44 protein-coding genes and 1 riboswitch (1 of these 45 running past the window's edge) are annotated in these 57671 nt (G+C 60.9%); of the genes, 29 read left to right on the top strand and 15 right to left on the bottom strand.

Features of this window, described 5'->3' with window-relative positions; all coding sequences use genetic code 11:
* Window positions 1–1679: the 5' portion of a trifunctional transcriptional regulator/proline dehydrogenase/L-glutamate gamma-semialdehyde dehydrogenase gene (gene putA / locus V7773_RS23160; RefSeq protein ID WP_336075373.1), read on the bottom strand. 2275 nt of this gene lie to the left of the window's left edge; 1679 of the gene's 3954 nt are visible here — the first part of the coding sequence; it begins with the start codon at window positions 1677–1679; its stop codon lies beyond the left edge, outside the window.
* 462 nt (window positions 1680–2141) lie between these two features.
* Here putA and putP point away from each other — a divergent pair, with 462 nt between their 5' ends.
* The gene (gene putP / locus V7773_RS23155; RefSeq protein WP_336075371.1) at window positions 2142–3626 is read left to right on the top strand and encodes a sodium/proline symporter PutP; all 1485 of its coding nucleotides are present in this window, start codon (window positions 2142–2144) and stop codon (window positions 3624–3626) included.
* A gap of 139 nt (window positions 3627–3765) precedes the next feature.
* Here the strand turns inward: putP and V7773_RS23150 are convergent, their stop codons facing one another.
* Window positions 3766–4530, bottom strand: coding sequence for a heparin lyase I family protein (locus V7773_RS23150; protein ID WP_063323240.1), 765 nt, complete (start codon window positions 4528–4530; stop codon window positions 3766–3768).
* 90 nt (window positions 4531–4620) lie between these two features.
* Entirely contained in the window at window positions 4621–5115 is a 495-nt protein-coding gene (locus V7773_RS23145; protein WP_063323239.1) for a DUF2165 family protein, read from the bottom strand.
* A gap of 268 nt (window positions 5116–5383) precedes the next feature.
* Between V7773_RS23145 and V7773_RS23140 the strand changes: the two genes are divergently transcribed.
* The 3 genes from V7773_RS23140 to V7773_RS23130 all read left to right on the top strand — a co-directional run bounded on the left by V7773_RS23140 (window position 5384) and on the right by V7773_RS23130 (window position 9087).
* Window positions 5384–7438, top strand: coding sequence for a type VI secretion system Vgr family protein (locus V7773_RS23140; RefSeq protein WP_336075368.1), 2055 nt, complete (start codon window positions 5384–5386; stop codon window positions 7436–7438).
* Complete coding sequence (locus V7773_RS23135; RefSeq protein ID WP_336075365.1) at window positions 7435–8166, top strand: DUF4123 domain-containing protein; 732 nt, start codon at window positions 7435–7437, stop codon at window positions 8164–8166. Before V7773_RS23140 ends, V7773_RS23135 begins: the two co-directional genes overlap by 4 nt.
* A gap of 81 nt (window positions 8167–8247) precedes the next feature.
* On the top strand, window positions 8248–9087 hold the full coding sequence (locus V7773_RS23130) for a 23S rRNA (adenine(2030)-N(6))-methyltransferase RlmJ (RefSeq protein ID WP_336075364.1): 840 nt from the start codon (window positions 8248–8250) through the stop codon (window positions 9085–9087).
* A 137-nt stretch (window positions 9088–9224) separates the two neighbouring features.
* Here V7773_RS23130 and msrA read toward each other — a convergent pair whose 3' ends face one another.
* From msrA to aceE, 5 genes are all read right to left on the bottom strand, one after another.
* Complete coding sequence (gene msrA, locus V7773_RS23125) at window positions 9225–9872, bottom strand: peptide-methionine (S)-S-oxide reductase MsrA (RefSeq protein ID WP_072340029.1); 648 nt, start codon at window positions 9870–9872, stop codon at window positions 9225–9227.
* 85 nt (window positions 9873–9957) lie between these two features.
* On the bottom strand, window positions 9958–12651 hold the full coding sequence (locus V7773_RS23120) for a putative bifunctional diguanylate cyclase/phosphodiesterase (RefSeq protein ID WP_336075362.1): 2694 nt from the start codon (window positions 12649–12651) through the stop codon (window positions 9958–9960).
* Between the two features lie 182 nt (window positions 12652–12833).
* Complete coding sequence (locus V7773_RS23115) at window positions 12834–14225, bottom strand: alkaline phosphatase D family protein (RefSeq protein ID WP_336075361.1); 1392 nt, start codon at window positions 14223–14225, stop codon at window positions 12834–12836.
* Between the two features lie 342 nt (window positions 14226–14567).
* A complete protein-coding gene (gene aceF, locus V7773_RS23110; RefSeq protein ID WP_336075360.1) occupies window positions 14568–16202 on the bottom strand; it encodes a dihydrolipoyllysine-residue acetyltransferase in 1635 nt (544 codons plus the stop codon).
* Between the two features lie 11 nt (window positions 16203–16213).
* Window positions 16214–18859 (bottom strand): pyruvate dehydrogenase (acetyl-transferring), homodimeric type, encoded by a 2646-nt coding sequence (gene aceE / locus V7773_RS23105; RefSeq protein WP_072340037.1) that lies wholly within the window; start codon window positions 18857–18859, stop codon window positions 16214–16216.
* Window positions 18860–19241: 382 nt separating this feature from the next.
* Between aceE and glnE the strand changes: the two genes are divergently transcribed.
* The 11 genes from glnE to V7773_RS23050 all read left to right on the top strand — a co-directional run bounded on the left by glnE (window position 19242) and on the right by V7773_RS23050 (window position 33619).
* The gene (glnE, locus tag V7773_RS23100; protein ID WP_336075356.1) at window positions 19242–22193 is read left to right on the top strand and encodes a bifunctional [glutamate--ammonia ligase]-adenylyl-L-tyrosine phosphorylase/[glutamate--ammonia-ligase] adenylyltransferase; all 2952 of its coding nucleotides are present in this window, start codon (window positions 19242–19244) and stop codon (window positions 22191–22193) included.
* 192 nt (window positions 22194–22385) lie between these two features.
* A complete protein-coding gene (gene waaF, locus V7773_RS23095; protein ID WP_336075355.1) occupies window positions 22386–23420 on the top strand; it encodes a lipopolysaccharide heptosyltransferase II in 1035 nt (344 codons plus the stop codon).
* Window position 23421: 1 nt separating this feature from the next.
* Complete coding sequence (waaC, locus tag V7773_RS23090; RefSeq protein WP_336075354.1) at window positions 23422–24480, top strand: lipopolysaccharide heptosyltransferase I; 1059 nt, start codon at window positions 23422–23424, stop codon at window positions 24478–24480.
* Window positions 24480–25604 (top strand): glycosyltransferase family 4 protein, encoded by a 1125-nt coding sequence (locus tag V7773_RS23085; protein WP_092345499.1) that lies wholly within the window; start codon window positions 24480–24482, stop codon window positions 25602–25604. The genes waaC and V7773_RS23085 overlap by 1 nt, the downstream gene beginning before the upstream one ends.
* On the top strand, window positions 25601–26407 hold the full coding sequence (gene rfaP, locus V7773_RS23080; RefSeq protein WP_092146691.1) for a lipopolysaccharide core heptose(I) kinase RfaP: 807 nt from the start codon (window positions 25601–25603) through the stop codon (window positions 26405–26407). Before V7773_RS23085 ends, rfaP begins: the two co-directional genes overlap by 4 nt.
* Entirely contained in the window at window positions 26407–27141 is a 735-nt protein-coding gene (locus V7773_RS23075; protein ID WP_336075353.1) for a lipopolysaccharide kinase InaA family protein, read from the top strand. The genes rfaP and V7773_RS23075 overlap by 1 nt, the downstream gene beginning before the upstream one ends.
* A complete protein-coding gene (locus V7773_RS23070; RefSeq protein WP_336075352.1) occupies window positions 27138–27890 on the top strand; it encodes a lipopolysaccharide kinase InaA family protein in 753 nt (250 codons plus the stop codon). The genes V7773_RS23075 and V7773_RS23070 overlap by 4 nt, the downstream gene beginning before the upstream one ends.
* The gene (locus V7773_RS23065) at window positions 27890–29350 is read left to right on the top strand and encodes a lipopolysaccharide kinase InaA family protein (RefSeq protein WP_336075351.1); all 1461 of its coding nucleotides are present in this window, start codon (window positions 27890–27892) and stop codon (window positions 29348–29350) included. The genes V7773_RS23070 and V7773_RS23065 overlap by 1 nt, the downstream gene beginning before the upstream one ends.
* A gap of 342 nt (window positions 29351–29692) precedes the next feature.
* Window positions 29693–31441, top strand: coding sequence for a carbamoyltransferase family protein (locus tag V7773_RS23060; RefSeq protein ID WP_336075348.1), 1749 nt, complete (start codon window positions 29693–29695; stop codon window positions 31439–31441).
* Window positions 31434–32336, top strand: coding sequence for a glycosyltransferase family 2 protein (locus V7773_RS23055; protein WP_336075347.1), 903 nt, complete (start codon window positions 31434–31436; stop codon window positions 32334–32336). Before V7773_RS23060 ends, V7773_RS23055 begins: the two co-directional genes overlap by 8 nt.
* Window positions 32333–33619 carry a capsule biosynthesis protein gene (locus V7773_RS23050; protein WP_336075344.1) on the top strand — a complete coding sequence of 429 codons (1287 nt, stop codon included), beginning with the start codon at window positions 32333–32335 and terminating at the stop codon, window positions 33617–33619. The genes V7773_RS23055 and V7773_RS23050 overlap by 4 nt, the downstream gene beginning before the upstream one ends.
* An 18-nt stretch (window positions 33620–33637) precedes the next feature.
* Here V7773_RS23050 and V7773_RS23045 read toward each other — a convergent pair whose 3' ends face one another.
* On the bottom strand, window positions 33638–34270 hold the full coding sequence (locus V7773_RS23045; protein WP_063323220.1) for a phosphotransferase: 633 nt from the start codon (window positions 34268–34270) through the stop codon (window positions 33638–33640).
* Window positions 34271–34490: 220 nt separating this feature from the next.
* On the opposite strand from V7773_RS23045, the gene V7773_RS23040 reads away from it, so the two are divergent.
* From V7773_RS23040 to hldE, 7 genes are all read left to right on the top strand, one after another.
* The gene (locus V7773_RS23040) at window positions 34491–35597 is read left to right on the top strand and encodes a capsular polysaccharide export protein, LipB/KpsS family (protein WP_336075341.1); all 1107 of its coding nucleotides are present in this window, start codon (window positions 34491–34493) and stop codon (window positions 35595–35597) included.
* A 12-nt stretch (window positions 35598–35609) separates the two neighbouring features.
* Window positions 35610–36776 carry an O-antigen ligase family protein gene (locus V7773_RS23035; protein ID WP_336075339.1) on the top strand — a complete coding sequence of 389 codons (1167 nt, stop codon included), beginning with the start codon at window positions 35610–35612 and terminating at the stop codon, window positions 36774–36776.
* A 150-nt stretch (window positions 36777–36926) separates the two neighbouring features.
* Window positions 36927–38717 (top strand): lipid A export permease/ATP-binding protein MsbA, encoded by a 1791-nt coding sequence (gene msbA / locus V7773_RS23030; protein ID WP_063323217.1) that lies wholly within the window; start codon window positions 36927–36929, stop codon window positions 38715–38717.
* Window positions 38717–39613 (top strand): GNAT family N-acetyltransferase, encoded by an 897-nt coding sequence (locus V7773_RS23025; RefSeq protein ID WP_336075380.1) that lies wholly within the window; start codon window positions 38717–38719, stop codon window positions 39611–39613. Before msbA ends, V7773_RS23025 begins: the two co-directional genes overlap by 1 nt.
* A 16-nt stretch (window positions 39614–39629) precedes the next feature.
* Window positions 39630–41045 (top strand): PIG-L deacetylase family protein, encoded by a 1416-nt coding sequence (locus V7773_RS23020; protein ID WP_336075338.1) that lies wholly within the window; start codon window positions 39630–39632, stop codon window positions 41043–41045.
* 121 nt (window positions 41046–41166) lie between these two features.
* On the top strand, window positions 41167–41775 hold the full coding sequence (gene cysC, locus V7773_RS23015) for an adenylyl-sulfate kinase (protein WP_063323215.1): 609 nt from the start codon (window positions 41167–41169) through the stop codon (window positions 41773–41775).
* 85 nt (window positions 41776–41860) lie between these two features.
* Window positions 41861–43282, top strand: a complete 1422-nt coding sequence (hldE, locus tag V7773_RS23010) for a bifunctional D-glycero-beta-D-manno-heptose-7-phosphate kinase/D-glycero-beta-D-manno-heptose 1-phosphate adenylyltransferase HldE (protein WP_063323214.1) — start codon at window positions 41861–41863, stop codon at window positions 43280–43282.
* Between the two features lie 146 nt (window positions 43283–43428).
* On the opposite strand, the gene V7773_RS23005 is transcribed toward hldE, so the two are convergent.
* The 4 genes from V7773_RS23005 to V7773_RS22990 form a co-directional block, all read right to left on the bottom strand.
* Window positions 43429–44394, bottom strand: a complete 966-nt coding sequence (locus V7773_RS23005; RefSeq protein ID WP_092146669.1) for a metal ABC transporter ATPase — start codon at window positions 44392–44394, stop codon at window positions 43429–43431.
* Between the two features lie 34 nt (window positions 44395–44428).
* Complete coding sequence (locus V7773_RS23000; protein ID WP_336075334.1) at window positions 44429–45241, bottom strand: aldo/keto reductase; 813 nt, start codon at window positions 45239–45241, stop codon at window positions 44429–44431.
* A complete protein-coding gene (locus tag V7773_RS22995) occupies window positions 45238–46413 on the bottom strand; it encodes an NAD(P)/FAD-dependent oxidoreductase (RefSeq protein ID WP_336075331.1) in 1176 nt (391 codons plus the stop codon). Before V7773_RS22995 ends, V7773_RS23000 begins: the two co-directional genes overlap by 4 nt.
* A gap of 221 nt (window positions 46414–46634) precedes the next feature.
* A complete protein-coding gene (locus V7773_RS22990) occupies window positions 46635–46967 on the bottom strand; it encodes a DMT family transporter (protein WP_046065574.1) in 333 nt (110 codons plus the stop codon).
* A 103-nt stretch (window positions 46968–47070) separates the two neighbouring features.
* On the opposite strand from V7773_RS22990, the gene V7773_RS22985 reads away from it, so the two are divergent.
* Complete coding sequence (locus tag V7773_RS22985) at window positions 47071–47961, top strand: LysR family transcriptional regulator (RefSeq protein WP_336075330.1); 891 nt, start codon at window positions 47071–47073, stop codon at window positions 47959–47961.
* Window positions 47962–47983: 22 nt separating this feature from the next.
* Window positions 47984–49258 carry a lipid IV(A) 3-deoxy-D-manno-octulosonic acid transferase gene (gene waaA / locus V7773_RS22980; RefSeq protein ID WP_336075328.1) on the top strand — a complete coding sequence of 425 codons (1275 nt, stop codon included), beginning with the start codon at window positions 47984–47986 and terminating at the stop codon, window positions 49256–49258.
* 150 nt (window positions 49259–49408) lie between these two features.
* Here the strand turns inward: waaA and V7773_RS22975 are convergent, their stop codons facing one another.
* Entirely contained in the window at window positions 49409–50848 is a 1440-nt protein-coding gene (locus tag V7773_RS22975; protein ID WP_336075327.1) for a TolC family outer membrane protein, read from the bottom strand.
* 154 nt (window positions 50849–51002) lie between these two features.
* Window positions 51003–51108: riboswitch (TPP riboswitch) on the top strand.
* 175 nt (window positions 51109–51283) lie between these two features.
* On the opposite strand from V7773_RS22975, the gene thiC reads away from it, so the two are divergent.
* Together thiC and cytX are read left to right on the top strand one after the other, a co-directional pair.
* The gene (gene thiC / locus V7773_RS22970) at window positions 51284–53173 is read left to right on the top strand and encodes a phosphomethylpyrimidine synthase ThiC (protein ID WP_092146657.1); all 1890 of its coding nucleotides are present in this window, start codon (window positions 51284–51286) and stop codon (window positions 53171–53173) included.
* Between the two features lie 214 nt (window positions 53174–53387).
* Complete coding sequence (gene cytX / locus V7773_RS22965; protein ID WP_336075326.1) at window positions 53388–54680, top strand: putative hydroxymethylpyrimidine transporter CytX; 1293 nt, start codon at window positions 53388–53390, stop codon at window positions 54678–54680.
* Here the strand turns inward: cytX and V7773_RS22960 are convergent.
* Window positions 54649–55395 (bottom strand): DUF3298 domain-containing protein, encoded by a 747-nt coding sequence (locus tag V7773_RS22960; RefSeq protein WP_072340089.1) that lies wholly within the window; start codon window positions 55393–55395, stop codon window positions 54649–54651. The genes cytX and V7773_RS22960 overlap by 32 nt on opposite strands.
* Window positions 55396–55609: 214 nt before the next feature.
* Between V7773_RS22960 and V7773_RS22955 the strand changes: the two genes are divergently transcribed.
* The 3 genes from V7773_RS22955 (at window position 55610) to cpdA (ending at window position 57609) form a co-directional block, all read left to right on the top strand.
* Window positions 55610–56227, top strand: a complete 618-nt coding sequence (locus tag V7773_RS22955) for an NUDIX domain-containing protein (RefSeq protein WP_063323205.1) — start codon at window positions 55610–55612, stop codon at window positions 56225–56227.
* Window positions 56218–56670: a DUF1249 domain-containing protein gene (locus V7773_RS22950; RefSeq protein ID WP_003186471.1), complete on the top strand. Its 453-nt coding sequence runs from the start codon at window positions 56218–56220 to the stop codon at window positions 56668–56670. Before V7773_RS22955 ends, V7773_RS22950 begins: the two co-directional genes overlap by 10 nt.
* 123 nt (window positions 56671–56793) lie before the next feature.
* A complete protein-coding gene (cpdA, locus tag V7773_RS22945; RefSeq protein WP_336075323.1) occupies window positions 56794–57609 on the top strand; it encodes a 3',5'-cyclic-AMP phosphodiesterase in 816 nt (271 codons plus the stop codon).
* The last annotated feature ends 62 nt before the right edge of the window (window positions 57610–57671 follow it).

The following is a 57671-nucleotide window of genomic DNA, read 5'->3' as shown; positions in this document are numbered from 1 at the left end:
GCGCCGTTTTCCAGCAGGCGACGTACCAGGTACGCCAGCAGTGTTTCGTGAGTGCCGACCGGAGCGTACACGCGGCACGGACGGTTCAGCTTGCCCTCGGAAACCTTGCCTACAACCTGTTCGTACAGGGGTTCACCCATACCGTGCAGGCACTGGAATTCGTACTGGCCCGGGTAATAGTTCTGACCGGCGATGTGATAAATCGCCGCCAGGGTATGGGCGTTGTGCGTGGCGAACTGCGGGTAGATGACTTCCGGCACCGACAGCAGTTTGCGGGCGCAAGCGATGTAGGACACGTCGGTGTACACCTTGCGGGTGTAGACCGGATAGCCTTCCAGGCCTTCGACCTGGGCGCGCTTGATTTCGCTGTCCCAGTACGCGCCTTTTACCAGGCGAATCATCAGGCGATGACGGCTGCGACGAGCCAGGTCGATCACATAGTCGATCACGTACGGGCAACGCTTCTGGTAGGCCTGGATCACGAAGCCGATGCCGTTCCAGCCGGTCAATTGCGGCTCGAAGCACAGGCGCTCGAGCAGATCCAGCGACAGCTCGAGGCGGTCGGCCTCTTCGGCGTCGATGTTCAGGCCGATGTCGTATTGCTTGGCCAGCAGGGTCAGCGACAGCAGGCGTGGGTACAGCTCGTCCATGACGCGCTCGTACTGGGCGCGGCTGTAACGTGGGTGCAGGGCGGACAGCTTGATGGAAATGCCTGGGCCTTCATAAATCCCACGACCGTGGGACGCTTTGCCGATCGAGTGGATGGCTTGTTCGTACGAGGCCAGGTACTTCTGCGCATCGTGTTCGGTGAGTGCGGCTTCACCCAGCATGTCGTAGGAATAGCGGAAGCCTTTGGCTTCGAACTTGCTGGCGTTGGCCAGGGCCTCGGCGATGGTTTCACCGGTGACGAACTGCTCGCCCATCAGGCGCATGGCCATGTCGACGCCCTTGCGGATCATCGGTTCGCCGCTCTTGCCGATGATGCGGCTCAGGGAAGAGGTCAGGCCCGCTTCGTTATGGGTAGCGACCAGCTTGCCAGTCAGCAGCAGGCCCCACGTGGCGGCGTTGACGAACAGCGACGGGCTGTTGCCCAAGTGTGGCTGCCAGTTGCCGGTGCTGATCTTGTCGCGGATCAGGGCGTCACGGGTGCCTTTGTCCGGGATGCGCAGCAGCGCCTCGGCCAGGCACATCAGTGCTACGCCTTCCTGGGACGACAGGGAAAATTCCTGCAGCAAACCCTGAACGATACCGGCACGGCCGCCGGCACTTTTCTGGTTGCGCAGTTTTTCAGCAATCGAAGCCGCCAGTTTGTTGGTGGCTTCGGCCATTTGTGCTGGCAGGCGGGCCTGCTCGATCAGCATCGGCACCACTTCCGGCTCTGGGCGACGGTAAGCGGCCGTGATGGAGGCGCGCAGGACCGATTGCGGCAGGATGCTCTCGGCAAATTCGAGGAAGCATTGGTGAGCATGGTCGACTTGCACATCGCCAGCATCGTCGCTGTCGGTGCGAGGTGAACCGTTCAGCTCGGTCAGGGTTGCACCACCCTCGAGTTTTTCCAGGTAATTGAAAATTGCCTGCTTGATCAGCCAGTGCGGCGTGCGATCAATCGAGGTTGCGGCCGCCTTGAGGCGTTCGCGGGTCGGGTCATCGAGTTTGACCCCAAGGGTGGTGGTAGCCATATTTTTATCCTCATGTTTACCACGTATCGCGTGGCATCAGCTGGCGGCAAGATTAGCTGCGGGATGATTGAGGTGCAACCGGGTGCAACCCTTTTTTTCTCGAAATGACAGGCAGCTCATCCGGAAGCAAATATCGTCCGGCTGATCCTGCACCGGCTTAGTGCTTTAGCTTCTAGCTGAGTGCTGGGAACTGCACTAAAAGGGAGCAAAAAACTCGAATCTTGCGATAAAACCGATCAGGTGCAACTTATTCGAACGAAACTGGTTGCACCTTATTTGATTTGTTGAATAGCATTCGCGGCCAAGGTGCAACCGGTTCAAAGCCGAGGGGCATCGGCTGATGGCTTTCCTGGGGAAACATCAGTCATAAATTCGCGGGACTGCAAATCGTCGCTACAACGTCTGTGTTGTCGACGCTTTCAACTGCCACCGCTACATAAAAACAAAGCCAGGGCGTAACTCATGAGTGTTAGTAATCCCACCTTGATCACTTTCGTGATCTATATCGCAGCCATGGTCCTGATCGGTCTGATGGCTTACCGCTCCACCAACAACCTTTCCGATTACATCCTGGGCGGTCGTAGCCTGGGCAGCGTGGTGACGGCACTGTCTGCAGGTGCTTCCGACATGAGCGGCTGGTTGTTGATGGGTTTGCCCGGTGCAATCTACATGTCCGGCCTGTCGGAAAGTTGGATCGCCATCGGCCTGATCGCCGGTGCCTACCTGAACTGGTTGTTCGTGGCCGGTCGCCTGCGGGTTCAGACCGAGCACAACGGTGACGCACTGACGCTGCCGGACTACTTCTCCAGCCGTTTCGAAGACAAGAGCGGCGTGCTGCGGATCATCTCTGCGGTGGTGATCCTGGTGTTCTTCACCATCTACTGCGCTTCCGGCATCGTGGCCGGTGCCCGTCTGTTCGAAAGCACCTTCGGCATGTCTTACGAGACGGCGCTGTGGGCCGGTGCTGCAGCGACCATTGCCTACACCTTCGTCGGTGGTTTCCTGGCCGTGAGCTGGACCGACACCGTACAAGCCACCCTGATGATCTTTGCGCTGATCCTCACGCCGATCATCGTGCTGCTGGCTACCGGTGGTGTGGACACCACGTTCCTGGCCATCGAAGCAAAAGATCCTACGTCGTTCGACATGCTGAAAAACACCACCTTCATCGGCATCATCTCGCTGATGGGCTGGGGCCTGGGCTACTTCGGCCAGCCGCACATCCTGGCGCGCTTCATGGCGGCGGATTCGGTCAAGTCGATCGCCAATGCCCGTCGCATTTCCATGACCTGGATGATCCTGTGCCTGGGCGGCACCGTGGCTGTGGGCTTCTTCGGTATCGCTTACTTCTCGGCGCACCCTGACGTGGCCGGTCCCGTGACCGAGAACCCAGAGCGGGTGTTCATCGAGCTGGCAAAACTGCTGTTCAACCCATGGATTGCCGGTGTACTGCTGTCGGCCATCCTGGCGGCGGTGATGAGTACCCTGAGCTGCCAGTTGCTGGTGTGCTCCAGCGCCCTGACCGAAGACTTCTACAAGACCTTCCTGCGCAAGCGTGCTTCCCAGCTGGAACTGGTCTGGGTCGGCCGCGCCATGGTGCTGCTGGTGGCCCTGGTCGCCATTGCCCTGGCCGCTAACCCGGAAAACCGCGTATTGGGCCTGGTGAGCTACGCCTGGGCTGGTTTCGGTGCTGCCTTCGGCCCGGTTGTCCTGATCTCGGTAATCTGGAAGAACATGACCCGCAATGGCGCGCTCGCCGGCATTCTGGTGGGTGCGATCACCGTGATCGTCTGGAAGCATTTCGCGTTGCTGGGCCTGTACGAAATCATCCCGGGTTTCATCTTCGCCAGCCTGGCTATCTACTTCGTCAGCAAGATGGGCGCGCCTACCGCGGGTATGCTGCAGCGCTTCGACGCGGCGGAAAAAGATTTTCGCCTGAACCAGTAAGGCCTTCGGCGAGGCCTTGATGGCTCGCAGGACGACTTGCATGAAAACGGCCCGTCTCCAATGGAGGCGGGCCTTTTTTACGGGTGTCAGGTGGGATGGGACTGGCAAAACGTGTGGCTCACCGAGCGAATCCAGCCCCTCAATGACAGGACTGTTCGACATCGGCGTACGTGGTGCCGATCTTCAGGCCGGAAATATAGTTCTTCACATCCTCCATGACGCCTGGCTGATGCTTATTGTAAACGCCCCATTTAGGCTCGTTCGCACCTATGTTCGCGCCGTCCCAGGTTCTTCCGGAAAAGCGTTTCTGGCCGTTGCTGAAGGTCTGTGCCTGACCCTCGAACCATAACTGCGTCCAACCGCTGCTTGATTGATTGGAAGTATGGATGGCCAAGACCAGGCAGTACCACTTCAGCGGTTCAATAGGTTGGGTCCAGATCACACCGGATGTCTCGCCTGGCATGCCGTAGTAGAAAAGCCTCAAGTTGCCGTCCTTGGCACTCATCAGGAACGGATAGTTTTGTTGATGCCCCGCTTCATAGGACTTCCACTGGAATGGATGATGATTGCTCTGGGTGTCATTCAACTTGAATGACCAGCCAATAAAATAGGTTCTGTCCTTTTCGAATCGATAGGGTGTGTGATTGGCGCCAGTCCTGATATTGCGTGCTTCGCAGCGGGGCTCGCCGGCGCCTTTATGGAATAACCAGGATTTGCCTCGGTCATCATCGTCTACCACGGTGATGCTGGACGGGGCTGGGCATTCACTCACGGCATTCGCGAATATTTTTTCTTTACCGATAGGATTGGCGGCGTCTCCATTCCAAATCAAGTGGGCCTCCGCGGGGGGGCAAAGATGAAAGGCAGTGATCAGGCTCGCAGCGGCGAGCAGGGGAAATTTCATCAGTGAGTTTCCTGAAGTTCTTGATGTTGTTGACGTGAAACTTTCGACACTTATGGGAAGCGTGATGTGGGCCCGCGATGCTCACGGCGCTCACGCCATGTCGGGATCCGCCTGGTTGAGGAAGATCAGCACGCCCAGGATCGCCATGTAGAATCTGAACGCGGCATCCTGGCCATTCCAGATTTCTGACTGCCACATCAGAAACCATTCGCCGCCAACGACCATGAAGCCGAAAAACCAGACGAAAAAACCCACCGTCAAGCCGGCGATGGCCCACCCCTTGGCACGTGCGAACACCGCGCCCTCGGCCTTGCGCGCCTGCCACAGCAGCAGCGCGCCGTAGCCCAGCAGGCCTGCCGTGATGGCTTCACCGAGGATGATCAGCCAATAGGCGCCGTGCCACACCCAGGGTTGGTCGATCGCACGATACCGGGCGGCATTGTCGGGGAAGGTGGTGTCCATACTCAGCACGTGATGGACGAAATTGAAATTGGAGCTGTAGTCCGTGATGTTGTTGAACACGGTCAGGAAGGCGAATGCGGCGAGCGCCAGGATCATTGCAATCTTTGCGTAGCGAATGGTCATGGGTTGCGTCCTTTGCTTTTTGTAATCGGGTAAAAAACGTTATCACGCGAACTTGCAGTCAGAGTCCTGTTGCGTTGTAAGAAGTTGCTGATTCATTCGTGCGACGGTTTCTGAAGGGCGTGATGCAAGGATTGTCTGTCGGAAAGCGCCACACGTTTTGCAGCTTTTAGCTTTGTGTATGTAAGGAAAATCTGTTTTTCCTGAGCATCGATCAACTTTCCGATGGCTGATGCAGAATCGCTGGCCTCCACTCAGCAAAGGACATCGGATGTTCGCGCCTGCCAATCCATCACGTTTCACGCTAACGCTCGACAGCGGGCCGAGTGAACTCAAAGTGCTTGAGTTCAAGGGCCAGGAGGCCATCAGCCAGCCCTATCGCTTTGACCTGGAACTGGTCAGCGAGCGGTCTGACCTGGCGCTGGAAGAGCTCCTGCATCGCCAGGCATTTCTGGGGTTCGATGATCGGGACAGTGGCGTACACGGTCAGGTCTATAGCGTGGCCCAGGGGGATTCGGGCAAACGCCTGACCCGTTACCAGATCAGCCTGGTGCCCCGCCTGGCCTACTTGCGCCATCGCATCAACCAGCGGATTTTCCAGCGCCTGAACGTACCCGATATCGTCGCCCGGGTGTTGAAGGAGCACGGGATCCTGGCGGATGCCTGCCAGTTCACGCTTGGCGGGCAATATCCCGAGCGCGAGTATTGCGTGCAGTACGGTGAGAGCGACCTGGCCTTCATCGAGCGGCTTTGCGCCGAGGTCGGCATCCATTACCACTTCAGGCACAGTCCTGATGGTCATCTGCTGGTGTTCGGTGACGACCAAACGGTGTTTCCCCGCCTGCCTGAGTCGACGCTATACCTGCCGGACAGCGGCATGGCTGCCGACGAGCCGGCCATCAAGCGCCTGGCGGTGCGGCTCCAGACCCGTACCACTGCCGTGACGTTGCGCGATTACGACTTCCGCAGGCCCGGTTCGTTACTGCAAACCCAACTCGACAATCGACAGCGTCCTGTGCTCGAGGACTATCACTATCCCGGTGGTTTCTGCGCCCGTGACGACGGCAAGCATCTGACCCGACGCGCCCTCGAGCGCCACGGCGCCGACCACTGCGTGGCAGAAGGCGGCAGCAATGAAAACGCCCTGGTCAGCGGACATTTCATGCGTATCAAGGAACATCCCCGAGAGCCGTGGAATGATCTCTGGCTCCTGACGCAGATCGACCATCATGGCCGCCAACCGCAGGTGCTGGAAGAAACCGCCGCCGGCCCGGATGAATTCCAAGGCTACAAAAATACCTTTCTTGCCACGCCATGGGACGTGTTCTTTCGGCCACCCTTGCATCACGAAAAGCCCCGTGCCCAGGGCTATCAGTTGGCGGTGGTGACCGGGCCGGTGGACAGCGAGATCCATTGCGATGAGTTCGGACGGGTCAAGGTGCAACTGGTCTGGGATCGCGACGGTCAACGCGACGAGCATTCCAGTTGCTGGCTGCGCGTGGCCTCCGGTTGGGCTCACGATCGCTATGGCGCAGTGATGATCCCTCGGGTCGGGATGGAAGTCCTGGTGGGGTTCATCGATGGCGACGTGGACAAGCCGTTGGTCGTCGGTTGTCTGCCCAACGGCGCCAACCCGGTGCCACTGGACTTGCCTGCGGACAAGACCCGAAGCGTGTTGCGCAGCCAGAGCAGCCCCGGCGGGGGAGGCTACAACGAATTGCGCATCGAGGATCGCAAGGGCGCCGAGGAGATCTACCTGCGGGCCCAGCGCAACTGGACCCAGCATGTGCTGCATGACCAGCGGGTGCAGGTCGATCACGAGCGCAGCATCGTTGTCGCCGGTACGGCACGGCACGAGCTCAAGGCCGATGAGCAGCGCCTCACCCACGGTCAACGCCGGGCAGAAGTGCGGCATGACGATCATCTGCTGGTGAGCGGTGAGCGGCATATTCGTGTCACCAGCCAGGTCCTGAATGCCAGCCAGCAGTTTCATGTCAGCGCCGGCCAGCAGGTAGTCTTGGACGGGGGCGCGAGCGTGACCCTTCAGGCTGGCGGTCATTGGATCAACATCGGTGCCGGCGGGATTTCCAGCAGCGTACCCATCGAGGTCGGTGGCGCGCCGATGGCGGTCATGAGCGCGGCATTCGGCTCTCCAGGCGGCGCCGAGAAGCGGGTCGCTGCGGCGGCACCTGCGCTTTCCCTTGCGCAGATTCTCAGTTTCCAAGGTTCGGCGCCGTTCTGTGAGGAGTGCGAGCGTTGCAGAAATGGCGCCTGTGCGGCGCCGCCGGTCTTTCACAAACCTGTCGATGTCCGGGGGCGTCCATGAACAGCGATCAATCTCCTCGCGCCTGGCTTGAGGAGCACCCCTTGCAGGCCTCCGAGCAACTATTCGCCATTTTCAGCAATGCCAGTAGCGCCGGGGCGTTGTCGGCCTGGAGGCGCTCGATGAACTCGGTCGCCAGCCCGATCTGGGCCGACACGCCGTACGCCGGGTGGGAAGCGGTCATGCCCTATGTAGGGCTGGTCAGCGCAGACAGTGGGTTTCTTGATTGGATAGCCGCCACCGATTCCCTCGATTGGGGTTGGCTGGCGGTTTCGTGCGTGAGTCAAGAAATCCTTGTCGAACACTTGCGAGGGCTCACACAGGTACTGTTGCCCGGTGGCAAGCCGGTCTTCCTGCGTTTTTGGGATGGGCGCTTCCTGCGGCCGATCCTGCAATCGACGGAGGTGGAGGCCGGGCAACTCTTGCCGGTTATCAAACGTTGTCTGATCAATGGCCGATCCCTTGAGGTCGTGGGAAATGCCCAGCGGCCGGCCCAGGCTTTTCCCTGGTGGCAAGTGCCCATCACCCTGTTGGCCGCAACGGCCGAGGGTCCGACGGACTGTCTGCTGGACAACGTGCTCACTTGGCTGGGTGAAGAGCATCCGCATGTGTTCGAGCGGGTCGACGGCAGCGTCCTGCGCTGCAAGATTGCCCACTTTCTTGAGCGATCGGCGGTGGCTGAGGCGAAAATGGCGCCATTGCAGGCCTATTTGCTGCGAGAGCTGGGCTGATGATGGCCTGTCCGCTGGGCTGCGAACCCCTGACGTTCGACGCACTTCAAGGTAAACTCGTCGCCCTTCGCAGGAGCCGCCATGAATTATCGCCACGCCTTCCACGCCGGCAATCACGCCGATGTATTCAAACACCTGACCTTGACCCGACTCATTGCCTTGATGTCGCGCAAGGAGCAGTCCTTCGCCTACCTCGATACCCACGCGGGCATCGGGTTGTACGACTTGCAGGGTGACCAGGCCAACCGTACCGGTGAGTACCTGGAAGGCATTGCGCGGTTGTGGGGCGAGAGCGATCTGCCGCCGCTGACCGCCGACTACATGAGGGTGCTGCACGAGATGAACCCGGATGGGCAGTTGCGCTACTACCCGGGCTCGCCGGAGTTGGCGCGGCGCCTGACCCGTTCGCAGGACCGTGTGTTGCTCAATGAGAAACACCCTGAAGACGGCGTGTTGCTCAAGGACAACATGAAAGGCGACCGTCGCGTGGCGGTCCACCTGGGTGAGGGCTGGCATGTGCCGCGGGCGCTGCTGCCGGTGGCAGAGAAGCGTGCCCTGATGCTGATCGATCCACCCTTCGAACAGCTGGACGAGATGCAGCGCTGCGCCGCTTCCCTCAAGGAAGCCATTGGCCGGATGCGCCAGACGGTGGCGGCGATCTGGTACCCGGTCAAGGACCAGCGGATGTTGCGCCGCTTCTACCAGGACCTGGCCGGCACGGGCGCGCCGAAGCTGTTGCGGGTGGAACTGCTGGTGCATCCATTGGCCACGCCCAACAGCCTGAACGGCTCCGGCCTGGCGATTGCCAATCCGCCGTGGGGGTTGGAGGAAGAGTTGCGTGAACTGCTGCCGTGGCTGTCGAAAAAGCTGGGGCAGACCCAGGGCGGGTGGCAGATGGATTGGTTGATTGCTGAAAGCTGAGTTTTGCTGGCGCCTGGAAGGGCGCTATCGCGAGCAAGCTCGTTTCCACATGGGGATCTTAGGCGTACGCAAGAGTTGTGTACGCCGCCAGACCTGTGGGAGTTGGCTTGCTCGCGAAGCTTTTCAGGGCCGGACAGTCAGATTGGGCAGGTCACGCCGGTCCCGCCAATCCCGCAATAGCCTTCAGGGTTCTTCGCCAGGTACTGCTGGTGATAGGCCTCGGCGAAGTAGAACGTCGGTGCTTCTTCGATTTCGGTGGTGATGGTGCCTTTGCCGGCCTTGGTCAACTCGGCCTGGAAGACTTGTTCGCTGTGTTTGGCCGCCGCCAGTTGGGCTGGGGTGGTGGCATAGATCACCGAGCGGTACTGGGTGCCGATGTCGTTCCCCTGGCGCATGCCCTGGGTCGGGTTGTGCAGTTCCCAGAACATCTTCAGAAGCTGTTCGTAGCTGACTTTGGCTGGCTCGTAGACCACCAGCACCACTTCGCTGTGGCCGGTAAGGCCCGAGCAGACTTCTTCGTACGTCGGGTTCGGTGTGAAACCACCGGCGTAACCCACTGCGGTACTGACCACGCCTTCGCGCTGCCAGAACTTGCGTTCCGCGCCCCAGAAGCAGCCGAGGCCGAAGATCGCGAAATCCACGTCCATGGCAAACGGGCCCAGCAGCGGTGCGTCGAGGACGAAGTGTTTTTCCGGCACGGTCATCGGGGTTTCACGGCCAGGCAGGGCTTGTTCTTGAGTAGGGAGCACGTTTTTGTTCACCAGGATTTCCGAGCGCAAGACCATTTATCAGTCCTTTCAGTCAGATTGAGTTGAGCGAAATAGACCGTCAGTGTGCCTCAGAAAAGCCGCTGCAAGCTATACGCAGCTGTCAGACCAGAGGCCCACGCGGGTAGCGCTTGAGCTTTTCGATCAGCTCCGCGCCCGGGATTGGCCGGTCGAACAGGTAGCCCTGGCCGACGTCGCAGCGGTGACGCCGCAGGAACGTCAGTTGCTGGGCGGTCTCGATGCCTTCGGCCACGACCTTGAGTTTCAGGTTGTGAGCCATGGCGATCACCGCCGAGGTGATTTCCATGTCGTCCTGGTTGTCCGGGATCTCATGGATGAAGCTGCGATCGATCTTGATGATGTCGATCGGGAATTTTTTCAGGTAACTGAGGGACGAGTAACCGGTGCCGAAGTCGTCCATGGCCAGGGTCAGCCCCAGGCGCTTGAGCTGGTCGAGCTGCAAGTGGGTGTCTTCGGTGGCTTCCAGCAACAGGCCTTCGGTCAGTTCCAGCTCCAGCAACCGGGCCGGCAGTTGTTCTTCCTTGAGGATGCTGGCGATGGAGGCGACCAGGTCCGGGTCGGAGAACTGCTTGGGCGACAGGTTGATCGCCACCTGCAGGTTGCCCAGGCCGGCGGCGGTCAGCTGTTTGCTCATGCGGCAGGCCTGGCGGGCGATCCATTTGCCGATGGGAATGATCAGGCCGGTTTCTTCGGCCACGCTGATGAACTGGTCCGGGCGGATCATGCCCTTTTCCGGATGGTTCCAGCGCAGCAACGCTTCCATGCCCAGCAGGCGGCCGCTGCGCAGGCACAACTTGGGCTGGTAGAACACGTCCAGTTCGTTCTGGGTCAAGGCGCGACGCAGGTTGTTTTCCACGAACAGCTTGTAGCTGGCCTCGGCATTCAGTGCTTCGGTGAACACCTGGACCTGGTGTTTGCCGTTGGCCTTGGCTTTGTGCAAGGCGAGGCCGGCGTTGCGCATCAGGGTCTGCGGATCGCGGCCGTGCAGCGGCGCGCAGGCCAGGCCCACGGAGCCGGTCACGCTGATCAACTGGTTATCGACGAACATCGGCTTGTCGAGGGTCATCAGCAACTGACTGGCGATCTGTTGCCCGGCTTCCAGGCTCGTGTCGTCCAGCAGGACCGCGAATTCGTTACTGGCAAATCGCGCCAGGCTGCCGCTGGGGCTCAAGCTGTTGCGCAGGCGCCGGGCCAGGCTGATCAGCAGTTTGTCACCGGTCTGGTGGCCGAGGCTGTCGTTGATGCGCTTGAAGTTGTCGATGTCCACCAGCAGCAGGCTGATGGGCGAATCACTGTCCCGGGCGAAGCGTTCATCGAGGTTGCGAATGAACGCCGGACGGTTGCCCAGGTTGGTCAGGTTATCGGTGTACGCCAGGCGCTCGATGCGCTGCTGGGCCAGCTTGGTCTGGGTGATGTCTTCGTAGATGCCGATGTAGTGGGTCAGCTCACGGTTATCGCCGTAGACCTTGGAAATCGACAGCTGGCCCCAGTAGGGCTCCAGGTTCTTGCGTCGACTCTTGAACTCACCCTGCCAACTGTTGCTCTGGGCCAGCGCCGAGGGGGCGTCGAACAGCAGTTCGCTGAGGTTCTCCAGGGCCGGCAGTTCCGAGAGGCGTTGGCCGTGGACTTCCTCGGTGGTGTACTGGGTGATCGCGGTGAAGCTCGGGTTGACGTACTCCACCACGCCGTCGCAATTGACCAGCAGGAACGCGTTGGCGCTCTGTTCCACGGCGCGCTGGAACAAGTGCAGGGCGCTGGTGGCGGTGCGTCGGTTATGGTTGTTGATGACTTGGGCGAACTGGTCCGCGAGCTCGCCGGCAAAGGCGATTTCATCCGACTGCCAGGCGCGGGTGACGCCTACTTGCTCTAGGCACAGCACGCCCACCACCTGGCCGTCGATACGCACGCTGGCGTCGAGAATGGCATTGACGTCACGAGCGCGCAGGTTCTCGGCCATTTCTCGGGTGCGTGGGTCGCGCATTGCATTGTGGGCGTCAATGGCGCGGCAGGTCTGCAGCGCCTCCATGTAGTCGGGAAAGTCGTTGGCGTCGATCACCGCGGGCAGGAAGTACGCCTGGGACGCGCGGTTGTAGGCGGAAATCGGTACCAGTTTGCCATCGTCCAGATTCCAGAGGCTGGCGCAGTCGATCTGGTAGATGTCACAGGCGCTGCGGGTAATGAGTTCAGCGGCTTCGAGCAGGGAGTTGTTGGCGCTGTAGCGTTGACGGGTCAGCAGCAGGATCAAGTCCTGTTGGGCGCGCACCCGGTCCAGGTGCTGGAGTTGCTCTTGCTGGGCGCGCTGGTTCAGTTCCAGGGCGATCTGCAGGCGTGAGTTCTGGGTTTCCAGGTCCAGTGCCGGCACGGCGGGTTCGCTTTGCAGCAAATTGTCCACTGCCAGCAGATAACCGCGCAGCAGATGACGATTGTGTTGCTTATAGGCCTCACCCGTCTCCAGCACGTTCATCGGGCCCTTGGCGGTGTGGAGCGTGTAGCGAATCTGGTAATGCGCGGCCTGGGCCAATTGTTGCTGGATGGCGTCGTGCAACTGATAGCGTGCTTCGGGCTCCATCAAGCTGGCGTAAGGCGCACTGACCAGCGAGCACAGCTCTACCGCCGGCAGGCCGAAGTATCGCTCGCAGTTGGGATCGAGGAACAACAGCGCCCAGCTTGCTTCATTCAGCCGTTCGAAACGCAGCATACCGAGCCGCGAGGGCACCGGTAACTGCGTCACTACCTCGGCCGCCATACGGCTGGCGGCATCGGGTTGGCTTTTCATGGGGAAACTCGCTTCGAAAATGCTGATCGCGCCGGGCTAACGCCCTCGTTATTACGGATTGGCGCAAGGTTGCATCATTGCGGCACCGGCTGACAAGAGAGATGAAGGCCAAGTGCTATAAACCTTTTATCGGCCGACGAGAGGATTTCTCCAGTCGCCGGCCGATCAGAGGGCATGGAAGATCATTGCAGCGGGATATCGACCGTCTGCAAGGGGTTGCCGTCCCGGTCGTGGAAGGTGACTTGAAGGCTCTGGGCCGTGACATGCAGGTAGGCGAAGTTGTCCTGGCTCACCACTTTGCTGGTCAGTTCATAGCGGTACTCACCGCTTTGGGTGCGGGCCATGGGCCTGTGGAAAATAAAATCCGAGGCTTTTGCAAAAGGCAGCAATTTACTGTTGTAGAACGGTGAGGAAACGACGGTGTTGACCTCGAAATCAGGATCCTCGCTGTGACGCAGGCGGCTGGTCATGGAGCCGTGGACATCGCCCGAGACGAAAATCACGTTTTTGATCCGATGGCGGCGTATGGTTTCCAGCAAGCGCAGGCGTTGTTCCGGGAAAGCCTGCCAGGCGTCGCCGTCATCGTGCTTGCTGTCAGGGAAGAACATGACGCTGGTCACGACGAGTTTGACCCTGGCGGGGCTGTCGATGAGCCATTGGAGCAGGGACTGTTCCTGTTCTTCGTCGAGGATGCGCCGGTCATTCGCCGACAGGTTGCGTTGCGTCCGGCTGTCGGTGACGAACCATTGGATATCGCCGTGGGAGAAGGTGTACCAGTAGCGGGTTAACGACTTGTGTAATGTTCCGTCGTTCGACAGTTCATGGGCTGGCCCGTGGCTGGCCTGATAAAGCCGATAAGCGCCCATGGCATTTGCGTAGAGGATGTCGTCGTTGACGGTTTTCCTGGCGGGCCAGTTGTCTTCGATCTCATGGTCGTCAAGGATCATGTAGGTAGGGACGCCAGACATCAGTTTCCGGATATGCGGCTGGGTAAATACCGTTCGGTATCTGAAAAGGATGTTCTGATAGGTTCGGTCCGGTCCGATGACATTCAGGTCATCCAGATAAACCTGATCGCCGGTCATCAATACCGCGCTGATCGGTGGGTTGGCCTGCGCCACGAGGCGGTTGATGCCGGCAAAGGTGCGGTCGCCAAGCCCAGGTAGCAATGGGATGCCGGCGGCGATTCGCAAGTAGCGACAAGAGCCCACGATATAAGCGCGTGGCGCATCGGTTTTGCTGGCCGGCGTGCGTAGGCAGTAGGTGGTCCTGGGCCATTGCAGCGGCAGTTCCTGGACGGTTTCCACGGTATGGGTCGGGCTCAGGGGGCTGAACCAGCCGGCCTGGTATTCGTAGGCGGTGTCGGGTTGAAGGCCTTTCAACACGATGACATCGGACATGTCGCGGTAGGCCTTCAATTGGACAAAATGCCCTTTCGACCAGCGTGTATCGCCTTGGCGCCGATGGCGAATACCGGCGAATACCCGGTTGTTGTCGCGATCGCCGCGCAGGAATATCCGGGCGTGGTCGGTTGTCGTGTGGCCGACAATGGGGCCAACGGTAGGTTTGAACATATTCGAATCCATTCGAAGTTTCAGCAGTGGGGGCAAACATCAAGTTGCCTTGAGGCTCCGATGCTAAAGCGCGATGCAGGATAAATATTGATCGAGGAGAGGGCGCAAGTTGTGGGTAATGACTAACAGGGGGTGTAGTCATTTCAAGCTTGCGAGGTAGGAAAGTTGCCGCGCTGCCTGATTTTCCGCCATCGCGATGAGGCCGGCACATCCAGCATCCAGGCAGCTTGGCTGGAATTCCAGGCAAAAAAAGCCCCGCCAAACGGGCGGGGTTGAGGTACGAGCGTGGCGCTCGGAAAACAGTGCTCCGAATGGCCCTCCCCAAGGGAGGGCCGTGCGGTGTTACAGCAGGATGGTGCGGATGTCGCCCAGCAGGTCGCTCAGACGCTTGGTGAAGCGTGCAGCGGCGGCGCCGTTGATCACACGGTGATCGTAGGACAGCGACAGTGGCAGCATCAGCTTCGGCTGGAAGGCTTTACCGTCCCAGACAGGCTGGATGGTGGCCTTGGAAACACCCAGGATCGCCACTTCCGGCGCGTTGACGATCGGCGTGAAGCCGGTGCCGCCAATGTGGCCGAGGCTGGAGATGGTGAAGCAGGCGCCTTGCATGTCGTCGGCGGTGAGCTTCTTGTTCCGGGCTTTTTCGGCCAGGGCAGCGGCTTCGGCAGCCAGTTGCAAGAGGCTCTTCTGGTCGACGTTGCGGATGACCGGTACCAGCAGGCCTTCCGGGGTGTCGACGGCAAAGCCGATGTGCACGTATTTCTTGCGGATCACAGCCTTGCCACTCGGGGCCAGGGAGGCGTTGAAGTCCGGCAGTTCCTTGAGCAGGTGCGCACAGGCCTTGAGCAGCAGGGGCAGCACGGTCAGCTTCACGCCGGCCTTTTCCGCCACGGCTTTCTGCGCAACGCGGAAAGCTTCCAGCTCGGTGATGTCGGCCTGGTCGAACTGAGTCACGTGCGGGATGTTCAGCCAGCTGCGATGCAGGCTCGACGCGCCGATCTGCATCAGGCGAGTCATGGCCACTTCTTCGGTTTCGCCGAAGCGGCTGAAGTCCACCGCCGGGATCGGCGGAATGCCCGCGCCGCCAGTGGCGCCTTCGGCCGGTGCGTTCTTGGCCTTCTGCATCATGGCCTTGACGTAGGCTTGCACGTCTTCTTTCAGCACACGACCGTGAGGGCCGCTTGGGCCGACGGCGGACAGCTCGACACCGAATTCACGGGCCAGCTGACGCACCGCAGGGCCGGCGTGGACCTTGGCGCCGCTTGGGGCTGGTGCAGCGACCGGTGCGGGCGCGGCTTCGGCCTTGGCGGCTGGTGCGGCAGCAGCCGGAGCGGCTTCGGTCTTGGCTGCGGGTGCCGCGGCCTGGGCTGGCGCGGCCGGAGCGGCGGCGCCGGCTACTTTCAACTTCAGGATCAGGTCACCGGTGCCGACTTCGTCTTCCAGCTTGATCTCGACGCTTTCCACCACACCGGCGGCCGGCGACGGGATTTCCATGCTGGCCTTGTCGGATTCCAGGGTGATCAGCGACTGGTCGGCTTCGACCGTGTCGCCGGCCTTGACCAACACTTCGATGATCTTGGCCTTGCCCGACGAACCGATGTCCGGAACGTGAATGTCCTGGACCGTGGCCGCCGCAGGCGCAGCAGCCGGAGCGGGAGCCGCCTCGGCAGCCGGTGCCGCGGCCGGCTTTTCAGCCGCCGCCGGGGCTGCAGCAGGGGCGGCCGCCTCAGGTGCCGCAGCGGCGCCCTCGACTTCCAGCTCCAGCAGTTCGTCGCCTTCTTTCAGGCGATCGCCCAGCTTCACTTTCAGGCTCTTGATCACACCGGCCTTCGGCGCAGGCACTTCCATGCTGGCCTTGTCCGATTCAAGCGTCAGGATGCTCTGGTCGGCTTCGATACGGTCGCCGACCTTCACAAACAGTTCAATTACTTCACCTTCACCGCTGCCGATGTCAGGTACGCGAATGAGTTCGCTCACGAAAATTCTCCTCAGCAGTCCAGTGGGTTGCGTTTTTCTGGATCGATGCCGAACTTGGCGATGGCTTCGGCCACCACTTTAGGTTCGATATCGCCACGGTCAGCCAGGGCTTCCAGGGCTGCCAACACAACGAACTTACGGTCGACTTCGAAGAAGTGACGCAGCTTCTTGCGGCTGTCGCTACGGCCGAAACCGTCGGTGCCCAGCACTTTGAATTCCTTGGAAGGAACCCACTGGCGGATCTGCTCGGCGAACAGCTTCATGTAGTCGGTAGACGCGATGACCGGACCTTTGCGGCCGTTCAGGCACTCTTCGACGTAGCTCAGCTTTGGCTTCTGGCCAGGGTGCAGGCGGTTGCTGCGCTCTACGGCCAGGCCGTCGCGACGCAGTTCGTTGAAGCTGGTGACGCTCCAGACGTCGGCGCCGACGTTGAACTCTTCACGCAGGATCTTCGCTGCCTCGCGCACTTCGCGCAGGATGGTGCCCGAGCCCATCAACTGGACGTGGTGCGCCGCTTCGCGGGTGTCTTCTTCGAGCAGGTACATGCCCTTGACGATGCCTGCCTCGACACCGGCCGGCATGGCTGGCTGCTGGTAGGACTCGTTCATTACGGTGATGTAGTAGAAGACGTCCTGTTGTTCTTCGGTCATCTTCTTCATGCCGTCCTGGATGATCACCGCCAGCTCGTAGCCATAGGTCGGATCATAGGTGCGGCAGTTCGGGATGGTCCCGGCCAGCATGTGGCTATGGCCGTCTTCGTGCTGCAGGCCTTCACCGTTCAGCGTGGTCCGGCCTGCGGTACCGCCGATCAGGAAGCCGCGGGTACGGCTGTCGCCGGCCGCCCAGGCCAGGTCGCCGATACGCTGGAAGCCGAACATCGAGTAGAAGATGTAGAACGGCAGCATCGGCTGGTTGTGGCTGGAGTACGAAGTACCGGCGGCAATGAAGGAGCTCATGGCACCTGCTTCGTTGATGCCTTCTTCGAGGATCTGGCCCTTCTTGTCTTCGCGGTAGAACATCACCTGGTCTTTATCGACTGGCTCGTAGAGCTGGCCGACGGACGAGTAGATGCCCAACTGGCGGAACATGCCTTCCATACCGAAGGTACGGGCTTCGTCCGGGATGATCGGAACGATGCGCTGGCCGATTTCCTTGTCCTTGACCAGTTGCGCGAGGATCCGCACGAAGGCCATGGTGGTGGAGATTTCGCGGTCGCCCGAGCCGTCCAGGATCGCCTTGAGGGTCTCCAGCGGTGGGGTCGGAACGCTGAAGCTCTTGGCGCGACGCTGCGGCACGAAACCGCCCAGTGCAGCACGGCGCTCGGCCAGGTAACGGGCTTCGGCGCTGCCTTCTTCAGGCTTGAAGAACGGCAGGTTTTCCAGCTCGCTGTCCTTGACCGGAATGTCGAAGCGGTCGCGGAACAACTTCAGGCTGTCGACATCGACTTTCTTGGTGTTGTGCGCGGTGTTCTTCGCTTCGCCGGCGCCGGTGCCATAACCCTTGATGGTCTTGGCCAGGATGACGGTTGGTTGCTCTTTGTGGTTGACCGCTTCGTGGTACGCCGCATAGACCTTGTACGGGTCGTGGCCGCCACGGTTGAGTTTCCAGATCTCGTCGTCGGACAAGTCGGCAACCATCGCCTTGAGTTCAGGCGTGTTGAAGAAGTGCTCACGGACGAACGCGCCGTCCTTGGCCTTGTAGTTCTGGTACTCGCCGTCGATGACTTCGTCCATGCGACGTTGCAGGATGCCGTCGACGTCCTTGGCCAGCAGTGGGTCCCAGAAACGGCCCCAGATGACTTTGTTGACGTTCCATTGGGCGCCACGGAACACGCCTTCGAGTTCCTGGATGATCTTGCCGTTGCCGCGAACCGGGCCGTCGAGGCGCTGCAGGTTGCAGTTGATGACGAAGATCAGGTTGTCCAGCTTCTCGCGGCCGGCCAGGGAAATCGCGCCCAGGGATTCTGGCTCGTCGCACTCGCCGTCACCCATGAAGCACCAGACTTTCTGCTTGCCTGGCTGGATGAAGCCACGGGCTTCCAGGTACTTCATGAAGCGTGCCTGGTAGATCGCCTGGATCGGGCCCAGGCCCATGGAAACGGTCGGGAACTGCCAGAAGTCCGGCATCAGCCAAGGGTGCGGGTACGAAGACAGGCCGTTGCCGTCCACTTCCTGGCGGAAGTTGTTCATCTGGTCTTCGGAGATGCGGCCTTCCATGAACGCACGGGCGTAGACGCCTGGCGATGCGTGGCCCTGGAAGTAGATCAGGTCGCCGCCGTGTTCGTCGGTCGGGGCCTGGAAGAAGTAGTTGAAGCCGATGTCATACAGCGTCGCGCTGGAGGCGAAGCTGGAGATGTGACCGCCCAGGTCAGAATCTTTCAGGTTGGTACGCATGACCATGGCCAACGCGTTCCAGCGTACCAGCGAGCGAATGCGGCGTTCCATGAACAGGTCGCCAGGCATGCGTGCTTCGTGGGTAACGGGGATCGTGTTGCGGTACGGCGTGGTGATGGCGTAGGGCAGTTGCGAACCGCTGCGGGTTGCGAGTTCGCCCATACGGGTCATCAGATAATGAGCACGGTCTTCGCCTTCTTTGTCGAGAACCGATTCCAGGGCGTCCAGCCATTCCTGGGTTTCGACGGGATCGAGGTCTTGCATGGCTTGCTCCAGGGCGGAAAGGCTACCAGAATCGGTTGCCTGAGTTTGCGACTGGCCTTGTGGGCAGACGATATAAATTCTTGGATTGCCGAAGGTTGTTTCGGCGGCGTGTAGTTTTACTACAAATCGTCGACCGTTTCAGCCTTTCGAATGTATAGACGAGTAGTAAAACTACACATGAGCGGCTTATGGCCCCTCGTTTCGTTGTGAGAATAATCGTTACTGTTGGTCATTAGCCAACTCGAACAGGTAAAAACTTGATGCCGGCTGCCAATAAAATCAGATTTTCAGCTATTTATCATCTTTGTTCGACAGTCGATCAGGTAGTGTATTTGGAAAAAACACTACATCCAGCCTCTCCCGCGCCGATCAAGGATAGACCATGAGCCTGCCCTCGCTTGTCCCAATATCGGAAACAGTGCCGGCCATTCTCCAGTCATTGGTCAGTCGTGCCGAGCAGTCGTTCCGTGCGGTGGTCGCCTTGCTCGACGACGATCACGGGCTGTCGGCCTGGACCCCGCAGCGCTGGGAGGCGTTCAGCCGTATTGCCGCCGCCAGCGACTTTGTCATCGAGCAGAGTCTCCGCGACCCGGTAATGCTGCTGGAGCTGGTGCGCAGCGGCGAGCTGGACCGCAGCCTGGCGCCCGGTGAAATGTGCGCGCAGATCGGTGCCGCCGTGCGGGCCGTCGAGACTGAAGAAGAACTGGGCCGCGTCCTGCGCCGCCAGCGAACCCGCCAGCAGGTACGGATCATCTGGCGTGACCTGACCCGCCAGGCCGACCTGGTCCAGACCTGCCGCGACCTCTCGAACATGGCCGACACCTGCATCGACCAGGCCTATCAATGGTTGTACCAGCGCCTCAGCCAGCAATTCGGCACACCCACCGGACGGCGCAGCGGCGAGCCGCAGCAGATGGTCATCCTGGGCATGGGCAAGCTGGGTGCAGTGGAACTGAACCTGTCGTCGGACATCGACCTGATCTTCGCCTACCCCGAGGGCGGCGAAACCGTTGGCGTCAAGCGACCACTGGATAACCAGGAGTTTTTCATTCGTGTCGGCCAGCGCCTGATCAAGGCCCTGGACCCGATGACCGTCGACGGTTTTGTGTTCCGCGTCGACATGCGCCTGCGCCCCTATGGCTCAGCCGGTGCGCTGGTGCTGAGTTTCAATGCCCTGGAGCAGTATTACCAGGACCAGGGCCGCGACTGGGAACGCTACGCCATGATCAAGGCGCGGGTGGTGGCGGGCGACCAGGTGGCCGGTGCCCAGTTGCTCGACATGCTGCGCCCGTTCGTCTATCGCCGTTACCTGGATTTTTCCGCCATCGAAGCGTTGCGCACCATGAAGCAGCTGATCCAGCAGGAGGTGCGGCGCAAGGGCATGGCCGACAACATCAAGCTGGGCTCGGGCGGCATTCGTGAGGTGGAGTTCATTGCCCAGGCGTTCCAACTGATCCATGGCGGCCGCGACCTGAGCTTGCAGCAGCGTCCGCTGCTCAAGGTGCTGGGGACACTGGAAGGCCAGGGTTATCTGCCAGCCAAGGTGATCGACGAGCTGCGCCAAGGCTATGAATTCCTGCGTTATACCGAACATGCGATCCAGGCCATCGCCGATCGCCAGACCCAGATGTTGCCGGACAACCCGCAGGACCAGGCGCGCATTGCGTTCATGCTGGGTTTTGCCGACTGGTCGGCCTTTCACGAGCAATTGATGTACTGGCGAGGGCGTGTGGCCTGGCATTTCGGCCAGGTCATCGCCGACCCGGATGAAGAGGCGGGTGGCGAAAGCGAAGTCGTGGTGGGTGGTGAATGGTTGCCGTTGTGGGAAGACAGCCAGGACGAAGAGGCGGCGTGTCGTCAGTTGGAGGAGGGTGGCTTCGTCGATGCACCCAAAGCCCTCAAGGCCTTGGCCGCCCTGCGCGGCAGCCCGCAACTGCGCGCCATGCAGCGCCTGGGACGCGAGCGTCTGGATGCCTTCATTCCACGCCTGCTGGCCCAAGCCGTGGAACATGCCGATCCAGACCTGGTGCTGGAACGGGTGCTGCCCTTGGTCGAAGCGGTAGCCCGCCGCTCGGCCTACCTGGTGTTGTTGACGGAAAACCCCGGCGCACTGCGTCGTTTGCTGACGTTGTGCGCGGCGAGCCCGTGGATTGCTGAACAGATCACCCGTTTCCCCTTGCTGCTCGATGAATTGCTCAATGAGGGCCGGCTGTTCAAGCCGCCCTTGGCGCCGGAGTTGGCGGCAGAGTTGCGTGAGCGCCTGACGCGCATCCCTGAGGATGACCTTGAGCAACAAATGGAGGCGCTTCGGCATTTCAAGCTGGCGCACCGCCTGCGGGTGGCCGCCTCGGAAATCGCCGGCAGCCTGCCGCTGATGAAAGTCAGCGATTACCTGACCTGGCTGGCCGAGGCGATTCTCGAACAAGTGTTGGCCCTGGCCTGGCGCCAGACGGCCGCCAAGCATGGCGTGCCATTGCGCACCGATGGCAGCCTGTGCGATCCGGGCTTCATTATTGTCGGTTATGGGAAAGTCGGCGGCCTGGAGTTGGGGCATGGTTCCGACCTGGACCTGGTGTTCATCCACGATGGTGATCCGCACGCGGAAACCGACGGTCCCAAACCCATCGATGGTGCGCAGTTCTTCACCCGGCTCGGCCAGCGGATCATTCACCTGCTGACCGCGCAGACCAACTCCGGGCAGTTGTATGAAGTGGATATGCGCCTGCGGCCATCCGGGGCGTCGGGGTTGCTGGTCAGTTCGCTCGGGGCGTTTGCCCGTTACCAGGAGAATGAAGCCTGGACCTGGGAGCATCAGGCGTTGGTGCGGGCGCGGGTGCTGGTGGGCAGCCAGGACGTGGGCCAGGCGTTCGAGAAGGTCCGCGTCCAGGTGTTGGGACGCAAGCGTGACTTGCCGACGCTGCGCCAGGAGGTCAGCGAGATGCGCGCCAAGATGCGCGAGAACCTGGGCAGCAAGGCCACCGCCGCCGGGACCGCGCCGAATGCCTTCGAGGCCTCGGCGCCCTTCGACCTCAAGCAGGATGCCGGAGGTATCGTCGATATTGAATTTATGGTGCAATACGCGGCTCTGGCGTGGTCCGAGGAACACCCATCGCTGGTGCGCTACACCGATAACATCCGCATTCTGGACGGGTTGCAGGAAGTCGGGCTGATGTCGGCCGAAGATGCCACGCTGTTGCGCGAAGCCTACAAAGCCTACCGCTCCGCCGCTCACCGCCAGGCCTTGCAGAAAGATGCCGGGGTGATCGCAGGCGACCAGTTCGTGGAGGAGCGTCGGCAGGTGCTGCGGATCTGGCGAGAGCTGGGGCTGAGCTGAAGCTTGAAACGTGGGAGCGGGCTTGCTCGCGAAGGCGGTGTGTCAGGCGACATTGATGTTGAATGTGCTGGCCTCATCGCGAGCAAGCTCGCCCCCACAGTTGTAGATTGAAGGCAACAGGCAACGACCTGAGCCGCAGTGATTCTCGAGGCGGGGAGGCGTAGGCCTCCCCGTAGCGTTTTTGGAAACCACATGAATATTCTGATCGTTGGGCCCAGCTGGGTCGGTGACATGGTGATGGCGCAGACACTGTTCCAGTGCCTGAAACAGCGTCATCCGCAGTGCGAAATCGACGTCCTGGCCCCCGAGTGGAGCCGGCCGATCCTTGAGCGTATGCCCGAGGTACGCAAGGCCTTGAGCTTCCCGCTCGGCCACGGCGTGCTGGAGCTGGCGACCCGGCGGCGCATTGGCAAATCCCTGGCCGGTCAGTACGACCAGGCGATTGTGTTGCCCAATTCGTTGAAATCGGCACTGGTGCCGTTTTTCGCGGGCATCCCCAAGCGCACCGGCTGGCGTGGCGAGTTTCGCTACGGCCTGCTCAACGACGTGCGCACCCTGGACAAAGAGCGCTACCCGTTGATGATCGAGCGCTTCATGGCCCTGGCCTACGAGACTGGGACCGAGTTGCCCAAGCCGTATCCACGACCGAGCCTGCAGATCGACCCGCTCACCCGCGAAGCGGCGCTGGCCAAGTTCGGCCTGAGCCTGGACCGTCCGGTATTGGCCCTGTGTCCGGGGGCCGAGTTCGGTGAGTCCAAGCGCTGGCCGGCCGAGCATTACGCCCAGGTTGCCGAGGCGAAGATTCGCGAAGGCTGGCAGGTCTGGCTGTTCGGCTCGAAAAAAGATCATCCGGTGGGCGAGGACATCCGCTCGCGGCTGATCCCGGGCCTTCGGGAAGAATCGGTAAACCTCAGCGGCGACACGTCCCTGGCCGAGGCCATCGACCTGTTGTCCTGCGCCGATTCGGTGGTCTCCAACGACTCCGGCCTGATGCACGTGGCCGCGGCCCTGAACCGCCCATTGGTGGCGGTCTACGGTTCCACCTCGCCGGGCTTTACGCCACCGTTGGCCGACCAGGTCGAAGTCGTGCGGCTGGGTATCGAGTGCAGTCCGTGCTTCGACCGCACCTGTCGCTTCGGTCATTACAATTGCCTGCGCCAGCTCATGCCATCGTCGGTGAACGAGGCCCTGGAGCGTTTGCAGGGCACACCCGTGGAGGTTCGGTAACTTGCGGGTATTGCTGATCAAGACCTCTTCGCTGGGGGATGTGGTCCACACCCTGCCGGCGTTGACCGACGCGGCGCGGGCGATTCCTGGCATCAAGTTCGACTGGGTGGTGGAAGAAGGCTTTGCCGAAATCCCCACCTGGCACCCGGCCGTGGGCAAAGTCGTTCCGGTAGCGATCCGTCGCTGGCGCAAGAACCTCTGGCAAACCATCAAGAGTGGCGAATGGCGACGCTTCAAGCAGAGCGTGCGGGCCGAAAAATACGACCTGGTCATCGACGCCCAAGGCCTGCTGAAAAGCGCCTGGCTGACCCGTTACGTCAAGGCCCCGGTGGCCGGTCTGGATAAAAATTCGGCGCGTGAGCCCCTGGCGGCGCGCTTTTATTCCCGACGCCTGGCGGTGGCTCGTGGTCAGCATGCGGTCGAGCGCGTACGGCAGCTGTTTGCCCTGGCGCTGGGGTATGACTTGCCGCAGACGCTGGGTAACTATGGTCTCAACGTCGACCGATTGGTGGAATTGCCACGCCCCTATCCCTACGTGGTGTTTCTGCACGGCACGACCTGGGAGTCCAAGCATTGGCCCGAACTTTACTGGCGCCAGCTCACCGAGCGCATGGGGCAGTTCGGCGTGGTGGTAAAACTGCCGTGGGGCAACCCCGCCGAAAAGGCCCGGGCCGAACGCATCGCCAACGGGTTGCGCAACGCCTTGGTGCTGCCGAAGCTGAACCTCGGCGGGATGGGCAAGGTGCTTGCCGGTGCCCAGGCCTGTGTGGCCGTGGACACCGGTCTCGGTCATCTGGCCGCGGCCCTGGACGTACCGACCATTTCGTTGCTTGGCCCGACCAATCCGGTGCTGACCGGCGCCTACGGCAAGGGCCAGATCCATCTCGCCAGCGATTTCCCCTGTGCGCCTTGCATGCAAAAGCAGTGCACTTACCCACCCACCGCCGAAGATGCCCGGCGGTTTGACCTGAAACGCGAGCAGCCCCTGTGCTTCACGCGTCTGAACCCCGAGCGTGTTGCCAGCCACCTGAGCACGTTATTGGCTGAGGAGCCGCGCTGATGCAATTGGCTTTTGTCCTTTATAAGTACTTCCCCTTCGGTGGCCTGCAGCGTGACTTCATGCGCATCGCCCTGGAGTGCCAGCGACGCGGTCACCAGATCCGCGTCTACACGCTGATTTGGGAAGGTGACGTGCCGCCCGGCTTCGAGGTGCTGGTCGCGCCGGTCAAGGCGCTGTTCAACCATCGCCGTAACGAGAAGCTCAGTGCGTGGATGGAGGCCGACCTGGCCAAGCGCCCGGTGGACCGTTTGATCGGCTTCAACAAAATGCCCGGCCTGGACGTGTACTACGCTGCCGACGGCTGTTTCGAAGACAAAGCGCAGAACCTGCGCAATTCGCTGTACCGGCGCTGGGGCCGCTACCGGCATTTCGCCGAGTACGAGCGGGCGGTGTTCGCCAAGGATGCCAAGACCGACGTGCTGATGATTTCCGAAGTCCAGCAGCCACTGTTCATCAAGCACTACGGCACGCCGCTGGAGCGCTTTCACCTGCTGCCGCCGGGCATTGCCCAGGACCGGCGTCGGCCCGCCGACGCCGACGAGATCCGCGCGGCGTTCCGGGCCGAATTCGAATTGGCCGATGACGACCTGCTGCTGGTGCAGATCGGTTCCGGGTTCAAGACCAAGGGCGTGGATCGCAGCCTCAAGGCCCTGGCCGCGCTGCCCGCCGAATTGAGAAAACGCACCCGGCTGTTTGTAATCGGCCAGGACGACCCCAAAGTATTCCAATTGCAGAGCGCCGCACTGGGGCTCGGTGACAACGTACGGTTCCTCAAGGGCCGCAGCGACATCCCGCGTTTCCTGCTGGGTGCCGACCTGTTGATCCATCCGGCGTACAACGAGAACACCGGCACCGTACTGCTCGAAGCGCTGGTGGCCGGATTGCCGGTGCTGGTCAGCGCGGTGTGTGGATACGCCCATTACATCGCCGAGGCCGACAGTGGCCTGGTGCTGGACGAGCCGTTCGAACAAGCCCAGCTCACCGAGTACCTGGGCCGCATGTTGAACGATGCCGATGCCCGGACGGCCTGGAGCCGCAACGGTCTGGCCTTCGCCGAGACGGCCGACCTCTACAGCATGCCGCAGCACGCGGCCGATGTGATTTTGGCGGAGCACGCGCAATGAAGTTGATGCTGGCCGAACCGTTCAAGAGCCTTTGGGCCGGGCGCGATGCGTTCACCGAAGTCGAAGCGCTCAAGGGCGAGGTCTATCGTGAACTGGAAGCCCGGCGCACCTTGCGCACGGAGGTGGACGGTCGCGGCTTTTTCGTGAAGATCCACCGTGGCATCGGTTGGGGCGAGATCTTCAAGAACTTGTTCACCGCCAAGCTGCCGGTCCTCGGGGCAGGGCAGGAGTGGAAGGCTATCCAGCGTTTGCAGGAGGCTGGCGTGCCGACCATGACCGCTGTCGCCTACGGCGAGAAGGGCAGCAATCCGGCGGACCAGCACTCGTTCATCGTCACCGAAGAGCTGGCGCCGACCGTCAGCCTCGAAGACTTCAGCATCGACTGGGTCAAGCAGCCGCCGCCACCGGCACTCAAGCGTGCCCTGATCGCCGAAGTGGCGCGCATGACCGGCATGATGCACCGCGCCGGGGTCAACCATCGCGACTGCTACATCTGCCACTTCCTGCTGCACACCGACAAGCCGGTGACGCCTGCCGACTTCAAGCTTTCGGTGATCGACCTGCACCGTGCCCAGACCCGTCCAGCCATCACCGCTCGCTGGCGCAACAAGGACCTGGCGGCGCTGTATTTCTCGGCGCTGGACATTGGCCTGACCCGGCGCGACAAATTGCGTTTTCTCAAGGGCTATTTCCAGCAGCCGTTGCGCCGGATCCTCGCTGAAGAGGCGTCGCTGCTGGCCTGGCTCGAAGGCAAGGCCAACAAGCTGTATGCCCGCAAGCAGCGATACGGGGACGCGCTCTGATGTCAGGTTGGACACTGGAGCCGGCCTACGCCGACCTGGCGCAGGATTTCGGCAGCCTCGAGGCGGTCTTCGCGTTGCAAGGGGAGCGTTTGACCCGTGATCCGTTGTCAGAGGTGATCCGGGTGCAGCGCAACGGCGTGAATTACTACGTCAAGCGCTACGTCGGGGCGGGCAAGGGCTTGCGCCGTTACCTGGGCAAGCCGCGGGTCAAGTCCGAATGGCAGAACCTCAAGCGCTTCGCCAAATGGGGCATTCCCACCGCCGAAGTCGTGGGCTGGGGCTTGGAGCGAAGCGGCGCGACCTATGCCCGTGGCGCGATGATCACCCGTGAACTGCCGCATACCGAAGACCTCTCGGCGCTGGCCGAGCGTCGCGATCCGAGGCTGGCCGACCGCGCCTGGGTTGAAGGCGTGAGCCGGCAACTGGCCGGTTACACACGGACCATGCACGAGCAGCGCTTCACCCATAATGATCTGAAATGGCGCAACCTGCTGGTCGATGACCAGGCGAAGCTGTACCTGATCGACTGCCCGAACGGCGACTTCTGGCGCGGCTTCTGGCTCAAGTACCGCATCACCAAGGATTTGGCGTGCCTGGACAAAGTGGCCAAGTATCACTTGTCGGCCACGCAGCGCCTGCGGTTCTACCTGCAATACCGCCAGCGCGACCGGCTCAATGCGTGCGACAAGAAACGCATCCGTCACGTGGTGAGATTTTTCGAGGGGCGTGAATGACTGATTTTCTGGCCGCTGAAGACCGGGCGTTGTTGCAACGTCATGGCCTGGACAGCTTCGAGGCCTTGTGGGCGCGGCAACTGGACGCGGTGGACGAACCCAACACCTTGGGTGGCGGCTGGAGCAGTGTGTTCCGGCTGGACCTGGAGGGGCAGGGTTATTACCTCAAGCGCCAGAGCAATTACCTGACCCGGACCTTGTCCCACCCGTTTGGCGAGCCCAGTTTCTCGCGGGAGTTTCGCAACATCAGCCGTTTTCGCCAGCTGGGCATTCCGGCCCTGCAAGCGGTGTTCTATGGTCAGCGCAAGGTGAATGGCGAGGTGCGAGCGGTCTTGCTGACCCGAGCCCTGGACGGCTGGGATGACCTGGATTCACTGCTGCGGCGCTGGTCGACCCTGACGGCGGCGCAACGCACCACCATTTTGAAAGCCTGCGGCCAGTTGGCGCGGCGTCTGCACGGCATGCATCAGGTGCACGGTTGTTTCTATCCAAAACACATCTTTCTGCAAGCCAGCGATAGCGGTTACCAGGCGCAATTGATTGATCTGGAAAAGACCCGGCCACTGCTGTTCGGCCTGCGAGATCGGATCAAGGACCTGGAGCCGTTGCTGCGTCGCGCCTCGATCTGGAGTCACGACGAGGTGCGCCAATTGCTGTCTGTTTATCTGGACCAGCCGCTCGACGGAGCGCTGGTCGATAGCTGGATGACCCGCCTGACCATCCGGCGCAGCCACAAGGAAGCCCGTTGATGCACTTGTCCGAACTGAAGAACGCCGGCCGCAGTCCCAGCCTGCCCCTGAGCCTGGAGCTGGCCGATGCCGCCGGCCCGGCGAAGTTGCAGCTGCTTTCGCTGTTGCGGGTGTTGCCGGGGCAACGTTACGTCGGCGCGGGCGTCTGGCGTGGCCGGCCGGTATTGGCCAAATTATTGGTGGGCAGCAAGGCTGCCCGGCATTTCCAGCGGGAGCTGCAAGGCGTGCGCCTGCTGGCGGAGCAGGGGCTGACCACGCCGTTGTTGCTGGCCGATGGCCTGAAAGAGGGTGAAGGCGGCTGGTTGTTGTTCGAATTGCTCGAAGGCGCCGAGAGCCTGGGGGATGCCTGGAAACAGGTCGAGCACCTGCCATTGCTGGCTGACGAGCAAACGGCGGTATTGGCCGAAGCCCTGGGCGCTATCGCGCAATTGCACAGCAAAGGCCTATGGCAGGAAGACCTGCACCTGGACAATCTGCTGCGTCACGACGGCAAGCTCTACTTGATCGACGGCGCCGGCATCCGTGCTGAAACCCCAGGCCAACCGCTGTCGCGGCAGAAAGTCCTGGAGAACCTGGGGGTGTTTTTCGCTCAGCTTCCCAAAGCCCTCCAGCCGTTCAATGAAGAGCTGTTGGTGCATTACCTGCTAGGCAACGCCGAACACGCGCTGCCCATGGAGGCGCTGCAAAAACAGATCGACAAGGTGCAAGCCTGGCGCCTGAAGGATTTCCTCGCGAAAGTCGGGCGCGAGTGCAGCCTGTTCAGCGTGCAACGCGGGGCGTTTGGCCTGCGGGCGATCCGCCGTGATGAAGAAGCGGCCATGATACCGGTGCTGGAGCAGGCCGATGCATTGCTCGACCAGGGACACCTATTCAAGACCGGCGGCGCGGCCAGTGTCGGCAAAGTCGAGGTGAACGGTCGCACCTTGGTGATCAAGCGCTACAACATCAAGAACTTCGCCCATTGGCTCAAGCGCTTCTGGCGCCCGAGTCGCGCCTGGCATTCCTGGCGCGAAGGCCATCGCCTGGCCTTTCTCGGCATCGCCACGCCCAAGCCCCTGGCTCTGCTGGAAAAGCGTTTCCTGTGGCTGCGCCGCGGTGCGTACCTGGTGACCGAATACCTGTCCGGGCCCGACATCATCGAGCGTTTTGCTCCCTACGTGGAAAACGGTGACGCCCCCGAGACGGAATTGCTGGCGCTGGATCGCTTGTTCGCGGACCTCATCCGCGAACGCATCAGTCACGGCGACTTCAAGGGCCACAACCTGTTCTGGCAGCACGACCGCTGGGCGCTGATCGACCTCGACTCCATGTGCCAGCACCGCACCCACGCCAGCTTCGCCCAGGCGTACACCCGGGATCGCGCGCGGTTCATGCGTAATTGGCCTGAGGACAGTGGGTTGTATCGGGTGATTGATCAGCGGTTGCCTAGAGAGGCCGATAGCGTCTCTTCTACCCTGTAAATCACAGGTGAAGGCCCTGTTTACTTAAGGCCCTCAGGGAACCCTGTGGCGAGGGAGCTTGCTCCCGCTGGGCTGCACAGCAGCCCCAAAGCCATTCAACACGGTGCACCTGTAAAACCGTTAGCAGGTTTACGACTGCTGCGCAGTCGAACGGGAGCAAGCTCCCTCGCCACAGGACCGGGCTTGGCTCCCAATAAAGCCACTCGCCGCTTGTCGCTAGAGGCTTAATGCCGCTTTTAAGCTATAATCCCGCCCTTTAGCTGCCCCGTGCCCTGGGCGCGCGGCACATCAATTTTTCGCGGCGCTTGTCGCCCGTATGCAGACATAAGAGGCTAGACCCCTGTGGCATTGACGATTCTTGGCCTGTCCGGCGCCCTTAGCCATGATCCTTCCGCTGCGTTGTACATTGACGGCAAGCTGATCGCAGCGGCCGAGGAAGAGCGCTTCGTACGCGATAAACATGCAAAGAACCGCATGCCCTACGAGTCGGCGAAGTTCTGCCTGGAGCAGGCCGGTATCAAGCCTTCCGACGTCGATGTAGTGGCGATCCCCTTCGCCCCGATCAGCCTGTTCGGCGAGGCGCGCTGGCACTACGCCAAGCGTTACTGGTACGCCCCGGACCGCGCCCTTGACGCGATCCTGATGGGCAACCGTCGCTACAAGCGCTATCGCCGCAAGATCGTCTGGTGTCTGGAGCAACTGGGCTTCGATCCGAAGAAAATCAAGATCGAGCCGGTCGAGCACCACCTGGCTCACGCCTCCAGTGCCTACCACTGCTCGGGCTTCCAGGAAAAAACCGCGATCCTGGGCATCGACGGCAAGGGCGAATACGCCACGACCTTCTTTGGCTACGGCGAAAACGGCAAGATCCACAAGATCAAGGAGTTCTTCGACCCGGACTCCCTGGGCGGCCTGTACGGCGCGATCACCGAATTCCTCGGCTTCGAGATGCTCGACGGTGAGTTCAAGGTCATGGGCATGGCGCCCTATGGCGATGCCAGCAAGTACGATTTCTCGCGCCTGGCTTCTTTTGAAAACGGCGAGCTGGTGATCAACACCGACTACGCCAACGTGATCGGCCTGCGTCGCTATAAAGAGAAGGGCAAGGGCTTCTACTTCTCGCCGAAGCTGATCGAATGGCTCGGCCCGAAACGTGAAGGCGATATCGCCGACGAGCCGTACATTCACTACGCGGCGAGCATGCAAGCGCTGTTCGAGAAGCTCGCGCTCCAGATGATCGACCACTACCTGGGCGACGTGCTCAAGGAAACCGGCAAGCTGGCCTTCGCGGGTGGCTGTGCGTTGAACGTCAAGTTGAACCAGAAAATCATCGCCCGTGACGACGTCAAGGAGCTGTTCGTGCAACCGGCTTCCGGCGACGCCGGTACTGCCGTGGGGGCTGCGTCTTATGTGTCCCACGCTCGTGGCGTACCCGTAGAGAAGATGGAACACGTCTACCTCGGCCCGGCCTACAGCAACGAAGATGTGATCGCTGCATGCGCCCGTCATCCGAGCAAGCCTGCGTGGCGCAAGATCGACAACACCCCCGAGCGCATCGCCAAGATCATGGTCGACGGCAACCCGGTGGCCTGGTTCCAGGGGCGCATGGAGTTTGGTCCGCGGGCCTTGGGTGGTCGTTCGATCATCGGTTGCCCAAGCGCCAGCGGCGTGGCCGATCGCATTAACGAACAGATCAAGTTCCGCGAGCGCTGGAGGCCTTTCTGCCCGTCGATGCTCGACACCGTCGCGCCGCAGATGATCAAGGTCGACCACCCGGCGCCGTTCATGACGTTCACCTTCGAAGTGGCCGAAGAATGGAAAACCCGCGTGCCGGAAGTCGTCCATGAAGACGGCACGTCCCGGGCCCAGGTGCTCAAGCGCGAGTACAACCCGCGCTACTACGACATGATGAAGGCCCTGGAAGTGCTGACCGGCAACGGCGTGTCGCTGAACACTTCGCTCAACCGTCGTGGCGAACCGATGATCTGCTCGCCGACCGACGCGCTGAACATGTTCTTCGGTTCCGATCTGCAGTACCTGATCATGGAAGACATCCTGGTGGTCAAAGATGGCGTGGACGCTTATGACTGAGACGTTTATCAGCGTTGTCATCCCTGCTTATAACTACGCCAAGACATTGCCGCGTGCGGTGAACTCTGTTGTGGCGCAGTTGGGAGATGCTCCAGCTGAACTGCTGGTGATCGATGACGGTTCAACTGACGCGACGCCACAAGTGCTGGAACAGCTCCAGGCTGAACATGCGAATTGCTTTCGAGTTCTGCGTAAACCCAATGGTGGTCTATCTTCGGTTCGTAATCGCGGGATCGAGGAGGCACGAGGGCCATACATGATCTTCCTGGATGCCGATGATGAGATGGCTCCAGGCGCGCTGGCTGCGGTGGCCCAACATATCGCCAGTCATCCCGAGAGCCGTTTTATCATCGGTGGGCACTGGTCGGTGTTTGCCGATGGCCGTCGGGTCCAGCATCGCGTAAAGCCCTTGCCTGCCACACCGCGCGAACGTGTGCGTGGCTACTTGCTGGACAAGACGGTGACGCTGTCCAACGGTGCCTGCGTGATGCATCGCGATGTGTTTGCGCCGGGCAATTACCCCGAGCACTTGCGTAACGTCGAAGATATCCCGGTGTTTGCCCAGGTGTTGGCGCGTTTCCCGTGCAGCGTTCTCGATCAGCCGCTGGCGTTGATCTATAAGCATGATGACAGTATGCGGCACGACCTCAAGCAAAGCCTGGCGGCGGGCGTTGGGATGGTTGACGAGGTGTTTTCCCCTGCGCGCTTACCTGAACTGCAGGACTTGCGCCAGGCTTTCATGGCTCAGCGCTGCCTGTCGTTGTTCCGTGATTGCTACACCGCTGGCGATTATGTCAACGCCAGGGCTTTTTATGTTCAAGCTGTGCGCACCGATATTCGTTCTCTCACGCGTTGGCCCTATACCCGCAAGGCCATTCGGTTGTTGTTCAAATGAATGCGCCATTGTCCGGCGAAGGAGTGCTCCAGGTTGATGGGTGCTGGGCGCAAAAGGCACGGGAGCTGGATCGTTATCGTTGGAAGTTGCTACGCGAGCGTCATGGTCGCTTTGGCAGCCTGCTGCGCCTGGTTCGTGATGTGCTCGTCGATGTTGCTGTCGGGATACGCGCCAAAGCGTGCTTGAGTGGTTCGGTCGACCCCATGCACTGTGAGGTGCTGTTGCTGCATTCGGCCCCCAAGTCCATGGCATTGCAGCGCAAGAATATTTTGATCGAGGCTCTGCGCGAGCGCGGACACCATCTGAAGGAAGCCGCTTTACGCTCGCCGTCGGATGCTTGCGCGCAGCGAATGCTTATGGCACCTGCGCAGTCTGTACCGCTGCGATATCTGGTATACGCGGCCCATGCCCAGTGGTTAGTGATGACCTATCAGCCCAAGGTGTTGATCAACGAGCGCAACGGTAGTCTCCATGCGCCATTTCTGCGCCTGGCATTGGCTGCGCGTGGCGCTCGACTGCTGCATCTGGCCCACGCCGCGACGCTGGAGTCTTCTCGGCGGCTGGCGATGAACGACTTTGATTTCTACGGCGTCTTTGGGCGCAGTTCGCTTGTTGCCTTGCAAGAGCGAACCTTGCGGTTTGGTGAGTCGACAGTCGTGCTGGTCGGGTCCTACCTGGTCGATGAAACCTATGATCTGCCTGTCGCCGACCCGGCGCTCCGAACGGTGTTGGTTTTGGGGGTTGGTCCTGATCGGGAGAAAGACTCGGGCTACCAGAACACCTATCAGCTATTGTGCGATTGGGCCGAGCGCAATCCGCACTATCGCGTACTGTTCAAGCGTCACCCGCGTAGCAAGGCGCAATTCTGGAGTGCTGCTGCCGAGCGGTTGGCCAACGTAGAGCTGCTGGATATCACGTGCTCGCTGGCCCAGGCGCTGGCCCAGGCCAGCGTTGTGATCAATATCATGTCCAATGCCGGTATTGAGGCAGGGTTGGCGGGCCGGCCGGTGATCCATGTGAACGCGGGCAGTGATCAGGACATTTTTTCCCATTCGCTTTTTTTTGGACCTCAAGTTCGTGATGAACCTGAATTGTCCCGTCAGTTGCAGGCGCTTGAGTGCGATTACCAGGGGCATGTGGCCCGAGCCCGCCATTTCGCCGATTATCACTTGGTGTACGGTTCTCAGGGATTGGCGAAGACCGTTCAACTAGTCGATAACCTGTTGCACGACGTAGAGCCTGTGCGGGACTTCGAGACCTTCAGGCTGCCTGCAGTCGGTTGACCTCGGGAGGTAGATGGCTCAAGCGTTGAGCGCCAGCCTCACTTCCAGTTCATTGCACAGGCGTTGGTGGGTCAGGTAGTGCTCCAGGAACTGGTTGTCCTTGAGTAGCCAATCGCGCTCCTGCCGATAGCGCAACATATGCTTGAAATTGCGCAGGCGCAGGCCTTTGCGAAGCGGCTTGCGGTAGGTGCGCAGATCGGCAATGTCGATCAGTCCCAACGTGTTTTGCGGCGTCAATACGACGTTGCCCAGGTGCGCGGAGCGAAAGTAGATGCCGTTCTGATGCAACCGTGCAACGAACTCTCCCAATCGTGCCTGAAGATCCTCATTAGTATCCACGTTTAGCAGTTGGCGCAGGGTGTAGCCAGGCAGTGGCGTGTAATGGACGGCATCGCACTTGATGCTGGGGATGCGATAAACCTGGAGAATTTCCGGGCACTCGATGCCGCGTTCGCGCAGCGTTCGGCAGTTATCGGCGAAGCGCTTGGCGTAAGGAGCCCAGAGCGCGGAGGTCAGCAGGCGTTTGCGACGAAACAGCTTGAGTATCGAGCCATCCGTCAGGCGCAGGACTTTATCCCCTTTACCATCGGCTTCGAGAACCTCGGCACCTTCGCGCAGGCTGAGATAAAGTGCATGGTCGAGCGTTTGCATCAGTGCTCCAAAAACTGGCCCGATGGATGAGCCGCCGGCTATGTTACCGCAGTGTGCATGCTGCAAAAACAGCTGTGGTATAGTCGCGCCACATTTCAAAGGATCCCGGCGCTGTCCATGGGGTCGCCTGGACTCTGTCACAGAGTGTTGGTTCTGATCCATGTTGCTATTCGCCATGCGTCGGCAGGCGTGTAGATGCTGCCTATCTTCTGGACACTCCATGACGACAATGCTGTTCATTTCCTTGGCCGCTCATCAAGGCCTTTATTTCAATCGGTTGCTCAACGAAACAGAACTACAAGGCAAAGTAGTTACCCCTTCACAGATGCCCTGGTTCGGCTCACTGCAGATATCCAGGATCCTTTCTCGCATCGACTGGGCGAGCCTGATCGAAGAGAAATGCGAGGAACGTCGCGTCAAGAACAAGAGCAATGGCCGGCTTTACCGCCTGCTGTTACGTCTTGAACTCTTTGGGATGGCATTGCGGACGCAGGCTTTGCTCAATCGTGAGCGTCCTGATGCATTGGTATTCTGGAATGGTTCCCATCGCTATTGCCGATTGCTGACGGCGCTGGCCCCGTCGAGTTGCAAGACGTTCTTTTTCGAGAATGGCCTGTTGCCCGATACCACGACGGTGGACCCCAAGGGCGTGAATTACCTGAATGCGGTTCCGCGTGAGGCCGATTTTTACCTCAACTATCCTTACCTCGTGCCTGAAAACCAGGCCGCACCAGTGCTGATCCCCCGTCCGCCTCGTACCACTGGGCCGGCACCCATTGCGCTGCCGCAGCAGTTCGTCTTTGTTCCGTTTCAGGATGACCGAGATAGCCAGGTTCGGCTGTTTTCTCCCTGGATCAGCAACATGCGCGAGATGTTTGCCTTGGGCGAACGACTGGCTAAAGAGACGGGGCTGACAGTGGTGTTCAAGGAGCATCCGTCCAGTCGAGAGACGTATCCAGAACTGCATGAGCGTACCGGTGATCGTGTGCTGTTCGCCAACGGTAACTCTACCCAGCAATTGATCGAGTCCAGTCTTTTTGTGATGACGATCAATTCGACGGTTGGCCTGGAAAGCCTGCTCCTGGGCAGGCCCGTGCTTACCTTGGGCCAAGCGTTTTTCAACATAGAGGGGCTGGTGATGCATGCCGACACCGCTGAACAGGCGGTGGAATTGGCGCGTGCCTTCCCGCGATGGCCGCTTGACGAGCAATTAAGACGTAACTTCCTGCACTACCTTAGCGAGCACTATTGCATTAAGGGGGGCTGGAAGAACGCAGATAAAGCTCAGTTGCAACGAGTTGCCGATCGAATGCTGGGGAAAAGTTAAGTGCTGTCAGAAATGAAAAGGTTTATTAGCAAGGATGTCCTGGCGGTGTGGGCATCCATCGGGTTCCTCATTTTGTTATGTGGCCCGTGGGTACTGCCGAGCAACAAGCTTTATCACCAGATGTTGATTGTACTGCTCTGGCTGCCCGCCTTGCTGGCGCTGTTTCATCGGGATTTTCGCCTGTTACTCAAACAGCCGGAGTGCATTTTTTTCCTCTTGTTCGTTGCCTGGACGTTCCTGGTATTGGCGGTCGAAGGGGGCGATAACCTCTTAGGCAAGGTCAAGGTGACATTCTATGTAGCCTTGACCCTGGCAGGCGTGTTGCTGGCGGCACAGAACCGCAAATGGCGGCTAGAGTCCATGTTGTTGTACGCATCGATTATCGGTGGTGTTTTTGCGGCCGCTTCTTGGGCATATTTTTATGGTCTATCCGCGCGATCTTTGCACTCCCGGGTGATCGCCATCGGCTTATGGGACACCGCGATCATGGCGGCGCACGCGGTGGGCGCCTTGGCAATCATGGGCGCGTTCACACTGCGAACCAGGCGTTTCCCTCCTGTTGTGATGGCGTTGCTGCTGATCCCAGCGATCGGATATGCGCTGTTTCTGGGCTTCAGCCAAACGCGTGGTGTTTGGATCGGCTTGGCCGTCTGTTTTCTCGTTATGGCCGTAGCGCGACCGTCACGCCTGGGAAGCGGCCTGATCCTTCTGGGGGCGTTGGGAGTGGCGTGCATTGCTCTATTCAAACCCGAGGTTCTATTGCAGCGTGGCGTCTCTTACCGTCCCGAGCTATGGCGAGGTGGTATTCAGTTGATTCTGGACCACTGGGTGACCGGGCTGGGATTCAAAGAGTACCTGATACCGGTCCCTGAAATAGGAAGGTCCTTCAAACATCCCCATAACCTCTTTCTGGACGCCGGAGTGCGTCTCGGGGTGCCTGGTCTGCTGCTGTTCGGCTGGCTGTGGCTGGTGGCTGGCTGGCGCGGCTGGATTTCGCGAGCTCAGCCGTTGGGTCAAGTGTTGCTGGCACTCTGGGTTTTTTCCGGGGCGTCGTTGATGACCGATGGCATCGGTCTCTGGCTCAAGCCGAACGCCGACTGGTTGGTCATGTGGTTGCCGATCGCCTTGAGTATTGTGTTGGCTGCTCGAGAGGGCGCTGAAACCAAAAGCTCCATCTAGAGCGTTTCGGTTTCTTGATGCTTTTGACGCGAAGGCGAATTGCTATCGCTGTGCTGTCCAGTCGTTCAGTCCTGACTGCGCCGGTGTTGTAATTCGTTCGCTGTTACAATCCAGACCTTGTCTCTTTTTCAAACGTCCGAGGCGCACCGAATGGCCAATATCGACCAGCAGTCGAGCATGACGATTTACTTGCGGTTGCTGAAATACGTGCTCCCGTACTGGGGTGCTTTCGCCATCAGTATTATCGGTTTCGTGCTGTTCGCATCCAGCCAGCCAATGCTGGCAGATATGCTCAAGCATTTTCTCGACGCTTTGCAGAAGCCCAACGACACTCAGTTCATGGGCGTTTCGTTGGTGCTCGGCGTGCCGTTGCTGATCGTGCTCATTGCCGTCTACCAAGGCATAGGCTCATTCCTGGGTAATTACTACCTGGCCAAGGTTGCCCGTGGCGTTGTCCACGACCTGCGTTGCGCCCTCTTCGACAACCTCCTGACCCTGCCCAACCGTTACTTTGACAACCATAACTCCGGCCATCTGATATCCCGTATTACCTATAACGTGACCATGGTCACCGGTGCCGCCACCGATGCGATCAAGGTCGTGATCCGTGAGGGCCTGACGGTGGTGTTCCTGTTCGGTTATTTGCTGTACAGCAACTGGAAGATGACGCTGGTATTGCTGGCGATTCTGCCGGTTATTGCCATTCTGGTGAGTAGCGCGAGCAAGAAATTTCGTAAACAGAGCAAGAAAATCCAGGTGGCGATGGGCGATGTGACTCACGTGGCCTCGGAGACGATCCAGGGCTACCGTGTGGTTCGCAGCTTTGGCGGTGAAAGTTACGAAATCGAACGGTTTCACAAGGCCAGCGCCGATAACATGAACCGCAGCCTGGGTATGACCCGGACCCAGTCGATCTATACGCCGATGTTGCAGTTGGTGATCTACATCGGCATGGCCGTGTTGATGTACCTGGTGCTTTATCTTCGCGGCGATGCTTCTGCTGGCGAGCTGGTTGCCTACATCACGGCTGCCGGTTTGTTGCCCAAGCCCATTCGTCAATTGTCGGAAGTCAGTGCCACGATCCAGAAAGGCTTGGCCGCAGCGGATAGCATTTTCGAGCAGCTTGACGAGGAACCGGAAGTCGATACGGGGACCAAGGAGATGGCTCGTGTCAACGGGCGTCTGGAAGTGCGTAACCTGAGCTTTCAGTATCCGGGGACCGAGAAGATCGTGCTCGATGACATTTCCTTTACGGCCGAAGAAGGTCAGATGATTGCTCTGGTGGGGCGTTCGGGCAGCGGAAAGTCGACCTTGGCCAACCTGATCCCGCGTTTCTATCACCATGACCAGGGCCAGATCCTGCTCGATGGGGTGGACGTCGAGCAATACAAACTTACCAACCTGCGGCGCCACATCGCCCTCGTGACCCAGCAGGTCACTCTGTTCAACGACAGCGTCACTAATAACATCGCTTATGGTGACCTTGCCGATGCGCCGTTCGAATCTGTGCGCAAGGCGGCTGAAGATGCCTACGCCGCCGAGTTCATCGAACAGATGCCTCAGGGGTACGACACGCTGGTGGGCGAAAACGGCGTCCTGCTTTCCGGAGGGCAGCGTCAGCGCCTGGCGATAGCCCGTGCGCTGCTCAAGAACGCACCGTTGTTGATCCTGGATGAGGCGACCTCGGCCCTTGATACCGAGTCCGAGCGCCACATCCAGGCAGCTTTGGATCAAGTGATAAAAGGGCGCACCACGCTGGTGATTGCTCACCGCTTGTCGACTATCGAGAAGGCCGACTTGATCCTGTTGATGGACAAGGGGCGCATCGTCGAGCGCGGTACTCATGCCGAGTTGCTGGCACTCAATGGCTTCTATGCCCGCTTGCACGAGAAAGATTTCGTCGAAGGTGCCGAAGAGGCAGCGAAGGAGTCCTTCGTTTGATTTTGAGTTACTGGCGGTCTTGGCGAGAAAGTGGTTGGACCCCCATTGATGCTGTGGCTTACGCCCAGGCCTGGCAACAGTTTGGCGGCAGTGTGGCAACTCATCCCGATGTGGTCGAGCGCCTGGCCGGGCTTGTAGGTATTCCGGTGCGTTACCTGGGGTGGTTCGTTGACGGGCAATTGTGTGCTGCGATCCCGACCTGGGGACGTCATGTGGCCTTATCCAAGGATGTGCTCAAGCGTCAAGGCAAGCGTGGCATGCTCGATCTTGGCAATGCCGAGGTTATCCTGCCGGTTGCCGAAGACGCTCGGATTCGTGTACGACATCGCATGCGCTATGTGTCCGAGCTCAATGCCCGGAACGTGACCGGCCTTGCTGAGCAGCCTGAGGGGTTGGCGCTGGCCCGTGAACCCGAGGAATACAGTAAGAAGTTTCGTTACAACCAACGACGCGAGCAGCGTTTGTTGGAGGATGCGGGTGGCATTATCCGGCCTATGCTGGAGCTGAGCGCCAGCGAACAGGCGGCCATCTATGCAGACCTGTTCCAACGCCGCTGGAACTTCGAAGCCCCGGGCAAAAAACATCTGGCTGATGTGTTCGGCCTGATGCGAGAGTTCATGACCGGGTCCTTGATTTACCTGAACGACGAGCCGGTGGCTATCCAGATCCTGTACCGGGTCGAGGCACCCAAGTGGACCAGTCTTGAGTACATCAACGGCGGCGTCGACCCGCAGAGTCGCGAGTTCAGTCCTGGCAGCGTGCTCAGTTTCGTCAATACCCAAACCGCTTGGGAGCAGGCTCGCGCCCTGGGCAAGCCGCTGCGTTATTCGTTCGGCCGTGCCGATCGCGAATACAAGGATCGCTGGTGTCACCGGGTTCCGGTCTATCAGGTTTGAGCGAGGGTAAACAGCCATGAGCGGACGCAAACAGCAATTGCTCAAACGCCATCGTCAACGCAAACGCCTGATACTGATTGGCATGCTGCTGGTGGCGTCGGCACTGGGTTTTTTTGTGTCGTGGTGGGCGTCGCCGCTTTTCCTGCTGTTGGGCTGGGTCGCCCACGAGGCCTGGTTTTGCGATCATCTGTTCTATGCTCCGGACGACGACTATCGTTATGACTTCCCTGCAGGCACGCTGCAGTTTTCTGCCATTTTGAACGATGGTCTCTTGCAGGTGGCGGGCGCGTTCAGTGCGGGGCAGACTCTGATTCTGCAGGTGCGGGTCAAAAGCCATTGGTTGGGGCGTTTTTTCGATCCTCAGGTATGGATCGGTGACGATCGTCAGGATCTGGAGCGCGGTGTCGCGGGGGAACGTTTCCTCAATCTGTCCGGACAGGATTCGCTACTGGCAAGCGGCGCCCTGAGAGTGCACGGCCGTTTTTGCAGCCTGGCGTCACAGGCGACCCTTCATGTCCTGAGCAACCCGGACTTTGGCCAGCAACGTTTGCTTATCATTGCCCCTCATGCCGATGATGCCGAACTCGCGGCTTTTGGTCTCTATAGTCGGGCGAGCGATGTGGCCATTGTCACGCTCACCCAGGGTGAAATCGAAGCCGATAACTATCGCGATATGGGCCTGGACATGGCTCAAGCCGCTCGTCTGAAGGGCCGCCTGCGTAGCTGGGACAGCCTGGCGGTACCGCTGTGGGGTGGGGTGGGGCAGCAGCAGTGTGTGCAATTGGGCTACTACTGCCTTCAGTTAGGGGCAATGGCGCAGCAACCGGAGCGAAGCTTCGGCTCTCTGGAGTCGGGCGATAGTGATACTCGGGACGTGCGCCGGTTCAACGCCCTGAGTCTGCCTGGTGACGTTGACGGCCAGCCCAGTTGGCGCAACCTGGTGGCCGATCTGGTAGGACTGCTTGAGCATCACCGACCGGACGCGGTAGTGACACCTCATCCCGAACTGGATCCTCACAGCGACCATGTTGCCGGTACTCGCGCCTTGATGGAGGCAATTGAACTCAGTACCTGGCGCCCACGTACCCTGCTGCTGTATGCCAACCACCTGCACGATAACGACCGTTGGCCAATGGGTCCGGCAGGCTATGGTATCGCCTTGCCGCCAGCCATCGAGCCGTTGCCGGCCGATGGCCTGTGGAGTCCGCTGCTGGATGCACCAACCCGCATGGACAAGGCGATGGCCTTAGGCATGCAGCACGATCTGCAGGGGCGTCCACCCTTCAAAAGACAGCTGCGGCGAATGATCCAGCGGTTGTTGGCCGGGCGTCGCTGGCCTCGCACCGGGGAGGATGAGTTTTTCCGCAAGGCGGTTCGTCGACATGAGCTTTTCTGGACGCGCCCACTGGATGTGTCGCCAAAGGATGATTAGCGAGCCGTCGACATGCGGTGTTCAGCCTATGCTTTGCTCTGGGCAATAAGTCGGTATACGCGCCATGCAGCGCGGAGGCCGGTAAACCCCCAGGATTTCGATTTCAGGGAGAGACTCGGTTATGGACAGGACGACAAAGATATCGACATCACGGCCGGCTATCGGGCCTTCTGCGTTGACAGTCTCAGCGCAGGCCCGGGCGGCGATCAAATCCCAGCGACCGCGATGTATTTGGCTGACCGGTTTGTCCGGCGCGGGAAAGTCAACATTGGCCAATGCGTTGGAAGTGCGCTTGCACGAGCTAGGCCTCCACACCTGCCTCCTTGACGGGGACAACCTGCGCCAGGGGTTATGCAGTGACTTGGGCATGAGTCCCGAGGCGCGCAAGGAAAACATCCGACGAATCGGTGAGGTGGCGCGATTGATGGTCGATGCTGGACTGATCGTCATTGTCGCGGCCATTTCCCCGTTTCGGGCTGACCGTGAGGCCGCACGGCAATTGTTCGCCCCGGACACTTTTCTCGAAGTCTATGTGAGCACGCCTTTTGACGTGTGTGCCAAACGAGATCCAAAAGGACTGTATCGGGAGGCGCGCGCGGGTAGGCTCAAGAATTTCACCGGGCTCGACAGTCCATACGAAGTGCCGCTGACACCCGCTTGCGAAATCGACACCGACAAGCTGGAGCTGGGCCAGGCCTGCGACCGGCTGTGGGCGCTATTGCACGACTAACGCATCCCGTCACCGCCATAGAAGAGCCTTGCGCCAACCCTGTGCTAATATCCCCGCCCTGTTCATTTTGTATGTGGGATGCTCCATGAAGTTGTCCATGCCGCGATTCGATCAAGCCCCCGTATTGGTGGTCGGCGATGTCATGCTCGACCGCTACTGGCATGGCGGTACCTCACGAATTTCCCCAGAGGCGCCAGTACCGGTGGTCAAGGTCGAGCATATCGAGGATCGTCCCGGTGGTGCCGCCAACGTTGCCTTGAACATCGCCGCCCTCGGCGCGCCGGCTTCCCTGGTGGGCGTGACCGGCGACGACGAGGCTGCCGACAGCTTGACCAACAGCCTCAAGGGCGCGGGCGTACGTGCGATATTCCAGCGTGTTGCGCACCAGCCGACCATCGTCAAGCTGCGGGTCATGAGTCGTCACCAGCAACTGTTGCGCATCGATTTCGAAGAGCCGTTCGCCACCGACCCCCTGGCCCTTGGTGCCGAGGTCGACAGCCTGCTCGAAGGCGTCAAGGTCCTGGTGTTGTCGGACTACGGCAAAGGCGCGTTGAAAAACCACCAGGCGCTGATCCAGGCCGCGCGTGCCCGTGGCATTCCGGTCCTGGCCGATCCCAAGGGCAAGGATTTTTCCATCTACCGTGGTGCCAGTCTGATCACGCCGAATCTCAGCGAATTCGAAACCATCGTTGGCGGTTGTGTCGATGAGCACGAACTGGTGAGCAAAGGCGCCCAGCTGATGCAAGACCTCGATCTCGGCGCCTTGCTGGTGACCCGTGGCGAGCATGGCATGACCCTGCTGCGCCCCGATCACCCGGCGTTGCACCTGCCGGCCCGTGCCCGTGAAGTGTTCGACGTGACGGGGGCCGGCGACACCGTGATCTCTACCCTGGCCGCCGCCATCGCCGCAGGGGAAGAACTGCCCCATGCGGTAGCCCTGGCGAACCTGGCGGCCGGCATCGTTGTTGGAAAACTGGGTACGGCGGCGATCAGCGCCCCGGAATTGCGCCGCGCCATCCAGCGTGAGGAAGGCTCCGAGCGCGGTGTGCTGGGCCTGGAGCAACTGTTGCTGGCCGTTGACGACGCCCGTGCCCATAACGAACGAATTGTCTTCACCAATGGTTGCTTCGACATCCTGCACGCAGGCCACGTGACTTACCTCGAGCAGGCCAGGGCCCAAGGTGATCGTCTGATCGTCGCGGTCAATGACGATGCCTCCGTCAGCCGCCTCAAAGGGCCGGGGCGGCCGATCAACAGCGTCGACCGACGCATGGCGGTCCTGGCCGGCCTGGGCGCGGTGGATTGGGTGATCAGTTTCAGCGAGGGCACGCCGGAAAACCTGCTGCGCGAAGTCAAGCCGGACGTGCTGGTCAAGGGCGGTGACTACGGGATCGATCAGGTTGTGGGCGCGGACATTGTCACCGCCTACGGCGGCACAGTGAAGGTGTTGGGGCTGGTGGAAAACAGCTCGACGACGGCGATTGTGGAGAAGATCCGCAACAACTGAGCCTGTGTACTGCAGCCAGCTTGCTTTTTGTGGCGAGGGAGCTTGCTCCCGCTGGAGCGCGAAGCGGTCCCGTTTCTAATTGGGCGCTGCGCACCCAAGCGGGAGCAAGCTCCCTCGCCACAAAAGCGCTCTGAGTGGTGTGGTTTCTAACGAGCCGCCTTGCGCGGCACGATCTTCTTGAGCAATTGCCGGGCCTTGCCCTTGAGTCGAGTCAGGCCTGACTCCTTGCCCGGTGGCGTCAGCCCTTGTTGGCGCAGCCAGTCCTTCCAGCGAATCCGCTCGTCTCGCACCAGCCAGCCGTCCTGCTTGGCAAAGCTCTCCGCCAGGTACAGCCCACGTGTGCTGGCCGGGTATAGCTGGTCCTTTTTCAAGGTGTACAGCTCGGGCATGGGTTGGCCGTCCTGTAGCGGCATCAAGTAGAGATCAGGTCGCTTGCGGTCCAGGCGCGCCACCAACTGGTCGCCCTCCAAACGCTCATCGACGTGAAACAGGCTCAGGGACTTGGCTTCCTTGGGCACATCCAGGCGCAAGTCATAGATCAATTGCAGCGATGCCGTTGGCAGATGCACGTAGGCCCGTGGTCGCTCGATCAGTTGCAGGTTGGCGCTGCGCACCGGGCGGGCGGAGCCCGAGAGGGGTGTCAGCCGAAACGGCAAGGCTTCGCGGTAATGCAGGGCCGTGGCGTAGGGGGCCGGCAGCCAGGTGTCGTTGAAACGCCCGCCAAGCCAGCCTTCCGGGGTTTCCAGCAGGCATTCTTCGGCAATTTCGCTGATGGCGGTAAGCAGTGGCAGGTTCAACTCGTGGGCTGGGACGTAGCCGGAAATCAGCTTGAGCACCACATCGCCGCGATCCTGCCGGCGCTGGCGCACCAGTACCCAATAGTCGCGGTTCTGCCAATGCAGGGTCAGGCGCACAGAAACGCCCAGGTTTGCCAACTCCAGGGAAAAGCGTTCGGTATCGGCCACGGCTACCGGGCGGCGGCGCTGCAAGGTCTGGGCGAAATTCAGCGGCATGCCGACGCTCTGGTAAGTCAGGCCTTCGGGTGTCGCTTCGACGAACAGGGGCAGGGTCTTGAAGTTGCTGGGATTCTTTCTGATGAGCGTACGCGGCATGTCGGCTCCTTCCTTAAGGCCGCGTAGGGCGGCGTCAGTTTTTACGCAGGACCTTGGCTACGGTCGCGACGTTGTGGGCGAGGTGCAGCGGATTGATGGTGCCGACAATAGCACTGGCGACCCCAGGATGCTCAAACAACAGTTCGAAGCTGGCGCGAACCGGGTCTACCCCGGGGCTCAGGCAAACGTGGCCGCTGGCCAGGGCCTTTTTCACCAGGATCGCTTTGCCGTGTTCGCTGGCGTAGTCAATGACAGCCTTTTCGTTTCGTTCGTTCAGATTGTAGGTGACCATCGCACAATCGCCTTGCTCCAAGGCTTTCAAGCCACCGTCGACGGTCTTGCCGGAAAAACCGAAGCCGCCGATCTTGCCCTCGCGCTTGAGCGCCGCCAGGGTCGGGTAGACCTCGCTGTCGTTGAGGATCGCCAGGTCGTTGCCGTCGGAGTGCACGAGCACCAGGTCGATATAATCGGTTTCCAGGCGCTTGAGGCTGCGCTCCACCGAGAATCGGGTATGGACGGCGCTGAAGTCATGGCGTGACTGGCCGTCGCTGAATTCTTCGCCGACCTTGCTGACGATCACCCAGTCCTGGCGTTGGCCGCGCAGCAGCGGGCCGAGGCGTTCTTCGCTCAGGCCATAGGCCGGCGCGGTGTCGATCAGGTTGATACCCAGGTCGCGCGCCAGTTTGAGCAACCTGCGCGCTTCGTCGTCATCGGGGATCTGAAAGCCGTTAGGGTATTTGACGCCTTGGTCGCGACCGAGCTTGACGGTCCCCAGGCCCAGGGGGGAGACCCGCGGGCCGTCATGGCCCAGGGGGCGATAGAGGTCATGCAGGGTCGGTTGGCTCATGGCAGCAGTTGCTCCCAGGCAGGGACGCCCATCGGCGGCTTCGGCAGGTCCGGCAGTGGGGCCGGGTGGCTTGGCTGGATGCCATCGCGTTGCAGCGCGTTGACCACCCGATCGGCGAAGTCCGGGGCCAGGGCCAGTTTGGTCGGCCAGCCCACCAGCAGGCGATCCTGCTCGGCGAGGAAGGCGTTGTCCGGGCGAGTCAGGCCCGACTGCAACGGTTCGGCGCGGTCCACCCGCAGCGTGGCCCATTGCGCCGTGCTCAGGTCAATCCAAGGCAACAACTGGCCGAGTTCTTTCTGGGCGGCGGCGATCTGTGCGGCAGGCTCGCGGGTCACGCCATCGCCTTCGGCCAGATCGCCACCCACGTACCAGACCCATTGGCCATCGGCCGCCGGATGAGTGGTCACGGTGACGCGCGGCTTCGGTCCGCCGCCCAGGCAATGGGCGTAGAGCGGCTTGAGGCTGGGGCCCTTGACCAGGACCATATGCAACGGTCGGCGCTGCATGGCTGGCTGGTCCAGGCCCAGGGCGTCGAGCAGGTCGGCGGTGCCGCCCCCGGCGCTGAGGACAATGCGTTGCGCACGAATCTCGCGGCCATCGACCTTGAGTCCGATCAGCTCGCCACCTTCGCGCAGCGGTTCGATGTGTTGCCCGGCCAGCAAGCTGTCGCCGGCCAGTTCCGCCAGGCGTGCGATCACGCTCGGCACGTCCACCACCAGCTCGGCCAGGCGATAGACCTTGCCCTTGAAGCGTTTGTCTTGCAGGGCCGGCGGCAACTGGTCGCCCTTGACCTGGTCGACCCGCCCGCGCACGGCCTTGCTGGCAAAGAAACTGGTGAGGTTGCCGGCCAGGGTGCCGGGGGACCAGAGGTAATGGGCGTCGGACAGAATGCGCACGCCGGACAGGTCCAGCTCACCTTCACCTTTCAGGGCTTCGCGCCAGCGACGCGGCATGTCGGCAATGGCTTCCGAGGCACCGGTCAGGGCGCCATGCAAGGCGTACTTGGCGCCGCCATGGATGATGCCCTGGGATTTGACACTCTGCCCGCCGCCGAGGCTGGCGCTTTCCACCAGCACGGTCGAAAAACCCTGGCGACGCAGGCGTGCATTCAGCCAGAGGCCGGCGACGCCTGCGCCGACAATCAGAATGTCGGTGGAAATAACGGATGGCATGAGCGACCTCAGTGTTCAAGACGAGGGCGCAGTATACAGACTCGGTGCAGAGGGAATTTGTTGACGATCAACATCGGCAGCGTGCAGGGAAAGCTTTTGTGGCGAGGGAGCTTGCTCCCGCTGGGTTGCGCAGCAACCCCATTTTTATGGGCGCTTCGCACCCAAGCGGGAGCAAGCTCCCTCGCCACAGAGGTGTTCCAGCTCAAATGATCAGTGTGTTTTCAGTGCCCGGCCGTCTTGGAAAACAGCTGGATCACCACCACCCCCAGCACGATCAACGCCATCCCCAGCATCGCCGGCACGTCCAGTTTCTGCCCATAGATGAACAACGCCGCGACACTGACCATGACGATCCCCAGTCCGGCCCAGACCGCATAGGCCACGCCCACCGGTACGGTGCGCACCACCAGCGTCAGCATCCAGAACGCGGTGGCGTAGCCGACAATGACCAGCAGCAAGGGCAGGGGTGTGCTCAGGCCCTTGATCGCTTTCATCGAAACGGTGGCGATCACTTCGGCGCAGATGGCGATGGCCAGGTAGTAGTAGGCGTTCATAGGCGGTTCCTCTTCGACGGTTGCGTCTTTCGATGGGGCCATTCTAGAGATAGGTCAGATGCGGTAAAGTCATTACCTATCTGTAATCAAGATAGGTTGAACCATGAACGTTCAGTGGAACCTGGAGCAATTGCGGCTGTTCGTCGGGGTCGCCGAGAAGCGTTCGTTTTCCGCCGTGGCCCGGGATCAGCGCAAAGCCCAATCGGCCGTCAGCAGTGCGATTGCGTTGCTGGAGACGGATTTGGGCGTGAACCTGTTCGAGCGCAGCAGCGGCCGTCAGCCCAGGCTCACCGACGCTGGCGAAGCCTTGCTCGAAGAGGCCAGGGAGGTACTGCGTCAGTGCGAGCGTCTCAATGGCCGGGCCCTGGCCCTGATGCGCGGGCAGGAAGCGTCGCTGCGCCTGGCCCAGGACGAAGCCATGCCCTATCAACCGGTCATCGACAGCCTGGCGGCCCTGGCCGAGCAATTCCCCTCCCTCGAAGTGCAATTGGCCAGCGCCGCCCAGGGCGACGTGGCGCGCAAACTGGTGGAGCGGCGCGCCGACCTCGGCTTGCTGTTCTATCACGACCAGATCCCCGAGGCGCTGGAGCGCCGGGTGCTGGGCAGCGTCGAGATGGTGACGGTGTGCGGCAGGGGCCACCCACTGGCGAACCATGATTATGTGACCTGTCGGGAAATGGCTCGGCACCGCCAGTTGTTGATGGCCACCCAGTCCAGCGTCTATCCCGGCAGTGAACAGGCCAGCCCGCAGGTCTGGCGAGCCGACAGTTTCTATGTGTTGGCCGAATGGCTGAGGAGCGGCCTGGGCTGGGCCTGGTTGCCACGGCATGTTGTGCAGTACCCGGCCTACCTGGGCGACATGGTCGAGCTCAGCAGCGAATGGACCCCGCCGGCCCTGGTGGTGGAACTGGTCTGGCGCCGCGATGAACCCCTGGGTCCGGCCGCGCGTTGGCTGGCGGAACGTTTTGCCGTGCAGTTGCAGGCGATTGGCTGAAAAACCGATAAACTCCGCCGCCATGAACAGAACTCTCTATAGCGCATTGTTTTACCTGGGGCTGCCACTGGTAGCGATTCGGCTGTGGTTGCGGGCCCGCAAGGCGCCGGCTTATGCCCGGCGCATTGGCGAGCGGTTCTCCTGGGGGCTGCCGGTCATGCTGCCGGGGGGCATCTGGGTCCACGCGGTGTCGGTGGGCGAGAGCATCGCCGCCGCGCCAATGATCCGCGCCTTGCTGCAACGTTATCCACAGCTACCGATCACCGTCACCTGCATGACGCCCACCGGTTCGGAGCGGATCCAGGCGTTGTTCGCCAACGAGCCGCGCATCCAGCATTGCTATTTGCCTTACGACTTGCCTTGCGCCGCCAAGCGTTTTCTCGACCGGGTCCGGCCGTCCCTGGCGGTGATCATGGAAACCGAGCTGTGGCCCAATCATATTCACCAATGCGCCAGACGCGGCATTCCCGTGGCCCTGGCCAATGCGCGGTTGTCGGAGCGTTCGGCGCGGGGTTATGCACGCTTTCCCAAGCTTACCCGGCCGATGCTCGCCGAGATGAGCCTGTTCGCCGTCCAGACCGACGCCGAAGCCGAGCGTTTCCGTCAGTTGGGCGCCCGGGTAGAAACCGTCGAGGTCACCGGCTCGATCAAGTTCGACCTGACCATCGACCCGCAACTGCTGGAAAACGCCAGCGCCTTGCGCCGCCAGTGGCAGGCAACCGAGCGCCCGGTGTGGATCGCCGCCAGCACCCATGAAGGCGAGGACGAAGTGGTGCTGGCTGCCCACCGTCGGTTGCTCGACAGCTATCCCGATGCGTTGCTGATCCTGGTGCCGCGTCATCCCGAGCGCTTCGACGCAGTGCACCAACTGTGTGTAAGCGAAGGGTTGGCCACGGTGCGGCGCTCCAGCGGGCAGCCCGTGACTGCGCAGGTTTCGGTGTTGCTCGGTGACACCATGGGTGAACTGCTGTTTCTCTATGCGTTGGCCGACAGCGCGTTCGTCGGTGGCAGCCTGGTGCCCAACGGTGGACACAACCTGCTTGAGCCGGCGGCGCTGGCGAAACCGGTGCTCAGCGGGCCGCACGTGTTCAACTTCCTCGAAATCGCCGCGCAACTGCGCGCCGCCGGTGCGCTGGCGGAAGTGGAAGATGCCGAAAGCCTGGCCCTGGCGGTGCAGCGCCTGTTCGAACTGCCCCGCGATGCCCAGCGCATGGCCGAGGCGGGGTTGAAGGTGATGCGCAGCAACCAGGGCGCGTTGCAGCGGTTGCTGGAGGGGTTGGGGCGGTTGCTCGACTGAGTTTTTGTGGCGAGGGAGCTTGCTCCCGCTCGGCTGCGAAGCAGCCGTAAAACCGGCACCACGGTTTTGGCTGGCAGTACGCGGTGACTGGTTTTGGGCCTGCTTCGCAGGCCAGCGGGAGCAAGCTCCCTCGCCACAAGGGTGTCGTCGTTATTGCGCCGGCCGCGAGCGCAACTGCTGCGCTGCTGCCTGGGCCAGGTCCGGCGGCAGGAAGTCGCGGTCCGGGTTGTAGTCGGGCTTGAGATAGCGTGACAGATCCTGCAGGTCCGCTGGGCTCAACGTCCCGGCCGCTTGCTTGAGCCGCAAGTTGTCGAGGATGTAGTCGTAGCGGGCGTTGTTGTAGTTGCGCACCGAGGTGTACAGCTGCCGCTGGGCATCGAGCACATCGACGATGTTGCGGGTGCCCACCTGGTAGCCGATTTCCGTGGCTTCCACCGCGCTCTGGTTGGAGATGATCGACTGGCGCCGGGCTTGGACCTGCTCCACGTCGGTGTTCACTGCACGGTGCAGGTTACGGGTGTTTTCCACCACCTGCCGGCGCAGGGCTTCGCGTTGCTGCTCGGTCTGGGTGAGTTGCGAGTAGGACTCGCGCACCTGGGAGCTGGTCAGCCCGCCGCTGAAAATCGGAATGTTCAGTTGCAAGGCCAGCGTGCGCTGATCGACGTCGCCGCTGTAGGTGCGGCCAAAGGCGTTCGGGTTGCTGAAACCCAAGGCGTCGTTGTCGCCTTTTTCGTATTTCGCCACGGCGTCCAGGGTCGGCGCGTGACCGGCCTTGCGCTGGCGTAACGTGTCTTCGGCGGCATCGACCGCGTAGTTGCTGGCCAGCAGGTTGAGGTTCTGCTTGGCGGCGGTGTCGACCCAGGCCTTGGCGTCGTTCGGCGTCGGCGGCAGGATCGGCAGGGTATGGACGATGCCCTGGAGCGAGTTGTACTGGCGGTTGGTCAGGGTGATCAATGCTTCGAACGCATCATCGACCTGGCGCTGGGCGAGGATCCGGTTGGCGCGTGCGGTGTCGTAGCTGGCCTGGGATTGCAGCACATCGGTCTTGTCCGACAGGCCGACGTCAAAACGTTCGTTGGACTGGTCGAGCTGGCGCTTGAACGCGGCTTCCTCGGCCTTGGTCGAGGCCAGGTTGTCCTGGCTGCGCAGCACGTTGAAGTAACTCTCGGCGCTTTGCAGGATCATGTTCTGCTCGGTAGCCGACAGTTGCAGCGAGGCCTGCTCATTCACCGACTTGGCGGCCTGGAACTGGAACCAGCGATCGGCACGAAACAAGGGCTGGGACAGTGTGGCCTGGTAGGAGCGGGCGCTACGGTTGGCAACCGCGGCAGGCTGGTCGATATCGGTGCGCACATTGGCGACTTCCGCACCACCGGACAGATTCGGCAACAACCCGGCGCGAGCCTGGGGCACCACTTCCTTCTGGGCGCCGTACTGGGCACGAGCCGCGGCCAGGTCGGCGTTGTTATCCACCGCTTCCTGATACACGCTCACCAGATCGGTTCTGGTGGTCAAGGGTGCTTCGGCAGCCCAGGCCATTCCATTGGACGCACAAGACACGGCAAGGGCCAGTGAGAGTTTGCGCAGCATGAGGCGTTCCCTACTTCTCAGATGATTGCGCACAAGAGGCGCGGCGTAGCGAGTGTAGTTGCGCCTGCGCGCCGCAACAATCCTGTATATGCGCCATTCATCACGCCTTTTGTCCTGGTGATGGCGTTCTCTCGTGGTTGTGTCTAGACTGGCCGGGTTCTTGTCGGGGTGCCTTGCTATGAGGCTGAGATCGAATAATTTCGGATCCCGTTGAACCTGATCAGGTTAGCGCCTGCGTAGGGAACAAGATTTCTCGTCACCCGGCGAGTCCTCTTGTGCTTCGTCCGGGATGTTGTTCGACCATCGACTTTCGATTTTCGAACATGCTCGAGCAGCAAGCACAGCGTCCGCACTTTCGTGCAGGGACGCGTCCATTCGTTACAGGTTCGCTCCGACAAAAATCCACTGCCTGGATGTGTGTCTGGAGAGCCCGTGATGACGACAAAATCAAAAAACGCGACCAACCTCAGCGATTCGGCCAAGGTCGATGAGCAATCGGTCCAGCCCTTTACCCGCTCGCAAAAAATCTATGTCCAGGGCAGCCGCCCGGATATCCGCGTGCCCATGCGCGAAATCAGCCTCGACGTGACCCCCACCGACTTCGGCGGCGAAATCAACGCGCCGGTCGTGGTGTACGACACCTCGGGCCCCTACACCGACCCGAACGTGATCATCGACGTGCGCAAAGGCCTGGCCGACGTGCGCTCTTCATGGATCGAAGCCCGTGGCGACACCGAGCGTCTTGCCGGCCTGAGCTCCAACTTCGGCCAGGAACGCCTGGCTGATCCCGAGCTGACCAAGCTGCGCTTCGCCCACGTGAACAATCCGCGTCGCGCCAAACCGGGCGCCAACGTCAGCCAGATGCACTACGCGCGCAAAGGCATCATCACCGCCGAGATGGAATACGTCGCCATCCGCGAAAACATGAAGCTGGAAGTCGCCCGCGCCGCCGGCCTGCTGGACCAGCAACACGCCGGCCACAGCTTCGGTGCCAGCGTGCCGAAAGTCATCACCCCGGAATTCGTCCGCGATGAAATCGCCCGTGGCCGCGCGATCATCCCGGCCAACATCAACCACACCGAACTGGAACCGATGATCATCGGCCGTAACTTCCTGGTGAAGATCAACGGCAACATCGGCAACAGTGCGCTGGGTTCGTCCATCGAAGAAGAAGTGGCGAAGCTGACCTGGGGCATCCGCTGGGGTTCGGACACGGTCATGGACCTGTCCACCGGCAAGCACATCCATGAAACCCGCGAGTGGATCATCCGCAACTCGCCGGTGCCGATTGGCACCGTGCCGATCTACCAGGCCCTGGAAAAAGTCGGCGGCGTGGCCGAAGACCTGACCTGGGAGCTGTTCCGCGACACGCTGATCGAACAGGCCGAGCAGGGCGTCGACTATTTCACCATCCACGCCGGCGTGTTGCTGCGCTATGTGCCGATGACCGCCAAGCGCGTCACCGGTATCGTCAGCCGTGGTGGTTCGATCATGGCCAAGTGGTGCCTGGCGCACCACAAAGAGAACTTCCTCTACACCCACTTCGAAGACATCTGCGAAATCATGAAGGCCTACGACGTCAGCTTCTCGCTGGGCGATGGCCTGCGTCCGGGCTCGATTGCCGACGCCAACGACGAAGCGCAGTTCGGCGAGCTGGAAACCCTCGGCGAGCTGACCAAGATCGCCTGGAAGCACGACGTGCAATGCATGATCGAAGGCCCCGGCCACGTGCCGATGCAGTTGATCAAAGAGAACATGGACAAGCAGCTCGAGTGCTGCGACGAGGCGCCGTTCTATACCCTCGGTCCACTGACCACCGACATCGCACCGGGCTACGACCACATCACCTCCGGCATCGGTGCGGCGATGATCGGTTGGTTCGGTTGCGCCATGCTCTGCTACGTCACGCCGAAGGAACACCTGGGCCTGCCGAACAAGGATGACGTGAAGACCGGGATCATCACCTACAAGATCGCCGCCCACGCGGCCGACCTTGCCAAGGGCCACCCGGGCGCGCAGATTCGTGACAACGCCTTGAGCAAGGCGCGCTTCGAGTTCCGTTGGGAAGACCAGTTCAACCTCGGCCTGGACCCGGATACCGCCCGCTCGTACCACGACGAAACCCTGCCGAAGGACTCGGCCAAGGTGGCGCATTTCTGCTCGATGTGCGGGCCGAAATTCTGCTCGATGAAAATCACCCAGGAAGTGCGCGAGTACGCGGCCAACCAGCGCATCGAGGCGGTGGACGTGGACGTTGCCCAGGGCTTGGCGGAACAGGCCGAGCGGTTCAAGAAGGAAGGAAGTCAGCTTTACAAGAAAGTGTGATCCGGGCGGTGCTTGCAAAAGCACCGCTCACCCTGTGTGGCGAGGGAGCTTGCTCCCGCTCGGCTGCGAAGCAGCCGCAAAACCTGCACCGCGATTCTGACTGACAGGACGCGGCGTTTGGTATTGGGTCTGCTTCGCAGACCAGCGGGAGCAAGCTCCCTCGCCACAAGGGGTGATCTGTGACCCAAAACAATAATCTCCCTTGAGAATATCTGTGAACATCCAACCTAGCACCTACTCCCCAGACACCGCGGTCCCCCTGGACAAACGTGTCTTCGGCGCCCGCGATCTATTTTCCCTGTGGTTCTCCCTGGGCATCGGCCTGATGGTCTTGCAGGTCGGTGCCTTGCTCGCACCGGGCCTGGGCTTGAGCGGCTCGTTGCTGGCGATTTTCCTCGGCACGCTGGTGGGCGTCCTGCTGCTGGCGGCCGTCGGTGTGATCGGCAGCGACACCGGCCTGTCGGCCATGGCCGCCCTCAAGCTCAGCCTCGGCGGCAAGGGCGCGAGCGTGCCGGCGGTGTTGAACCTGCTGCAGTTGATCGGCTGGGGCTCCTTCGAAATCATCGTCATGCGTGATGCCGCCAGCCTGCTCGGTGCCCGAGCCTTCAGCGAAGGCAGCCTGGGCTCCAACCCACTGCTGTGGACGCTGTTCTTCGGCGCCCTGGCGACCCTGCTTGCGGTCAGCGGGCCGTTGACGTTCGTGCGCAAGGTCCTGCGCAAGTGGGGCATCTGGCTGCTGCTGGCGGCGTGTATCTGGCTGACCTGGAACCTGTTCGCCAAGGCTGATCTGGTTGCGCTGTGGGCCCAGGCGGGTGACGGTTCGATGCCGCTGGCGGTGGGGTTTGATATCGCCATTGCGATGCCGCTGTCCTGGCTGCCGCTGATCGCCGACTACTCGCGCTTCGGCAAACGCGCCAAGAATGTCTTCGGCGGCACGGCCGTGGGGTTCTTCATCGGTAACGTCTGGCTGATGAGCCTGGGCGTGGCCTACACCTTGGCGTTCGCGCCGAGCGGTGAAGTCAATGCGTTGCTATTGGCCTTGGCTGGCGCCGGGTTGGGCATTCCGTTGCTGCTGATTCTGCTGGATGAGTCGGAAAACGCCTTCGCCGACATTCACTCGGCGGCGGTCTCCAGTGGCATGTTGTCGGGGCTGAAGGTCGAGCACCTGGCCTTGGCGATTGGCGTGCTCTGTACCTTGATCGCCTGCTTCGCGCCGTTGGCGCAATACCAGAACTTCCTGTTGCTGATCGGCTCGGTGTTCGCACCGCTGTTCGGCGTGGTGCTGGTGGATCACTTCATCCTGCGCAAGCGCAGCAGCCAAGTGGTATCAGCCGCATTGCGCTGGCCGGCCCTGTTGGCCTGGTTGGGTGGGGTGAGCACTTATCACTTGCTGGCCAACTTCCATCCAGACATCGGCGCAACCCTGCCTTCGTTGATTCTGGCAGGGTTGCTGCAACTGTTGCTGGGCCGGGCTTTCAGCTACGGCCGGGGAACAGCTCGGGCTTGAGGATGCCATTGAGGCGTGGGTAAGCGATCTTCAATTCGATGTGGCCCAGGGCGTACGGGGCGATGGTGCTCACTTCGTACTTGAGGATCACCCCGCCGTAGGTCAGCGCCACGTGTGGGGTTTTCTGGAAGGACCACTGTTTCAGGAACTCGGGTTCCTGATCCAGCTTGGTGCTGATCAGCCAACTGTTGTGGGCGACCTGGGCGGCTTTCCAGAAGGCTTCTTCCTGGCCCGGCAGCAGCATGTCCGACAGCGTCAGAACCTTGTGTTGCTGGCGCGAATAGTTGATGAAGCCGCGACCCGGCGTGCCGTGTGCGCCGCCGGTATCCAGGTAGCTGGACAGTTCGATGATCACCAGGCCGTCATGTTGCTCACGTACCTTGGCCTGCAAATAGCTGCTGTTGCGGGGCGCGGCGCTGCGCAGGAACTGCTCGCGATAGGCGGCAAGCGTCGGTGCAACCGGGGCGTCCGGGGTGGTGCGGGTCATTTGCAGCAGGCGTTTTTCGACGATGCCGTCCAGGGCCGGCTCGGTGGGAAAGTGCAGGGTATCGATGTTCACCAACGGGCAGTCGGCACTGGCGCATCCTTGTTGCAGTTGCTCCGACGCATCGCGGGTGGTTTCCAGCGGTGCGCGGTAATTGGGTTGGAACAGGCTTTGGCAAGCGCCCAGGGTCAGGGCAATGGCGGCCACGGAGGCAGTTTTGAAAAGCGACATGGGCGTCCTTCATGGAACAGGGAAAGGCGAAAAGTTACCCGCTTCGACTGCCAGCAGGACAATCAGTTCGCCACTAAGCTCATTAGAGTTCTTTCACCTTCTGCCGTCCATCCCGATGAGTGGAAAGGGGCTGCATCAAACGGTACGGGCGCGTTAGGATGGCGCGAAGCCGAGGTTGGAACCTCGTATTGATCCATTGCACACGAGGATTGTCATGACCGATTTCGCCAACGCCGCACCGAGCACCGTGGACATTGTCAAGCGCGAGAGCTGCTTCCAGGGTTTCTACAAACTCGATCGTGTGCACTTGCGTCACGAATTGTTTGCCGGTGGCATGAGCCGCGAAATCAGCCGTGAATTGTTCGTGCGCCATGACGCGGTGTGCGTGTTGCCCTACGACCCGCAGCGCGATGAAGTGGTGTTGATCGAGCAGTTTCGCGTTGGCGCCATGGACAAGGTCGCCAACCCTTGGCTGGTGGAATTGGTGGCCGGCCTGATCGACAAGGACGAACAACCGGAAGAAGTTGCTCATCGTGAGGCGCAGGAGGAAGCTGGGCTTGCCTTCGCTGCGCTTTGGCCGATGACCAAGTATTTTCCATCCCCGGGCGGCAGCGATGAATTCGTCCATTTGTACCTGGGGCGTTGCGACAGCACGGGGGCGGGCGGGCTGCATGGCCTGGCGGAAGAGGCGGAAGATATCCGCGTCAAGGTCTGGTCTTTCGAAGATGCCCTGCAAGCTGTGCGCGACGGACAAATCTGCAATGCACCGAGCATCATCGCCCTGCAATGGCTGGCCTTGAACCGCGAGGAAGTGAGGGGGTTATGGTCCTGAACAAGCTGCGCGATCGCTATCGCGTCGATCTGGTGGGGTTGCAGGCCGCCTGCGAGGCCAACTACGCCCGCCTGATGCGCTTGTTGCCGGACATGCGCAACGATCCGGCGCCGCGGCGTATCGCCGTAACCCACGGCGACCAGATGCTCGGCGTCCTGGCCCTCGAAGTGCTGCAGACCTGCCCGTACACCACGACCTTGCAGGTGCGCCAGGAGCACAGCCTGCCCTGGCTACCGGTGCCGCAGCTGGAAGTTCAGGTCTATCACGATGCGCGCATGGCCGAAGTCGTCAGTGCCGAACATGCACGACGCTTTCGCGGCATCTATCCTTACCCCAATGCGTCAATGCACCAGCCGGACGAAAAGGCCCAGTTGAACCTGTTCCTGGGTGAATGGCTGAGTCATTGCCTGGCGCTGGGCCACGAGTTCGAAGTCGTTCGGTAGTTGTCGTTCAAATACTGGACACTGGTTGTGAACCTGTTCCGGTTCGCGGGTTTCCCCTTTCGATCTTCCCCAGCATAATTGCGGCGTCATCCAACGGCGTGAGTGCGCCTGGGAGAGAGCGATTTGCCGAACGTATCCATCCTGACCACCGCTGATGCGGCGTTGCTGGTCCAGCTGTCCGACAGTCACCTGTTTGCCGAGGCCGACGGTTCGTTGCTGGGCATGAATACCCGCGACAGCCTGCGGGCGGTCGTTGACCTGGTGCTCAAGCAGCAGCCGAAGATCGATTTGATGCTGGCTACGGGGGATTTGTCCCAGGACGGTACGTTGGAGTCCTATCAGGTGTTTCGGCAGATGAGCGGGCGAATCGATGCGCCGGCGCGTTGGATTCCGGGTAACCATGATGAGCCGCAGGTCATGCTTGAAGCGGCGGTCAAGAGCACGCTGCTCGAACCGGTGGTGGATATTGGCAACTGGCGCGTCACCCTGTTGGATTCCGCCGTGCCGGGTTCGGTGCCGGGTTTTTTGGCTGAGGAGCAGTTGATTCTGTTGGCCAATGCCTTGAGTGAGGCGCCGGAGCGGCATCATCTGGTGTGTCTGCATCATCATCCGGTGTCGATTGGGTGTGTGTGGATGGAGCCTATCGGGTTGCGTAATCCTGAGGCGTTGTTTGCGGTGTTGGATCGGTTTCCTCAGGTGCGCGCTGTTCTGTGGGGGCATGTGCATCAGGAGGTTGACCGGGTCCGTGAGGGGGTTCGGTTGTTGGCTTCGCCTTCGACTTGTATTCAGTTTGAGCCGGGGAGTGAGGATTTTGCGGTGGGCTCGCAGGCGCCGGGGTATCGGTGGTTGCGGCTTTGGCCGGATGGGCGGTTGGAGACGGGGGTTGAGCGGGTGGTTGGGTTTGCTTTTACCCCGGACTATGAGTCCGACGGGTATTGAGTTTTGATTGAGTACATATCCATTGCTGCGCTAACGGCCACTTAGGGTTCCGCTCTTACAGC

The sequence above is a fragment of the Pseudomonas sp. 3JA genome (genome assembly GCF_036961705.1).
GTDB lineage: Bacteria > Pseudomonadota > Gammaproteobacteria > Pseudomonadales > Pseudomonadaceae > Aquipseudomonas > Aquipseudomonas fluorescens_Q.
This window is presented reverse-complemented; position numbering and strand designations above follow the sequence as displayed.

What these genes read in the sequence shown, in the direction of transcription:
- hldE (WP_063323214.1), top strand. Translation starts at nt 41,861, where the DNA reads ATGAAGTTGTCCATGCCGCGATTCGATCAAGCCCCCGTATTGGTGGTC.
- V7773_RS22960 (WP_072340089.1), bottom strand. Translation starts at nt 55,395, where the DNA reads ATGTCGCTTTTCAAAACTGCCTCCGTGGCCGCCATTGCCCTGACCCTG.
- V7773_RS23085 (WP_092345499.1), top strand. Translation starts at nt 24,480, where the DNA reads ATGCAATTGGCTTTTGTCCTTTATAAGTACTTCCCCTTCGGTGGCCTG.
- V7773_RS23040 (WP_336075341.1), top strand. Translation starts at nt 34,491, where the DNA reads ATGACGACAATGCTGTTCATTTCCTTGGCCGCTCATCAAGGCCTTTAT.
- V7773_RS23065 (WP_336075351.1), top strand. Translation starts at nt 27,890, where the DNA reads ATGCACTTGTCCGAACTGAAGAACGCCGGCCGCAGTCCCAGCCTGCCC.
- V7773_RS22955 (WP_063323205.1), top strand. Translation starts at nt 55,610, where the DNA reads ATGACCGATTTCGCCAACGCCGCACCGAGCACCGTGGACATTGTCAAG.
- msbA (WP_063323217.1), top strand. Translation starts at nt 36,927, where the DNA reads ATGGCCAATATCGACCAGCAGTCGAGCATGACGATTTACTTGCGGTTG.
- V7773_RS23075 (WP_336075353.1), top strand. Translation starts at nt 26,407, where the DNA reads ATGTCAGGTTGGACACTGGAGCCGGCCTACGCCGACCTGGCGCAGGAT.
- thiC (WP_092146657.1), top strand. Translation starts at nt 51,284, where the DNA reads ATGACGACAAAATCAAAAAACGCGACCAACCTCAGCGATTCGGCCAAG.
- V7773_RS22990 (WP_046065574.1), bottom strand. Translation starts at nt 46,967, where the DNA reads ATGAACGCCTACTACTACCTGGCCATCGCCATCTGCGCCGAAGTGATC.
- V7773_RS23130 (WP_336075364.1), top strand. Translation starts at nt 8,248, where the DNA reads ATGAATTATCGCCACGCCTTCCACGCCGGCAATCACGCCGATGTATTC.
- V7773_RS23115 (WP_336075361.1), bottom strand. Translation starts at nt 14,225, where the DNA reads ATGTTCAAACCTACCGTTGGCCCCATTGTCGGCCACACGACAACCGAC.
- V7773_RS23035 (WP_336075339.1), top strand. Translation starts at nt 35,610, where the DNA reads ATGAAAAGGTTTATTAGCAAGGATGTCCTGGCGGTGTGGGCATCCATC.
- V7773_RS22975 (WP_336075327.1), bottom strand. Translation starts at nt 50,848, where the DNA reads ATGCTGCGCAAACTCTCACTGGCCCTTGCCGTGTCTTGTGCGTCCAAT.
- V7773_RS23150 (WP_063323240.1), bottom strand. Translation starts at nt 4,530, where the DNA reads ATGAAATTTCCCCTGCTCGCCGCTGCGAGCCTGATCACTGCCTTTCAT.
- V7773_RS23020 (WP_336075338.1), top strand. Translation starts at nt 39,630, where the DNA reads ATGAGCGGACGCAAACAGCAATTGCTCAAACGCCATCGTCAACGCAAA.
- V7773_RS23000 (WP_336075334.1), bottom strand. Translation starts at nt 45,241, where the DNA reads ATGAGCCAACCGACCCTGCATGACCTCTATCGCCCCCTGGGCCATGAC.
- V7773_RS23145 (WP_063323239.1), bottom strand. Translation starts at nt 5,115, where the DNA reads ATGACCATTCGCTACGCAAAGATTGCAATGATCCTGGCGCTCGCCGCA.
- V7773_RS22950 (WP_003186471.1), top strand. Translation starts at nt 56,218, where the DNA reads ATGGTCCTGAACAAGCTGCGCGATCGCTATCGCGTCGATCTGGTGGGG.
- V7773_RS23005 (WP_092146669.1), bottom strand. Translation starts at nt 44,394, where the DNA reads ATGCCGCGTACGCTCATCAGAAAGAATCCCAGCAACTTCAAGACCCTG.
- V7773_RS23045 (WP_063323220.1), bottom strand. Translation starts at nt 34,270, where the DNA reads ATGCAAACGCTCGACCATGCACTTTATCTCAGCCTGCGCGAAGGTGCC.
- V7773_RS23055 (WP_336075347.1), top strand. Translation starts at nt 31,434, where the DNA reads ATGACTGAGACGTTTATCAGCGTTGTCATCCCTGCTTATAACTACGCC.
- V7773_RS22995 (WP_336075331.1), bottom strand. Translation starts at nt 46,413, where the DNA reads ATGCCATCCGTTATTTCCACCGACATTCTGATTGTCGGCGCAGGCGTC.
- V7773_RS23135 (WP_336075365.1), top strand. Translation starts at nt 7,435, where the DNA reads ATGAACAGCGATCAATCTCCTCGCGCCTGGCTTGAGGAGCACCCCTTG.
- cysC (WP_063323215.1), top strand. Translation starts at nt 41,167, where the DNA reads ATGGACAGGACGACAAAGATATCGACATCACGGCCGGCTATCGGGCCT.
- putP (WP_336075371.1), top strand. Translation starts at nt 2,142, where the DNA reads ATGAGTGTTAGTAATCCCACCTTGATCACTTTCGTGATCTATATCGCA.
- V7773_RS23120 (WP_336075362.1), bottom strand. Translation starts at nt 12,651, where the DNA reads ATGAAAAGCCAACCCGATGCCGCCAGCCGTATGGCGGCCGAGGTAGTG.
- glnE (WP_336075356.1), top strand. Translation starts at nt 19,242, where the DNA reads ATGAGCCTGCCCTCGCTTGTCCCAATATCGGAAACAGTGCCGGCCATT.
- V7773_RS22985 (WP_336075330.1), top strand. Translation starts at nt 47,071, where the DNA reads ATGAACGTTCAGTGGAACCTGGAGCAATTGCGGCTGTTCGTCGGGGTC.
- V7773_RS23050 (WP_336075344.1), top strand. Translation starts at nt 32,333, where the DNA reads ATGAATGCGCCATTGTCCGGCGAAGGAGTGCTCCAGGTTGATGGGTGC.
- V7773_RS23070 (WP_336075352.1), top strand. Translation starts at nt 27,138, where the DNA reads ATGACTGATTTTCTGGCCGCTGAAGACCGGGCGTTGTTGCAACGTCAT.
- msrA (WP_072340029.1), bottom strand. Translation starts at nt 9,872, where the DNA reads ATGGTCTTGCGCTCGGAAATCCTGGTGAACAAAAACGTGCTCCCTACT.
- waaA (WP_336075328.1), top strand. Translation starts at nt 47,984, where the DNA reads ATGAACAGAACTCTCTATAGCGCATTGTTTTACCTGGGGCTGCCACTG.
- waaF (WP_336075355.1), top strand. Translation starts at nt 22,386, where the DNA reads ATGAATATTCTGATCGTTGGGCCCAGCTGGGTCGGTGACATGGTGATG.
- aceE (WP_072340037.1), bottom strand. Translation starts at nt 18,859, where the DNA reads ATGCAAGACCTCGATCCCGTCGAAACCCAGGAATGGCTGGACGCCCTG.
- V7773_RS23140 (WP_336075368.1), top strand. Translation starts at nt 5,384, where the DNA reads ATGTTCGCGCCTGCCAATCCATCACGTTTCACGCTAACGCTCGACAGC.
- rfaP (WP_092146691.1), top strand. Translation starts at nt 25,601, where the DNA reads ATGAAGTTGATGCTGGCCGAACCGTTCAAGAGCCTTTGGGCCGGGCGC.